The sequence below is a fragment of the Streptomyces sp. NPDC051677 genome, from assembly GCF_044453465.1.
Classification (GTDB): domain Bacteria; phylum Actinomycetota; class Actinomycetes; order Streptomycetales; family Streptomycetaceae; genus Streptomyces.
On record NZ_JBITCT010000005.1, the window covers coordinates 250165 to 307835 of the forward strand.

At 70.0% G+C, this 57671-nt stretch carries 46 protein-coding genes and 4 pseudogenes (2 of these 50 only partly in view); 24 read left to right on the forward strand and 26 right to left on the reverse strand.

What is annotated here, in order from left to right; translation table 11 throughout:
* Nucleotides 1-122: pseudogene (locus ACIBAF_RS08300) on the forward strand (transposase); its annotated part reaches 247 nt to the left of the window's first position; the annotation flags it as partial.
* A 35-nt stretch (nucleotides 123-157) separates the two neighbouring features.
* On the opposite strand, the gene ACIBAF_RS08305 reads toward ACIBAF_RS08300, so the two are convergent.
* A complete protein-coding gene (locus tag ACIBAF_RS08305; protein ID WP_399462334.1) occupies nucleotides 158-2665 on the reverse strand; it encodes a hypothetical protein in 2508 nt (835 codons plus the stop codon).
* Nucleotides 2666-2787: 122 nt separating this feature from the next.
* Between ACIBAF_RS08305 and ACIBAF_RS08310 the strand changes: the two genes are divergently transcribed.
* A complete protein-coding gene (locus tag ACIBAF_RS08310; RefSeq protein WP_399462336.1) occupies nucleotides 2788-2985 on the forward strand; it encodes a hypothetical protein in 198 nt (65 codons plus the stop codon).
* A gap of 168 nt (nucleotides 2986-3153) precedes the next feature.
* Here the strand turns inward: ACIBAF_RS08310 and ACIBAF_RS08315 are convergent, their stop codons facing one another.
* A complete protein-coding gene (locus ACIBAF_RS08315) occupies nucleotides 3154-3399 on the reverse strand; it encodes an RHS repeat-associated core domain-containing protein (RefSeq protein ID WP_399462337.1) in 246 nt (81 codons plus the stop codon).
* 142 nt (nucleotides 3400-3541) lie between these two features.
* Here ACIBAF_RS08315 and ACIBAF_RS08320 point away from each other — a divergent pair.
* From ACIBAF_RS08320 to ACIBAF_RS08335, 4 genes and pseudogenes are all read left to right on the forward strand, one after another.
* A pseudogene (locus ACIBAF_RS08320) lies at nucleotides 3542-3844 on the forward strand (hypothetical protein); the annotation flags it as partial.
* Nucleotides 3845-3899: 55 nt separating this feature from the next.
* Nucleotides 3900-4316: a hypothetical protein gene (locus ACIBAF_RS08325; protein ID WP_399462339.1), complete on the forward strand. Its 417-nt coding sequence runs from the start codon at nucleotides 3900-3902 to the stop codon at nucleotides 4314-4316.
* Nucleotides 4317-4321: 5 nt separating this feature from the next.
* Entirely contained in the window at nucleotides 4322-4840 is a 519-nt protein-coding gene (locus tag ACIBAF_RS08330; protein WP_399462341.1) for a thiol-disulfide oxidoreductase DCC family protein, read from the forward strand.
* Between the two features lie 10 nt (nucleotides 4841-4850).
* Nucleotides 4851-5678, forward strand: coding sequence for a TetR family transcriptional regulator (locus ACIBAF_RS08335; RefSeq protein WP_399462342.1), 828 nt, complete (start codon nucleotides 4851-4853; stop codon nucleotides 5676-5678).
* A gap of 42 nt (nucleotides 5679-5720) precedes the next feature.
* Here ACIBAF_RS08335 and ACIBAF_RS08340 read toward each other — a convergent pair whose 3' ends face one another.
* A complete protein-coding gene (locus ACIBAF_RS08340) occupies nucleotides 5721-8192 on the reverse strand; it encodes an MMPL family transporter (RefSeq protein WP_399462394.1) in 2472 nt (823 codons plus the stop codon).
* Nucleotides 8193-8359: 167 nt separating this feature from the next.
* Here ACIBAF_RS08340 and ACIBAF_RS08345 point away from each other — a divergent pair, with 167 nt between their 5' ends.
* Complete coding sequence (locus tag ACIBAF_RS08345; RefSeq protein WP_399462343.1) at nucleotides 8360-9049, forward strand: response regulator transcription factor; 690 nt, start codon at nucleotides 8360-8362, stop codon at nucleotides 9047-9049.
* Complete coding sequence (locus ACIBAF_RS08350) at nucleotides 9046-10488, forward strand: sensor histidine kinase (protein ID WP_399462344.1); 1443 nt, start codon at nucleotides 9046-9048, stop codon at nucleotides 10486-10488. Before ACIBAF_RS08345 ends, ACIBAF_RS08350 begins: the two co-directional genes overlap by 4 nt.
* A gap of 83 nt (nucleotides 10489-10571) precedes the next feature.
* Here ACIBAF_RS08350 and ACIBAF_RS08355 read toward each other — a convergent pair whose 3' ends face one another.
* The 4 genes from ACIBAF_RS08355 to ACIBAF_RS08370 all read right to left on the reverse strand — a co-directional run bounded on the left by ACIBAF_RS08355 (nucleotide 10572) and on the right by ACIBAF_RS08370 (nucleotide 14580).
* Nucleotides 10572-10988: an ATP-binding protein gene (locus ACIBAF_RS08355; RefSeq protein ID WP_399462345.1), complete on the reverse strand. Its 417-nt coding sequence runs from the start codon at nucleotides 10986-10988 to the stop codon at nucleotides 10572-10574.
* A gap of 164 nt (nucleotides 10989-11152) precedes the next feature.
* The gene (locus ACIBAF_RS08360) at nucleotides 11153-12691 is read right to left on the reverse strand and encodes an ABC transporter substrate-binding protein (protein ID WP_399462346.1); all 1539 of its coding nucleotides are present in this window, start codon (nucleotides 12689-12691) and stop codon (nucleotides 11153-11155) included.
* A 234-nt stretch (nucleotides 12692-12925) separates the two neighbouring features.
* Nucleotides 12926-14338, reverse strand: coding sequence for a metallophosphoesterase (locus ACIBAF_RS08365; RefSeq protein ID WP_399462395.1), 1413 nt, complete (start codon nucleotides 14336-14338; stop codon nucleotides 12926-12928).
* A 2-nt stretch (nucleotides 14339-14340) separates the two neighbouring features.
* Complete coding sequence (locus ACIBAF_RS08370) at nucleotides 14341-14580, reverse strand: SCO4848 family membrane protein (protein WP_399462347.1); 240 nt, start codon at nucleotides 14578-14580, stop codon at nucleotides 14341-14343.
* A 91-nt stretch (nucleotides 14581-14671) separates the two neighbouring features.
* On the opposite strand from ACIBAF_RS08370, the gene ACIBAF_RS08375 reads away from it, so the two are divergent.
* Entirely contained in the window at nucleotides 14672-16030 is a 1359-nt protein-coding gene (locus ACIBAF_RS08375) for a D-alanyl-D-alanine carboxypeptidase family protein (RefSeq protein ID WP_399462348.1), read from the forward strand.
* Here ACIBAF_RS08375 and ACIBAF_RS08380 read toward each other — a convergent pair.
* Nucleotides 15984-16901 carry a YihY/virulence factor BrkB family protein gene (locus tag ACIBAF_RS08380; protein ID WP_399462349.1) on the reverse strand — a complete coding sequence of 306 codons (918 nt, stop codon included), beginning with the start codon at nucleotides 16899-16901 and terminating at the stop codon, nucleotides 15984-15986. The genes ACIBAF_RS08375 and ACIBAF_RS08380 overlap by 47 nt on opposite strands.
* A 145-nt stretch (nucleotides 16902-17046) precedes the next feature.
* Here ACIBAF_RS08380 and ACIBAF_RS08385 point away from each other — a divergent pair, with 145 nt between their 5' ends.
* Entirely contained in the window at nucleotides 17047-17802 is a 756-nt protein-coding gene (locus tag ACIBAF_RS08385; protein ID WP_399462396.1) for a decaprenylphospho-beta-D-erythro-pentofuranosid-2-ulose 2-reductase, read from the forward strand.
* Between the two features lie 56 nt (nucleotides 17803-17858).
* Here ACIBAF_RS08385 and ACIBAF_RS08390 read toward each other — a convergent pair whose 3' ends face one another.
* Nucleotides 17859-18437 (reverse strand): 2'-5' RNA ligase family protein, encoded by a 579-nt coding sequence (locus ACIBAF_RS08390; protein ID WP_399462350.1) that lies wholly within the window; start codon nucleotides 18435-18437, stop codon nucleotides 17859-17861.
* 177 nt (nucleotides 18438-18614) lie between these two features.
* Nucleotides 18615-19628 carry a tryptophan--tRNA ligase gene (trpS, locus tag ACIBAF_RS08395; protein ID WP_399462351.1) on the reverse strand — a complete coding sequence of 338 codons (1014 nt, stop codon included), beginning with the start codon at nucleotides 19626-19628 and terminating at the stop codon, nucleotides 18615-18617.
* Nucleotides 19629-19771: 143 nt separating this feature from the next.
* On the opposite strand from trpS, the gene ACIBAF_RS08400 reads away from it, so the two are divergent.
* From ACIBAF_RS08400 to ACIBAF_RS08410, 3 genes are all read left to right on the forward strand, one after another.
* Nucleotides 19772-20323, forward strand: a complete 552-nt coding sequence (locus ACIBAF_RS08400; RefSeq protein WP_399462352.1) for an RNA polymerase sigma factor — start codon at nucleotides 19772-19774, stop codon at nucleotides 20321-20323.
* A 3-nt stretch (nucleotides 20324-20326) separates the two neighbouring features.
* Nucleotides 20327-21271, forward strand: coding sequence for a hypothetical protein (locus ACIBAF_RS08405; protein ID WP_399462354.1), 945 nt, complete (start codon nucleotides 20327-20329; stop codon nucleotides 21269-21271).
* 242 nt (nucleotides 21272-21513) lie between these two features.
* The gene (locus tag ACIBAF_RS08410) at nucleotides 21514-22224 is read left to right on the forward strand and encodes a hypothetical protein (protein ID WP_399462397.1); all 711 of its coding nucleotides are present in this window, start codon (nucleotides 21514-21516) and stop codon (nucleotides 22222-22224) included.
* Between the two features lie 32 nt (nucleotides 22225-22256).
* Here ACIBAF_RS08410 and ACIBAF_RS08415 read toward each other — a convergent pair whose 3' ends face one another.
* From ACIBAF_RS08415 to ACIBAF_RS08425, 3 genes are all read right to left on the reverse strand, one after another.
* Complete coding sequence (locus ACIBAF_RS08415; protein WP_399462355.1) at nucleotides 22257-23708, reverse strand: glycine hydroxymethyltransferase; 1452 nt, start codon at nucleotides 23706-23708, stop codon at nucleotides 22257-22259.
* 451 nt (nucleotides 23709-24159) lie between these two features.
* The gene (locus tag ACIBAF_RS08420; protein ID WP_399462356.1) at nucleotides 24160-25350 is read right to left on the reverse strand and encodes a glutathionylspermidine synthase family protein; all 1191 of its coding nucleotides are present in this window, start codon (nucleotides 25348-25350) and stop codon (nucleotides 24160-24162) included.
* A gap of 49 nt (nucleotides 25351-25399) precedes the next feature.
* The gene (locus ACIBAF_RS08425) at nucleotides 25400-25777 is read right to left on the reverse strand and encodes a hypothetical protein (RefSeq protein ID WP_399462357.1); all 378 of its coding nucleotides are present in this window, start codon (nucleotides 25775-25777) and stop codon (nucleotides 25400-25402) included.
* Nucleotides 25778-25915: 138 nt separating this feature from the next.
* Between ACIBAF_RS08425 and ACIBAF_RS08430 the strand changes: the two genes are divergently transcribed.
* Entirely contained in the window at nucleotides 25916-26890 is a 975-nt protein-coding gene (locus ACIBAF_RS08430; protein WP_399462398.1) for a hypothetical protein, read from the forward strand.
* 514 nt (nucleotides 26891-27404) lie between these two features.
* On the opposite strand, the gene ACIBAF_RS08435 is transcribed toward ACIBAF_RS08430, so the two are convergent.
* Complete coding sequence (locus ACIBAF_RS08435; protein WP_399462358.1) at nucleotides 27405-28184, reverse strand: DUF3050 domain-containing protein; 780 nt, start codon at nucleotides 28182-28184, stop codon at nucleotides 27405-27407.
* 203 nt (nucleotides 28185-28387) lie between these two features.
* On the opposite strand from ACIBAF_RS08435, the gene ACIBAF_RS08440 reads away from it, so the two are divergent.
* From ACIBAF_RS08440 to ACIBAF_RS08465, 6 genes are all read left to right on the forward strand, one after another.
* Entirely contained in the window at nucleotides 28388-28999 is a 612-nt protein-coding gene (locus ACIBAF_RS08440; RefSeq protein WP_399462359.1) for a hypothetical protein, read from the forward strand.
* A gap of 30 nt (nucleotides 29000-29029) precedes the next feature.
* Complete coding sequence (gene pabB / locus ACIBAF_RS08445; RefSeq protein ID WP_399462360.1) at nucleotides 29030-31318, forward strand: aminodeoxychorismate synthase component I; 2289 nt, start codon at nucleotides 29030-29032, stop codon at nucleotides 31316-31318.
* Complete coding sequence (locus ACIBAF_RS08450) at nucleotides 31315-32997, forward strand: benzoate-CoA ligase family protein (protein WP_399462361.1); 1683 nt, start codon at nucleotides 31315-31317, stop codon at nucleotides 32995-32997. The genes pabB and ACIBAF_RS08450 overlap by 4 nt, the downstream gene beginning before the upstream one ends.
* A gap of 71 nt (nucleotides 32998-33068) precedes the next feature.
* The gene (locus ACIBAF_RS08455) at nucleotides 33069-34643 is read left to right on the forward strand and encodes a class I adenylate-forming enzyme family protein (RefSeq protein ID WP_399462362.1); all 1575 of its coding nucleotides are present in this window, start codon (nucleotides 33069-33071) and stop codon (nucleotides 34641-34643) included.
* Complete coding sequence (locus ACIBAF_RS08460; RefSeq protein ID WP_399462363.1) at nucleotides 34640-35818, forward strand: FAD-dependent monooxygenase; 1179 nt, start codon at nucleotides 34640-34642, stop codon at nucleotides 35816-35818. The genes ACIBAF_RS08455 and ACIBAF_RS08460 overlap by 4 nt, the downstream gene beginning before the upstream one ends.
* 55 nt (nucleotides 35819-35873) lie before the next feature.
* Nucleotides 35874-36677 (forward strand): aminotransferase class IV, encoded by an 804-nt coding sequence (locus tag ACIBAF_RS08465; protein ID WP_399462364.1) that lies wholly within the window; start codon nucleotides 35874-35876, stop codon nucleotides 36675-36677.
* Nucleotides 36678-36749: 72 nt separating this feature from the next.
* Here the strand turns inward: ACIBAF_RS08465 and ACIBAF_RS08470 are convergent, their stop codons facing one another.
* From ACIBAF_RS08470 to ACIBAF_RS08480, 3 genes and pseudogenes are all read right to left on the reverse strand, one after another.
* Nucleotides 36750-37235: a carboxymuconolactone decarboxylase family protein gene (locus ACIBAF_RS08470; RefSeq protein WP_399462365.1), complete on the reverse strand. Its 486-nt coding sequence runs from the start codon at nucleotides 37233-37235 to the stop codon at nucleotides 36750-36752.
* Between the two features lie 160 nt (nucleotides 37236-37395).
* Nucleotides 37396-37836, reverse strand: a pseudogene (locus tag ACIBAF_RS08475) (hypothetical protein); the annotation flags it as partial.
* Between the two features lie 16 nt (nucleotides 37837-37852).
* Entirely contained in the window at nucleotides 37853-38275 is a 423-nt protein-coding gene (locus ACIBAF_RS08480; protein ID WP_399462366.1) for an ATP-binding protein, read from the reverse strand.
* Between the two features lie 200 nt (nucleotides 38276-38475).
* On the opposite strand from ACIBAF_RS08480, the gene ACIBAF_RS08485 reads away from it, so the two are divergent.
* Nucleotides 38476-39327 carry a helix-turn-helix domain-containing protein gene (locus ACIBAF_RS08485; protein ID WP_399462399.1) on the forward strand — a complete coding sequence of 284 codons (852 nt, stop codon included), beginning with the start codon at nucleotides 38476-38478 and terminating at the stop codon, nucleotides 39325-39327.
* A gap of 8 nt (nucleotides 39328-39335) precedes the next feature.
* Nucleotides 39336-39554, forward strand: a complete 219-nt coding sequence (locus ACIBAF_RS08490) for a DUF397 domain-containing protein (RefSeq protein ID WP_399462367.1) — start codon at nucleotides 39336-39338, stop codon at nucleotides 39552-39554.
* 121 nt (nucleotides 39555-39675) lie between these two features.
* Here the strand turns inward: ACIBAF_RS08490 and ACIBAF_RS08495 are convergent, their stop codons facing one another.
* From ACIBAF_RS08495 to ACIBAF_RS08505, 3 genes are all read right to left on the reverse strand, one after another.
* The gene (locus ACIBAF_RS08495; RefSeq protein WP_399462368.1) at nucleotides 39676-41007 is read right to left on the reverse strand and encodes an acyltransferase family protein; all 1332 of its coding nucleotides are present in this window, start codon (nucleotides 41005-41007) and stop codon (nucleotides 39676-39678) included.
* Nucleotides 41008-41130: 123 nt separating this feature from the next.
* Complete coding sequence (locus tag ACIBAF_RS08500; protein ID WP_399462369.1) at nucleotides 41131-41736, reverse strand: RHS repeat-associated core domain-containing protein; 606 nt, start codon at nucleotides 41734-41736, stop codon at nucleotides 41131-41133.
* Nucleotides 41737-41760: 24 nt separating this feature from the next.
* Nucleotides 41761-42216, reverse strand: a complete 456-nt coding sequence (locus ACIBAF_RS08505) for a hypothetical protein (protein ID WP_399462370.1) — start codon at nucleotides 42214-42216, stop codon at nucleotides 41761-41763.
* Between the two features lie 136 nt (nucleotides 42217-42352).
* On the opposite strand from ACIBAF_RS08505, the pseudogene ACIBAF_RS08510 reads away from it, so the two are divergent.
* Nucleotides 42353-42526, forward strand: a pseudogene (locus tag ACIBAF_RS08510) (helix-turn-helix domain-containing protein); the annotation flags it as partial.
* Between the two features lie 261 nt (nucleotides 42527-42787).
* On the opposite strand, the gene ACIBAF_RS08515 reads toward ACIBAF_RS08510, so the two are convergent.
* The 5 genes from ACIBAF_RS08515 to ACIBAF_RS08535 form a co-directional block, all read right to left on the reverse strand.
* Nucleotides 42788-43327, reverse strand: coding sequence for an SMI1/KNR4 family protein (locus tag ACIBAF_RS08515; protein ID WP_399462371.1), 540 nt, complete (start codon nucleotides 43325-43327; stop codon nucleotides 42788-42790).
* Complete coding sequence (locus ACIBAF_RS08520) at nucleotides 43324-43635, reverse strand: DNA/RNA non-specific endonuclease (protein WP_399462400.1); 312 nt, start codon at nucleotides 43633-43635, stop codon at nucleotides 43324-43326. The genes ACIBAF_RS08515 and ACIBAF_RS08520 overlap by 4 nt, the downstream gene beginning before the upstream one ends.
* Nucleotides 43636-43740: 105 nt before the next feature.
* Nucleotides 43741-44310: a polymorphic toxin-type HINT domain-containing protein gene (locus tag ACIBAF_RS08525; protein WP_399462372.1), complete on the reverse strand. Its 570-nt coding sequence runs from the start codon at nucleotides 44308-44310 to the stop codon at nucleotides 43741-43743.
* Between the two features lie 371 nt (nucleotides 44311-44681).
* Entirely contained in the window at nucleotides 44682-44927 is a 246-nt protein-coding gene (locus ACIBAF_RS08530) for a hypothetical protein (RefSeq protein ID WP_399462373.1), read from the reverse strand.
* 16 nt (nucleotides 44928-44943) lie between these two features.
* Nucleotides 44944-53019, reverse strand: coding sequence for a polymorphic toxin-type HINT domain-containing protein (locus ACIBAF_RS08535; RefSeq protein WP_399462374.1), 8076 nt, complete (start codon nucleotides 53017-53019; stop codon nucleotides 44944-44946).
* 504 nt (nucleotides 53020-53523) lie between these two features.
* Between ACIBAF_RS08535 and ACIBAF_RS08540 the strand changes: the two genes are divergently transcribed.
* Nucleotides 53524-56934, forward strand: coding sequence for a DNRLRE domain-containing protein (locus ACIBAF_RS08540; RefSeq protein ID WP_399462375.1), 3411 nt, complete (start codon nucleotides 53524-53526; stop codon nucleotides 56932-56934).
* Between the two features lie 98 nt (nucleotides 56935-57032).
* On the opposite strand, the gene ACIBAF_RS08545 is transcribed toward ACIBAF_RS08540, so the two are convergent.
* Nucleotides 57033-57671, reverse strand: partial view of an ABC transporter substrate-binding protein gene (locus ACIBAF_RS08545; protein ID WP_399462376.1) — the 3' portion only. It continues 309 nt past the right edge of the window; only the last 639 of its 948 coding nucleotides appear in the window; its start codon lies beyond the right edge, outside the window — the gene reads right to left on this strand; its stop codon occupies nucleotides 57033-57035.

Here is a 57671-nt window from a genome sequence, read left to right on the forward strand (position 1 = left end):
ATCGGGTTCGGTACGGCATAGACCGGAAATACGCGCTCGGCCTGGAGCTGGATGATCCCGGGTCCGACGCCTCGGTGCTGTGCGAGTTCCGCACACGGTTGGTTCGAACATGGGATGGAGGAGAAGGTGCTCGACCTGCCGCAAATGACGGTATTCCCTAGGACGTGCCGGGCGGTACGTGTCGGCTGAGCGAGACGTACACCGACGGTTGCCATGGGACTGTCGGCGTACCGTCTGGATCCAGGCCGTCCGGCCACAGTCTGTGGAATATCGCAGGCATCACCGCCAGGCGGTCCAGGGTGTTGGTGTCGCCGTGGTCGGCGGCCTGCCGGGCCAGGGTCTCGGCGCCCTCCCGGTCCCCGGCCTCCTCCCGCATCACCGCCAGGCGGGCCAAGGCGTAGGTGCCGCCGTGGTCGGCGGCCTGCCGGAGAAGGGCTTTGGCGCCCTCCCGGTCCCCGGCCTCCTCCCGCATCACCGCCAGCCGACCCAAAGCGTAGGTGTTGCCGTGGTTGGCAGCCTGGCGGGCCAGGGATTCAGCGCCTTTCCGGTCCCCGGCCTCCTCCCGCATCACCGCCAGGACTTGCAGGGCGTCGGTGTTGCCGTGGTCGGCGGCCTGCCGGAGAAGGAGTTCGGCGCCTTCCCGGTCCCCGGCCTCGTCCCGCATCTCCGCCAGGAAGCGCAGGGCGTCGGTGTTGCCGTGGTCGGCGGCCTGCCGGAGAAGGAGTTCGGCGCCTTCCCGGCCCCTGGCCTCCTCTCGCATCATCACCAGGCGGTACAGGACGCTGGCGTCGCTGTGGTCGATGGCCTGCCGGAGAAGGAGTTCGGCGCCTTCCCGGTCCCCAGCCTCCTCCCGCATCGTCACCAGGAGGGATAAGGCGTCAGTGTTGCCGTGGTCGATGGCCTGCCGGAGAAGGAGTTCGGCGCCTTCCCGGTCCCCAGCCCTCTCCCTCATCACCGCCAGGAGGTACAGGGCGTCGGTGTTGCCGTGGTCGATGGCCTGCCGGAGAAGGAGTTCGGCGCCTTCCGGGTCTCCGCCCTCGTCTCGCATCATCACCAGGAGAGACAGGGCATTGGTGTTGCTGTGGTCGATGGCCTGCCGGAGAAGGAGTTCGGCGCTTTCCCGGTCCCCGGCCTCCTCCCTCATCTTTGCCAGCCGGTACAGGGCGTCAGTACTGCCGTGGGTGGCAGCGCGGTGGCGGAGGTGGTGGGCCCATTGCAAACGGTGCCGGCTCTCGGCCGCTTGGGTGAGGTTGTTCAGGTCGTCGGGGTGGGTGAGGTGAGCGTGTGCGGCGTGCCAGAAGGAGGCAGGTGGGCACGAGTGCCGGCGGGTGGTGCGGCCGTTTTGGTCGAGGTAGTCGGCGAGCCGGAACTGGGTTCCCGCCGCCTGCGGAGTCACAGCTGCCGCGGCCACGGTGGGGGCGGGTGGGCGCCGTGGGGGACGGGGAACGGTGCGGCGCAGGGGAGCCTGCTTGCCATGGACCAGTTTGGCGAGTTCGGCGTAGGCCAGTTCCGCCCAGCCGTCGGTGAGCTTGTCGTAGTCGCTCTGGCTGAGGTAGTCGAGGGCGGCGTCGGTGAGGAAGGCTTGGGGAAGGTGGAGGCCGACGCCGAGGCGGCGTGCGTCCATCGCCGCTTCCAGCAATGCTCGGGCGGGCGGGGTGGCGTACTGGTAGCAGTTGAGGAGTTCGGGCGCGCCGGCCAGGTCCTGGGCCACCCGCCCGTCGGCGCGGGCGCGGGTGAGGGCGTCGGCCAGAAGCCGGTCGCCGTTCTCGGCAAGGACGGCGGCCGCTGCCAGGGCATCGGCGTCGAAGGTGTCCGGGACGGTCAGGGTGCGGCCGGCCAGCAGTTCCCGCACCCGGCTGTACGGATCCTCCCCGCCCGGTGGGGGCAAGGCGGCGTACTCGGCGGCGTACTCGGGCCACAGCGTGCCCAGTACCAGGACCGGCCCGTGCCTCTCATCGATCAGCAGCTGGTGTACCGCCGCCGCGATCCGTTCACCGTCCGCTCGGTCGCCGAGGTAGTGCTGGGCCTCGTTCAGCCACACCACCGTCCGCGCCCCGACCCGGCACAGCTCTACCAGCGCGGCCTCCGCGCGGGTCGGGCCGAAGGGGTGCCACAGGCGCCATCCCTGGTCCGCGAGGGGCTGGACAGCCTCCCAGCACGCCCGGGTCTTGCCCGTCGATGAGGTGCCCACCAGCACCACGATCCGGCTGCGGCCTGCCGCCGCATCCCCTACCGCTGCGGCCAGTACCCGGTCATGCTCCCGGGGCACGTATCTGGGCAGCACCCGCGCCGCAGGTGCCTCGCAGCCGGGAGCGGTTCGGCCGATCCCCGCAGGGTGGACCTCCAGATCGTGCGGCTCCCATTCCTCGATCGGACGGCCAGGCCCCGATTGATCGTCGCCCCCGTCCCTTCCGTCCCCGGCCGCATCCCGCCGCAACTCCAGCAACTCCTCGCCCGGCAGCTTCAGCACCCGGGCCAGCTCAGCAACGGTCCGCGCCGACGGCACCGGGCCCGTGGGCGACAGCGCCTCCGACACGGTGGTGCGCCCCAGCCCGGTGCGGGCAACGAGCTGCTTCTGGGTCAGCCGGGCCTGGGCCAGACCGTCGTTCAGTCTCCTACGCAGTTCGGTGAGTACCGGGTTGTGGCCGTTCTGTTTATCGTGCACGTGTTCGCCCCCGGGCCCCGTCATGTTCGCCGGTGTTCATTTTCATCCCGGCGGACCATGGCGCACACGACTTTCGCGACCTTCGACCACGTCAACACCCCACCGTGTACCGGGAGTCTGCCGTGACCGTCGCCGTCGTTCTGCTCACCACCACACTCGTGATCGTCGTCGCACTGCTGGCCGCCGCCGGCGCGGGCAAGCTCGCCCGCATGGACGGCGCCACCTACCCCGCCGCACTGTCCCGCGCCGCGACCACGTTCGCCGCAGTCATCACCCTCGCCACCGCCGTGACCGCAGCCATCGCCGCCCTCCTCACCTGAGAAGACCAGCACACACCCTGCCAACGCGGGCAACCGGTCCGACCACCGACCGAAAACGCCAGGATGGCCGCCGCTGCCCTGGCCAATGAACTCCCCCGCGGAATAAGGCAGCAGGATCGGAGACAGCTTTCTTACCGGCCCCCCTACGCGCGCTTGGCGCGGAGTGCTCTACGGCAGGCTGAGCACGGTATGCAGAAGGCCGGTCGGGTCGCTCATGCTGATCGGGCTGCTGTTGCTGTAGGCGCATCCATTCACCTGAAGCGGATCAGCGAAATTGACGACCGGGTCGGCCGACAGGAAGTGACCCGAATTCTGGTCGTATTCGCGTGCCCCGATGTGGGTCAGGCTCGTGGCCGCGTCGTCGATTCCGGTACCGAGGCAGCTGCGCTTGTTGGGCCACGCGGTCGGCTTCATTCCTCTTACCTCGCCATACGGCTTGAAAGCACGACGGGCCACCGTCTGACCCGAGGCCACGTCCACCGAGGTGTTCGCGGTGCCGAGGTGGTCCGAGAGCAGGACGTTGAGCGGGATCAGGGAATCGGAGCGGCGTTCGAAGTTGCGGCGGGAAGAGGCCTTGGGGCATCGGGCGCCGCCCTGGTCGGCCACGCGGGTGTGGGTGGAGGCGCCGGCCGCCCGGGCCGCGGCGCGGCGGTTGGCCGGGGTCGGGGTCGTGCCGCTCGATCAGCCCTTCTCCGTCGCCACCGGGTGGACCGTCGAGGTCGCCGATACCTGGGGGGGGAACGTCCTCGGATTCACGGACTGCTCCAAGCGGCCCGAGTTGGGGAGGTGTCAGGGGTCATACCCTTCGCCCGCCCCCGCTGTTGAACGTGTTCAAAAACGGGGCTACAGTCATCCCTGACAGTGTTTTGAACGCGTTCAACTTGTTCGGCCGGTTCAACAAGAGGTGGGGAAACATGGATCGCACGGTCATCGCCTACGTCGTCTACCTGGTCGTCAGCATCGGTCTGACCGTCTGGGTCGCCAGGACCCTCAGTCACCACGGGCGGGTCTTCCTCGCCGATGTGCTGCAGGGGAACGAGAAGCTCGCCGACGCCGTCAACCACCTTCTGGTGGTCGGCTTCTACCTGGTCAACCTCGGCTTCGTCGCCCTCTACCTGAGCAGCGACGACACCGTCGAGGACACCCGCGGGATCTTCGAGGCCCTGTCGACCAAGCTGGGCGTGGTGCTGCTGGTGCTCGGGGCGATGCACCTGGCCAACGTGTACGTGCTCAACCGGATCCGGCGGCGCGGGGTCATGGAGCGCGAGCAGCTGCCGCCGGTCGCCCCGCAGGGCTGGGCCGCCCCCGCAGCGCCCACCGCGGGAGCCTGAGCGCCATGGCCGTCCGAGGGACAGAACAGGCCGCCGTCGGCCGGGACGCCCTGCGCGTCCCGGTTCGCCGGCTCACCGTCCTCTTCGACGCCGAGTGCTCCCTGTGCGGCTTTCTGCGCGACTGGCTGGGCCGGCAGCCGCAGCTGGTGCCGCTGGAGTTCGTCCCGGCGGCCTCCGCCGAGGCCTGCGCCCGCTATCCCGGCCTGGATCATCGCGCCACCCTCGACGAGATCACCGTCGTCGGCGACGCCGGTCAGGTCTACACGGGCGCCGCCGCCTGGATCGTCACCCTGTGGGCGTTGCGCGAGCACCGCCCGCTCGCGCACCGGCTGAGCACGCCCGCCGGGGCGAAGCTCGCGCGGGCGGCCGTGCTCGCCGCCGCCAAGTGGCGGGACGGGCACAGGCAGGGCGTGGGCTGGGGCGGGGGCGTCTACCGGCGGGGCGACGGGTGGTCGTACGATCCGCACCAGGGCTGGGCCTACAACCCGCCCACCTGTGCCGACGGCTCCTGCTCCACTCGTTAGGCTCCGTTCCGTGCCTGCGAACATCGAGAACCCCGGCGAGGACACCGACCGTGGCGACACCGGCCACGACGACGCCGTCCCGCCCGTCAGCAAGTCCGAGCAGACCCGTGCGCTGATCCTGGAGACGGCGATGCGGCTGTTCCAGGAGCGCGGTTACGACAAGACGACGATGCGGGCCATCGCCAAGGAGGCCGGGGTCTCGGTCGGCAACGCGTACTACTACTTCGCCGGCAAGGAACACCTGATCCAGGGCTTCTACGACCGGCTCGCGGCCGAACACCGGGAGGCGGTCCGGGGCATCCTGGCGCGGGAGACCAGCCTGGAGGCGCGGCTGGCGGGCGTGCTGCGGACCTGGCTGGACGTGGCCACGCCCTACCACGAGTTCGCGGTGCAGTTCTTCAAGACGGCCGCCGATCCGGACAGCCCGCTCAGCCCGTTCTCCGCCGAATCGGAGCACGCGCGCGTGGAGGCCATCGCCGTCCACAAGGAGGTGCTCGCGGGCTCGAAGGCGAAGGTGCCGGAGGAACTGCGGGAGGTGCTGCCCGAGTTGATGTGGCTCTCCCAGATGGGCCTCGTCATGTACTGGATCTACGACCGTACGGCAGGGCGCGAACGCAGTTACCGGCTGGCCGGACGGGGAGCGCGGCTCACCGCGCGGGGTGTGGCGCTCGCCCGGTTCCGGGTGCTGCGGCCGCTCGTCCTGGAGGTGCACGACCTGTTCACGGACTTCCTGCCCGGCATGACCAACGCAGTGCCGGACCCGGCGAAGACGGGCCAGAAGAAGTCTTCACCGGGTCCGGCGGACCAGAGCGCCGAACACGTCGAGCACGGCGAGTAGGTCGAGTGGCTCCAGATGCTCCAGTAGCTCCAGTGGCTCAGGTCACCTGGGGGCGTCCACGTCCATCTCGCCCTCGGCCAGCTCTACGTCGAACACCAGCGGTTCGCTCGCGATCGTGACCTGGCGGGCGCTATTCGACAGGGGCGGCGCGGAGCGCCTCGTTGAGGGGTGGTGGTCGGGCGACGGGTGGGCGTACGACGGGGCCGTCGTCGCCAGAAGGTAGGTTCCCGGGGTCGGGACCGAGAGGATGTAGGAGCCGTCGGCGAGGGCCGTGACGCGGTCGAGTTGGCGGCCGCCCTTCGTCAGGAGGGTCACCGTGGCGCCCTCGACCGGGTCGCCGGTCGTGTCCCGTACGAAGCCGTGGACGGCCGAGGCGGGACCCTTGCCGTGCCCGGCAGCCGCGTCCTGCGCGTCCTCCTTCGGTTCGACCGCCAGATGCGGCAGCCGCTTCTCCAGCCCCGCCGGCAGCCACCAGTTGGAGTTGCCGAGGAGGTGCATCGCGGCCGGTACGAGGGCCGTGCGCAGGATGAACGCGTCCAGCGCGACCGCCGCCGCGAGGCCGACGCCCGCCATCGCTCCGTTCGAGTCTCCGCTCAGGACGAACGCGAGGAACACGCACACCATGATCAGAGCCGCGGAGTTGATGACCCGGCTGGTCTCGGCCAGGCCGACGCGGACCGCGCGCGCGTTGTCCTTCGTGTGGACCCACTCCTCGTGCATCCGGCTGACCAGGAACACCTGGTAGTCCATGGACAGGCCGAAGAGCAGCGACAGCATGATGACCGGCAGGAAGGCGTTGATCGGGCCCTCCTTGCCGAGGCCGAGCAGGTCCAGGCCCCAGCCGTACTGGAAGACGGCGACGAGGACGCCGAAGGAAGCCGCGGCCGCGACCAGGTTCATCACGGCCGCCGTCAGCGGCACCACCAGCGAGCGGAAGGCGACCATGAGCAGCAGGAAGCCCAGGCCGATGATCGTCGCGATGAACAGAGGCAGGCGGTCGCCGGTGACCGTGGCGAAGTCCTTGGAGACCGCCGTGACGCCGCCCACGTGGGCCTTCGCCCCGGCCTGCGGGACGACGTCGTCGCGCAGACGGTCGATCAGGGTGTCCGTCTGCTCGGACTGCGGGGAGGTCGTCGGGACCACCTGGACGACTGTGACGCCGTTCGCGGGCGGCAGTGCGGCCACCTGGGCGACGCCGGGTGTGTCCTTGATGCCCTGGACGAGCGCGGTGGCGTCGCCGCCGTCCACGACCACCTGGAGCGGGCCGTTGAAGCCCGGTCCGAAGCCCTCGGCGAGCAGGTCGTAGGCCTTCCTGGTGGTCGTCGAGGCGTCGTCGTTGCCCTGGTCGGTGGCGCCGAGGCGCAGCGACAGCACGGGCAGGGCGAGGACGGCCATGACGACGAGCGCGAGGGCCGCGATCCGACGGGGGCGGCGCTGCACGTTCGCCGACCAGCGGGCCGCGGGGCCGCTCGCCCTCTCCGGCTCCGGGCCGGTCGCGGCCAGCCGCTTGCGCTGCTTGCGGCTGAGCACGCGCACGCCGAGGAAGCCGAGCAGCGCGGGCAGGAGGGTGGTGGCCGCGAGGACGCTGAGGATCACGGTCACGGACGTGCCGATGACGACGCCGTCCAGGAAGCGCAGGTTCGTCACCAGCATGCCGGCCAGCGCGATGCACACCGTGCCGCCCGCGAACAGCACCGCCCGGCCGGAGGTGTTGAGGGCGGTGACCGCCGACTCCTCCGGGTCCTGTCCGCGCAGGACGCCCTTGCGGTGCCGGGTGACGATGAACAGGGCGTAGTCGATGCCGACGCCGAGGCCGATCAGGGAGGAGAGCAGCGGGGCCAGGTCGGGGATGTCGGTGACATGGCTGAGCAGCTGCGTCGAGAACAGGCCCATGCCGACGCCGAAGATCGCCACGGCGAGCGGCAGCAGCATCGCGAAGAGCGAGCCGAAGGCCAGGAACAGGACCACCGCGGCCGCCGCGAGGCCCACCATCTCGGCGAGGCCGGTGGGCGGCTCCTGCACCCGCTGGATGGCCTGGCCGCCCAACTCGACCTCCAGGCCGCGCTGTTCGGCGTCCTGGGCGGTGTCGACGACGTCCTGGACGAGTTCCTTGGGGACGGCGTTCGCCTGCTCGGTGAAGGTGATCTGGGCGTAGGCGATCCGCCCGTCGCGGCTGATCTGCGCCGCCCCCTGCGCGCCCGCGTAGGGGCTCGTGACCTCGCCGACGCCCTTCATCTTCGCCATCTCGTCGAGCGCGGGCTGGACCCGGGACCGTACGTCCTGGTCCCGTACCGAGCCGTCGTCGACCTTCCACACGACCGTGTCGGTGTCGCCCGCGCGCGCGGGGAACGCCTTCTCCATCAGGTCGTACGCCTTCTTGGAGTCCGTGTCGGGGAGGGAGAAGACGTTCGCGTAGTCCGTGCCCGCCGTCGAGGCCGAGAATCCCAGGCCGAACAGCGCCCCCACCCACAGCAACAGGACCACCAGCCGATGCCGGTAGCACCAGCGTGCCAATGCCGCCACGATCGAGCTCCTCACTCAGAGTCGGTTGGTCCCCCCAGGTCCTGGGCAACAGGATTGGCGTCACCGCGTGGGTGTGGACATGCAACGGCCATGACTCTCAAGGAACTCCAAAGTGCGAACCGGCCCGGATTGTCAGTGGGCCCGCCGATACTGGGGGCATGACGAAGGCTTGCGGCACCGTGCTGGTCGTGGAGGACGAACCGAGCATCACGGACGTCCTCGCCATCGCCCTGCGCTACCACCGCTTCGAGGTGATGACGGCGGGCACCGTCCGCGAGGCCCTCGCCCTCGCCGACCGCACCCGGCCGGACGTGGCCCTCCTGGACGTGATGCTGCCGGACGGCGACGGCCGAGCGCTGGGCCGTGAGCTGCGCGCCCGCAGGCCGGACCTGGCGCTGGTGTTCCTCACCGCGCGGGACGCGCCGGCGGAGATCGTCGGCGCCCTCGGCTTCGGCGACGACTACATCACCAAGCCCTTCGACATCGACGTCGTGATCGCCCGCATCACGGCGGTCCTGCGGCGTACGCGGCCGGCCGACGTCCTGCCGCAGCGCCCGCCGCTGCGCTACGGCGATCTGGAGCTGGACGAGACGACGTACAGCGCGCACCGCGCGGGCCGCTCGGTCGAGCTCACCCCCACCGAGTACGCGCTGCTGCGTTTCCTGGTGCGCAACGGCGGCCGGATCGTCCCCAAGGAGCAACTCCTGCGCCATGTCTGGCAGTACGAGCACACCCCGCCGGAATCGACGGTCGTCGAGACGTACATCAGCTATCTGCGGCGCAAGCTGGACACCCTGGGACCGCCGGTGATCACCACGCGGCGGGGCGTGGGGTACGGGCTGGCATGAGGCGGGTCCACCACGGCTTGCACTCCCTGCGGGGCAAGCTGACGGCGGCCAACGTGGCGCTGCTCGCGCTCGGCATCGTCGCCGCGACCGCGATCAGCCTCATGGCCATGCGCCACTACCTCCTGGACCAGGTCGACTCCGACCTCGTCAAGACCCGTGAGTCCCTGGGGAGTTCGCAGCTCACCATGCGGCAGATCGACTCGCTCAGCGTCCTCGGCTTCGTCCGTGACCGGCTGCTCCCCGAGCACACGGGCGAGCGGCCGGCGCCGGACTCCGTGTTCACCGCCGTGGACGGCAAGGGCAAGGCCGTGCCCCTGTTCGGCATCCGGCCGACCGAGGCCCAGCTCGGCCTCGCGGACGCCGTGTCCGACCCGGGCGCGCTCACCCGGGACTCCGACCCGCACGACGTGACCGTGCACGGCACGGCCTACCGGGTGACCGCGACCCGGCTCTCCGACGGCACGTACATCCTGCTGTCGACGTCGACGGACGCCCTCCACAAAGGCATAGCGAAGGCCCTGAAGCTCGACCTCGCCGTCGGCACGCTGCTGCTGGCCCTGCTCGCCTGTCTGACGATGTGGAGCGTGCGACGGCGGATGCGGCCGCTGGAGGACATGGTCGAGACGTCGTCGGCGATAGCCGAGGGGGACCTGACCCGACGGGTGCCCTCCAGCCACCACCCCACCCAGGAGGTGGAGCAGCTGCGGCTCGCCCTGAACTCCATGCTCCACCAGGTGGAGACGGCGTACCGCACGCGCGAGCGCAGCGCGGCCCAGCTGCGCCGGTTCGTCGCCGACGCCTCGCACGAGCTGCGCACCCCCCTCTCGGCGATCCGCGGCTATCTCCAGCTGTACGACCAGGGGATGCTGGTCGAGCCGGACGAGCGGCGGCGGGCCTGGGACCGGATGAACGGCGAGGTGGACCGCATGGGCCGGCTCGTCGACGAGCTGCTCATGCTGGCCCGGCTCGACCAGCGGCCCGAGCTGCGGCTGCGCAACGTGGACGTGAGCCGGCTGATGCGGGACGCGGCGCAGGACCTCAGGGCGCAGCAGCCCGATCGGCCGGTCACGGTCGAGGCCGAGGGAGCGCTGCTGGTGCGGGCCGACGAGTCGGGGCTGCGGCAGGTGCTGGGCAACCTGGTGGCCAATGTGCGCACCCACACGCCCGCCGACGTGCCGGTGCGGCTCGGGGCGGAGCGCGTGGACGGGATCGTACGGCTGTCGGTCGAGGACAAGGGGCCGGGGCTGGGCGCGGAGGACGCGGCGCGGGTCTTCGACCGCTTCTTCCGGGCCGGCGGCGGCGCGGGCAGCGGGCTGGGCATGGCGATCGTGCAGGGCGTCGTCGAGGCTCACGGCGGCGAGGTGAGCGTGCGCACGGCACGGGGCGAGGGCCTGGAGGTGACCGTGGAACTGCCGACGCGCCCGAAGAACTGCCCTTGAGCGGACACCGCCGCCGGGTGCGCCGCCCCCCGGCTTGCGCCCCCGGCTTGCGCCCCTAGGTGAGTGCCCCTGGGCGTGTGCCCTTAGGCGTGGGCGCCCAGGATCGGGGTCACGATCAGGGCCCAGACCGTCTTGCCGTGGCGGCCCCTGCTCCAGACGCCCCAGGCGGCGGCGATGTGCTCCACCAGGTGCAGGCCGCGGCCGTGTTCCTCCCACTCGCCGACCAGCTGCGGCCGGGGCTCGAGCCGGCCTTCGTCGGACACCTCTATGAGACAGGAGCCGTCGCCGAGAGCCGTGACGGCCACCTCGAACTCCCGCTCCAGAAGCGGCCCGTGGCGTACGACGTTGGTGGCGAGCTCCGACACGACGAGGACGGCGTCGGCCAGCGCCGGGTCGTCCGGGCCGTGTCCCCAGTCGGCGAGATGGTCGCGCACCCGGCGCCGGGCGAGGCCGACGGACGCCGGGTGCCGGGGCAGCCGGAAGGAGTTGCGTCTCGACACGTCTGCTCCTCACCCCGAACACACCTCCGTCACATGGTGCCCATCGGGTGCCTGCCCGGTGTCACGGGGGCGCATGCCCGGCGCGCGGGATCAAGCACCGAGCGGGCCGCGACCGGACCGCGAGCGGGCCACGACCCGACCGCGATCGCACGCGTCGGCTCGGATCAGATCCAGTCGAGCTTCCAGAGGCGGAACACGCCGTTGCCGTCCGCCAGATACTGGCCGCCGCCGACGTCCGCGCTGGTGACGACGTACTCCTTGCGCTGCCACAGCGGGATGACCGGCACGTCCTCGGCGATGACCTGCTGCAGGTCACGGAAGTCGTCGGCGACCCCGCTGCGGTCGGCGAACTGCTGGCTGTTGGCGATGTACTTGTCGACGGCCTTGCTGCTGTAGCCGGTGTTCATCGTGGAGCCGGTGCCGACGAGCGGCGCCGCGAACGTGTCCGGGTCGGGGTAGTCGGCGACCCAGCCGACGGCGTACGCGTCGAGTTTTCCGGAGGCCCACCGTTTCTGGAAGTCGGTCCACTCGTAACCCTTGACGTTCACCTTGAACAGGCCGCCGGCCTCCAGCTGCCGCTTGAGCTCCTGGGCCTCGCTCGCCGCGGCGCCGCTGCCCAGGCCGTAGCCGTAGGTGAAGGTCACCGGGATGCTGACGCCGGCCTTCTTCAGGAGCTTGCGGGCCTTCTCGGAGTTCTGGTTCGGGTAGGCGTCGAAGAAGGAGGTGGTGTGGCCGGTGATGCCGGTCGGGACGAGCGAGTACAGCGGCTCGACGGTCCCGTCGTACACGGTCGACGCCAACTTCTCACGGTCGATCAGCCAGGCCATCGCCTTGCGGACGTCGGTGTCGTGCAGCGGTGAGTCGGAGCGGGTGTTGAAGTACAGGTTGCGGGTCTCGGAGCTGTCGGCCTCGGTGACGCGCTGCCCCGGGTCGCTGGTGTTGAGGGCGGCGAGGACCGCGGGCGGCAGCTGCCGGGTGGCGGCCTCGACGTCCTTGGCCTTCCAGGCCTTCTCCAGGGCGTCGGGGTCCGCGTAGTAGCGCAGCTCGATGGGCGCTCCGGTGGAAACCGCTCCCTTGTAGCGCGAGTTGGGCGACAGAAGGACCTTCTTGCCCTTGGTGTACCCCGTCAGCTTGTAGGGGCCGCTGCCGTCGACGTCGCTGCCGGTGCGCAGCGCGTCCGCCGGGTAGCGGGTGTGGTCCACGATGGAACCTGCTCCGGTGGCCACCTTGAACGGGAAGGTGGCGTCCGGCGCCGAGAGGTGGAAGGTGACGGTCAGACCCTTGGCGTCCACCGACTTCAGGGTGGAGAACAGGGACGACGGACCGACGTCCGAGTTGATCTTCTTGACCCGGTCGAAGGAGAACTTCACGTCCTCGGCCGTCACCTTGCCGCCGCCGGCGAAGGTGAGGTCGTCGCGCAGCTCGCACGTGTACGTGACCAGGCCGCCCTTGCCGAAGGAACAGCGCTTGGCCGCGTCCGGCACGGGTGAGACGCCGCCCGGCTCGTACGTCAGCAGCGACTGGAAGACGTTGCTGAACAGCGCCCAGGATCCGGCGTCGTAGGCGCCGGCCGGGTCGAGCGAGGTGACGGTGTCCGTCGTGCCGACCGTGATGGCCGCCTCGTCGTTCTCCTGCGACGGCAACAGCTGCCAGCCGCCCACTCCGACGACCGCGAGAACCAGCAGCGTCATGAGTATCCGCATGCGAACGGACCGCATGGTGATGCCCTGCCTCCCCAGGCCCGCAAGCCGGGCCCAGTCAACAAAAAAGTGCCGCTCCCCTTGGCGGCGGGCTCACCTAATCACAGGAGTTTCGGGTGAGGGAAGAGGATTCTGACGAGATGAGAAAGAACTTACCGACGCACTGTTTCCGCCGAGTTTCACAGCTTCTTCTCAGGTTCTGCCTCGTCTCCCTCAGGCCTGTTTCGCGGGGCTGCCTCAGGCCTGTTTCGAGGCCAGTTCGATCACCGTGATGTCGGACGGGGCGCCCACGCGGGTGGGCGGGCCCCAGGCGCCCGCGCCCCGGGACACGTACAACTGGGTGTCGCCGTACCGCTCCAGGCCCGCGACGGTCGGATTGGCCGCCTCCGCGATGAAGTTGCCGGGCCACAACTGGCCGCCGTGGGTGTGCCCGGAGAGCTGGAGGTCGACGCCGTGGTCGACGGCGTCATGGATCTGGACCGGCTGGTGGGCGAGGAGGACGCACGCGCGCGTGGTGTCCCGGTCGCCGAGCGCCCGGGTGAAGTCGGGGCCCTGGCCCTCGCTCTCGCCCGCGATGTCGTTGACACCGGCCAGGTCGAACCAGGGGAGTTCGGTGCGGGCGTTCTCCAGCGGGTTCAGGCCGAGCCGCCGCACTTCCCGAACCCATTGTTCGGCGCCGGAGAAGTACTCGTGGTTGCCGGTGACGAAGAAGCTGCCGTGACGGGCCTTCAGCTGCGCGAGCGGGGCGGCGGCCGGACCCAGGTCCTTCACGCTGCCGTCGACCAGGTCGCCGACGACGGCGATCAGGTCGGGCTGCGTCGCGTTGATCGTGTCGACGACCTGCTGCGCGAAGCCCCTGCCGAGGATCGGGCCGAGGTGGATGTCGCTGACGACGGCGATCCGGTACCCGTGCGCGGCGCGCGGCAGCTTGGCGAGCGGGACGGTGACCCGCTTGACCCGGGGGCCGCGCAGGACCCCGTAGCTCCCGTACCCGACCGTCCCCACGGCGGCCGCGGCGGCCGCACCGCCCACGACGCGCGAGACGAAGAGCCGACGCGAGGGCGCCGCCGTCTCGCCGACCGACGCCCCGCTCTCCGACGTCCCGCTCCCCGACTGGCCGGACTCCGGCCGACCGGACTCCGACTCCCCGACCTCCGGCCGACCGGACTCTGGCTGCCCGGACTCCGACTGACCTGGCTCCAACTGCCCAGGGGCGGGCTGCTTCGGCTGTACGGGGGCGGGCTGCCCGGGGGTGGCCGCCGCCGTCGGGACCGGATCCGGCTTCGGTTTCGGGTGCGGCCGCGGGGCCGGTGTCTCGGTGGGCGCCCCGACGCTTGAGCGTTTCTGCAGGAAGCGGTGGAGCAGCGGCCGTACGGCCTCGCCGGCGAGCACGCCCAGGAGCAGGTAGACCGATAGGGCCAGCCACAGGAAGCCCGGCCAGGCCAGGGTGCGCTGGAGCCAGAAGGGGGCGCCGGCGCGTTCCGCGGCCAGGGCGCCGAACGCCAGGGCCCAGCCGCCCCCGATCAGCACGGCGCCGCCGCGGCGGGCCCAGCCGGGGCCTCGGGTCGTGTCCCGGAACAGGCGGCGCCACAGGTACCAGTTGGCCGCGACGAGCACTGCCAGCGCGAGCAGCGCGAAGACGATCACCATCGTCATGACGTCCGACGCAGTGCGCGCAGACCACGCAACCCGATGGCCCCGACGACCGTCCCCAATACGAAGGAGACCACGGCCAGCGTCAGGTGCACCCAGAAGTACGCCGTGGGGTCGCCGTCCTCGAAGGCGAGCCCACTGCTGTCCTTGACCAGGTTTTTGACGAAAGTGACCCAGATGACCCAGCTCCACACCCCGAAGGCGAGCAGGAACCAGGAGACGGGGCGGCTGAGCTTCATGGGTTCAGTATCGCCGCCGGGTGTCCGGTTCCATGACCGGGGTGGGGAGGGCGGTGGGACTTCCCGTCGTGTGCCAGGTACGTTCTCCGTCGTGCCCGCACCCATGAAGCAGACCTTCAGGCGATCCCTGCTGGTCACCTCCGCGACCCTCGCGTCCCTCGCGCTGACCGCGCCCGTCTCGCTCGCGGCGCCGAGCCCGTCGCCGAAACCGTCGGCCGGTACGACGTCGTCACCGTCGCCGACGACCGGCAAGTCGCCCGCGCCGTCGGCCAGTGCCTCCCCCTCGGCCACTCCCCCGGCGAACATGTCGACCGTGGGCGGCACGCGACTCGGGCAGGCCGGGACGCAGGTGGCGATCGCGGGCGGCGCGCCGGTGCTGCCGAAGGACCTCACCGCGCGGTCGTGGATCGTCGCGGACGCCGAGTCGGGAGACGTGCTCGCCTCGCACAACGCGCACTGGCGGCTGCCCCCGGCGAGCACGATGAAGATGCTGTTCGCCGACACCGTGCTGCCCAGGTTCCCGAAGACCACCACGCACAAGGTCGACCCGAAGGACCTGGCCGGCATGGGGTCGGGCTCCAGCCTGGTCGGCATAAAGGAGGGCGAGACGTATACGGTCCACGACCTGTGGCTCGGCGTCTTCCTGCGCTCCGGCAACGACGCCGTGCACGTGCTGTCGGCGATGAACGGCGGCGTGGCCAACACGGTGAAGGAGATGAACGAGCACGCCGAGGAGCTCCAGGCCCTCGACACGCACGTCGTCTCCCCCGACGGCTACGACGCCTCCGGTCAGGTGTCGTCGGCGTACGACCTGACGCTGTTCGCCCGCTCGGGTCTGCAGAAGAAGGACTTCCGGGAGTACTGCTCGACCGTCTCGGCCAAGTTCCCGGCCGAGACGAAGAAGGACAAGAAGGGCAAGACGACCCGCGGGACCTTCGAGATCCAGAACACCAACCGGCTGCTCGCCGGCGACTACGACATCTCGCAGTACCCGGGCATCGCGGGCGTCAAGAACGGCAACACCACCAACGCGGGCGCCACGTTCACCGGCGTGGCCGAGCGCGGCGGCAAGGTGCTGCTGGTGACGGTCATGAACCCGTCGAAGACCGACCACAACGAGGTCTACAAGGAGACCGCCAAGCTCTTCGACTGGGGCTTCCAGGCGGCCGGCAAGGTGACGCCGGTGGGCGAGCTGGTCCCGCCGAAGGGCGCCGCGCAGGCCAGCGCGCAGCCCGGCGCGAAGCCGTCCTCCTCCCCGGACTCAGGGCAGGCCGGCGGCGCCGGGAACGTGTCGTCGAAGCCGGTGGCCGGCGCGGTCGCCGAGGACGGCTCGCGCGGCATCTGGATCGCGCTGGCGATCACCGGCGGGCTGCTGGTGCTGCTCGCGGGCGGCGCGTTCCTCGTCAACCGCCGCTGGCCGCTGCCGGACCTGGTACGACGTCGTCGCTGACGTCGATGTCCCGCGGGTTGTCGGGGGCGGTGCCGGTCGCCGTCCAGGACGCGCAGAACAGGATCAGTTTCGACGTGAAGTTGATCCACAGCAGCAGCGCGATGGGCACGCCGAACGCGCCGTACATGCTCTTCCCGGCCACGCCCTGCATATAGCCGCTCAGCAGCAGCTTCAGCAGTTCGAAGCCGACGGCGCCGATCAGCGCGGCCACCACGAGGCGACGGCGGGTCGGTTCGACGCCCGGCAGCAGGGTGAGGACGTACAGCAGGAGCAGGAAGTCGGCGAGGACGGCGATGGTGAAGGCGGCGATGCGCAGCAGGATGCCGCCCCAGCCCGCGTCGTCGATGCCGAGGGCGTCGGTGATCCGGCCGACCAGGGCCGAGGCGACGGTGGAGATGGCGAGGGTGACCAGCACGGCGCCGCCGAAGCCGACGAGGACGCCCATGTCCTTGGCCTTGCGCAGGACGGGGTTCTCGTCGTCGTCGGGCCGCTCCCACACCGCGCGCAGACAGTCCCGCATCTGACCGACCCAGCCGATGCCGGTGAACAGCAGTGCCGCGCCGGCGATGAGGCCGATGGCGCCGGCGTTCTGGACCAGGCCGTTGATGTCCAACTGGTCGGAGATGCCGGGGACCTGATCGGCGATCTTGTCCTGGAGTTCCTGCTGCCGGGACTCGCTGAGGGTGGCGGCGGCCACGGCGGCGGCCACGGTCAGCAGCGGGAACAGCGCGACGAAGCTGACGAACGTCATCGCGGCGGCCAGCCGCGTCCACTTCACCCGGTCCAGGCGCTCGTACGACCGCCACGCGTGCGTGGCCATGAGGCGCGTGACCCACGGCCCGATGCCGGGAAGCTTCTTCAGCCAGTCCATGATCCGAACTCTGCCCCAGTCTCTGCTTCAGTTGTCGACCACCCCTGTGCGAGTACCCGAAAAGCCCGGTCACCCATTTCGGGTAGCGGACGAATGTTGGGCGACCAACGCGCCATAGCGGGGCGATACGGTCATCTCCATGCTCATGAAGGACGCCTTCGGCCTGCCCCAGTCCATGCTCGTCCTCGGCGGCACGTCAGAGATCGCGCTGGCCACCGCACGCCGGCTGATCGCCCGCCGCATCCGCACGGTGTGGCTGGCCGGACGGCCGTCCCCCGACCTGGAGTCGGCCGCCGCGCAGTTGCGCGTCCTCGGGGCGGACGTCCACACCGTGCCCTTCGACGCGCAGGACCCCACGTCGCACGAGGCGGTCCTCGGCAAGGTCTTCGCCGAGGGCGACGTCGACCTGGTGCTGCTCGCCTTCGGCGTCCTCGGCGACCAGGCGAACGACGAGCGCGAACCGGCGGCCGCGGTGCGCGTCGCGCAGACCAACTACACGGGCGGGGTGTCGGCGGGGCTGATCGCCGCCCGGGCCCTGCAGACGCAGGGGCACGGCTCCCTGGTCGTCCTGTCCTCCGTCGCCGGCGAGCGGGCCCGCCGCTCGGACTTCATCTACGGCTCGAGCAAGGCCGGCCTCGACGTCTTCGCCCAGGGTCTGGGCGACGCGCTGCACGGCACGGGCGTCCACGTCATGGTCGTACGCCCCGGCTCGGTGCGGACGGGCGCGGCCGCGGGACGGGCGCGGCAGCCGTGGACGACGACGCCGGGAGAGATCGCGACGGCCGTCGAACTGGGGCTCCGGCGACGGTCGGAGACGGTGTGGGCGCCGGGAATGCTGCGCCTGGTGATGTCCGCACTACGCCACGCCCCACGCGCGATGTACCGACGGCTCCCCCTCTAGAACTGCCCCGGACCTGACCTGTCCAGGACCGGTCCCGGACCTGTCCGGCGCCTCGGCTAGTGCGTCGGCAGCGAGTTGCGGTCGGCGTGGGCTGCCTGCGGGGGGACGGTCGCGCCGCCGAAGGCGTACTCGCGCAGCTTGCGCCAGACGCCGTCGGGACCCTGCTCGTGGAGGGAGAAGCCGGTGCAGGACCACTCGGCCTCGTAGTGGGCGAGCTCCTCGAAGGCCCGGTCCATCGCCGCCTCGTCGATGCCGTGCGCGACGGTGACGTGCGGGTGGTAGGGGAACTGCAGCTCGCGGGTGAGCGGCCCGGAGACGTCACGGACCCGGTGCTGGAGCCAGGCGCAGGCCTCGGCGCCCTCGACGACCTTCACGTAGACCACCGGCGACAGGGGCCGGAAGGTGCCCGTGCCGGACAGCCGCATCGGGAAGGGCCGGCCGGCCGCGGCCACCTCGGTGAGGTGCGCGTGGACCGCCGCGAGCGCGCCCGGCTCGATCTCGGTCGGCGGCAGCAGCGTGACGTGGGTGCGGATGCCATGAGCCGCGGCGTCGCCGAAGCCCGCGCGCCGCTCCTGGAGCAGGCTGCCGTGAGGCTCCGGGACCGCGATCGACACGCCGATCGTTACGGTCCCCACGTCTTCTCCTGTCGTCATGTCGTCATGGCGGGGTGTGGCGCCGGGTTCGTACTCAGTCGTACGGCTATCGACTGTACGGCCACGGCTGTGCTCTGGGCAGGCGCAGGGAAAGTGATGTGCAGCGCTCTGCCCAGAGGAACGTGTGTACGGTGCGCCCCGGGTGCTTCCGAGCGCCGCTCAGTGCTTCGCGGCCAGGAAGCCCACGCGCTCGTACGTCTGGGAAAGCGTCTCCGCGGCGACGGCGCGGGCCTTCTCGGCGCCCTTGGCGAGGAGCGCGTCGAGCGTCTCGGGGTCGTCCAGGTACTGCTGCGTCCGGTCCCGGAACGGCGTCACGAACTCGACGACCACATCGGCGAGGTCGGTCTTGAGCGCGCCGTAGAGCTTGCCCTCGTACTGCCGCTCCAGCTCCGGGACGGTCGTGCCGGTGAGGGTCGAGTAGATGCCGAGCAGGTTGCTCACGCCCGGCTTGTTCTCGGGGTCGTAGCGGACGACCGTGTCGGTGTCCGTGACCGCGCTCCTGACCTTCTTGGCGGTGGCCTTCGGGTCGTCGAGCAGGTTGATGAGGCCCTTCGGCGTGGACGCCGACTTGCTCATCTTGATCGACGGGTCCTGAAGGTCGTAGATCTTGCCCGTCTCCTTCAGGATGTACGGCTTCGGGATCGTGAACGTCTCGCCGTAGCGGCCGTTGAAGCGCGTGGCGAGGTCGCGGGTGAGCTCGACGTGCTGACGCTGGTCCTCGCCGACCGGCACCTCGTCGGCCTGGTACAGCAGGATGTCCGCGACCTGCAGGATCGGGTAAGTGAACAGGCCCACGGAGGCGCGGTCGGCGCCCTGCCTGGCGGACTTGTCCTTGAACTGCGTCATACGGGAGGCCTCGCCGAAGCCGGTGAGGCAGTTCATGACCCAGGCGAGCTGGGCGTGCTCGGGGACGTGGCTCTGGACGAAGAGCGTGCAGCGGTCCGGGTCCAGGCCGGCCGCGAGGAGCTGCGCCGCGGCCAGGCGGGTGTTGGCCGTGAGCTCCTTCGGGTCCTGCGGGACCGTGATCGCGTGCAGGTCGACGACCATGTAGAACGCGTCGTGGGACTCCTGCAGGGCCACCCACTGGCGGACGGCGCCGAGGTAGTTGCCGAGGTGGAACGAGCCTGCGGTGGGCTGGATTCCGGAGAGCACGCGAGGACGGTCTGAGGCCATGCGCACCATTCTCGCAGAGCTTCAGGGGCGCTCCGGAACGCGCGCGAAACAGATGTGACCCGGGTCGGGAACCGATCGGGCTCGAGCGGTGTACCAAGAACGTGAGAGCGCGGGAGGGGGGCCGCATCGTCGATGAGGCCGCGGTGATCGCACGCGTACGCACCGGAGAGCCGGAGGCGTACGCGGAGCTGGTGCGGGCCCACACGGGCATCGCCCTGCGGGCGGCCGCCGCGCTCGGGGCGGGTGCGGACGCGGAGGACGTGGTGCAGCAGGCCTTTGTGAAGGCGTACTACGCGCTGGGCCGGTTCCGGGACGGGGCCGCGTTCAAGCCGTGGCTGCTGTCGATCGTCGCCAATGAGACGAGGAACACAGTGCGTACGGCGGCGCGGCAGCGGACGCTGGCCGGCCGCGAGGCGGCCCTCGTGGAGGCGGAGCCGCTGATACCGGAATCGGCCGACCCGGCGGTCGCGACGCTCGAGACCGAGCGCCGCACGGCACTGCTGGCAGCCCTGGAGAAGCTGAGCGAGGAGCACCGGCTGGTGGTCACGTACCGCTATCTCCTGGAGATGGACGAGTCCGAGACGGCCCAGGCCCTCGGCTGGCCCCGGGGGACGGTGAAGTCCCGACTCAACCGCGCCCTGCGCAGACTGAGCCGACTGCTGCCGGACTTTCAGCCTCGGGAAGGGGGTGATTGAAGCATGAGTGAGCCGTACGACGGTGAGGGCGCCGCACGGGATCCCCGCGGGCCTGCCGCCCGGCTGCCGGAGGAACTGCGGGCGCTCGGACGATCGCTGGACGCGCCGAGAGGCGACGGGGTCAACGCGGTCGACGGGGTCGGTGGGGTCGACGGGATCAGTGGGTTCAGCGGGATCAGCGGGATCGACATCGGCGAGACGATGGCCGAGCGGGTGCTGGCGCAGATACTCGCCGAGCGGGTGCCGGTGCCGGTGGCCGAGCCGCCGGGGGCGGCCGAGCGGCTGCGGGCCGTGCGGCGCTGGACGCGGGTGCGATGGCGTTCGCTGACGGCCGCGCTGTGCGGTCTGCTGACCGTGCTCGTGCTCACGCCCCCGGTGCGAGCGGCCGTGGTCGACTGGTTCGACTTCGGCGGCGTCGAGGTGCGGTACGACCCGTCCGCGTCCCCCGACCCCGGCGCGAAGGCGCCCGCCTGCGGCGGTTCGCTGTCCCTCGCCGAGGCCAGGCTCGCGGCCGGGTTCGAGCCGCTGGTGCCGGACGCGCTGGGCGCCCCGGACGAGGTGGCGGTGACCCGCGAACCACAGGGACGGTTCCTGATCAGCCTGTGCTGGAGCGTGGACGACCGGCCGATCCGGCTGGACGAGTATCCGGCGCACCTGGACGTCAGCTTCGCCAAGACCCTGCGCGAGCTCCCGGAGTGGGTGGAACTGGACGCGGCGCCCCCCGGCGGCGGGGCTCCTGAACCTGCCCTCTGGTTTCCGAAGCCGCACCTGCTGAGCTTCTGGCTGGTGGACGCCGACGGCAACCGCTACACCCGCGAGAAGCGGACGGCCGGGCCGACGCTGTTGTGGGCGCACGGCGCCGCCGCCGGCGATGTCACGCTCCGCTTGGAGGGCGTGTCGTCAAAGGCGCGGGCCATGGAGATCGCACGCTCGCTGGACCGCCCTTAAGGGCGGTGTGGGCTGGGTGGTCTGTCCGGGGAGGTCGTGGACGGCGTCGACATCGGACCCGGTGCGGTGGGAACCCCGGGCGGCTGGGCGGTGTACCAGGAGTGACACCGCGGGCGGGGACGCCGAGCCGCTCCGGGGCAAGGCACGGAGGGCGGGAGAGAGGGAGAGGAAGAGAGGGAGACAGGCGAATGATTCGGGGGAACGGTAGGTCGCGGGTGGCCGCATGGGCCGCGGCACTGTCGATGGCGGTGGGCCTGCTCGCCCTGACGGTGACCGGGGCGAGCGCAGCACCGGACAACGGGGGTGACAGCCCCGATGTGGCGATGGTGATCGCCGGCTCGACCGGGCGGACGGCGACCCTGCGGATCGGGGACGCGCGGACCGGGCGGGACTTCGCCCTGCTCTGGCAGCTGCTCGAGCCGACGAACGCCACGACGGAGCGGGTGCCGGAGGCGTGGCAGGAGGGCCGGTATCCGCCCGTGCGGTGCACCGTGATCTGGGGGCTGACGGGGGTCGGGGGCTGGCCGCAGACCAAGCGGGCGCCGGGCGGTGATGTGGCCGTCGAGCGGCAGGACCAGCTGTTCATGGCCCAGGACGGCACCCCGTGGGTGCGGTCGGATCCGGCACCCGAGGTGGAGGACGACGACATCCGCTGGCATCAGGCGCCGAGGAGCGTACTCGCGCGGGCTGAACAGGAGGGGGTGCTCGCCGGCGGCGCCGGTTCGGAGAGCTCGGGCCAGGGCTCGGACAAAGGCACGGGGGCGGGCTCGGGCACGGGGGCGGGCCTCGATGCGCGGAATGGCGTCTGGTGGGCGATACCGGGACTGGCCCTGGGCGTGGCGGTGGGAGCCGGCGGCTTGGTGCTGATACGCCGCGCGGCGGCCCGGCAAGGAGCCGGACCGCCGCGGGGAGACTCGCGGGGAGAGCCGCGTCAGGAGCTGATCGATCTCTGAGCTCGCCGGACGGGATCCGGCCGAGGGCGACGTCAGCCGAGGTTGATCTCCGGGTACAAGGGGAAGCCCGCGACCAGGTCCGTCGCCCGCTGGGAGATCTCGTCCGCCACCTTCGCGTCCAGGACATGGGAGGCCTTGGACGGGGCGCCCGACTTCGTCGTGCCCGGCTCGGTGGCGGTGAGGACGCGGTCGATCAGGGCCGCCACCTCGTCCATCTCGGCCGTGCCCAGGCCGCGCGTGGTCAGGGCAGGGGTGCCGATGCGGATGCCGGAGGTGTACCAGGCGCCGTTCGGGTCGGCGGGGATGGCGTTGCGGTTGGTGACGATGCCCGAGTCGAGCAGCGCGGCCTCGGCCTGACGGCCGGTGAGGCCGTAGGAGGAGGCGACGTCGATCAGGTTCAGGTGGTTGTCCGTGCCGCCGGTGACGAGGGTCGCGCCCCGGCTCATCAAGCCCTCGGCCAGCGCGCGGGAGTTGTCGACGATGCGCTGGGCGTAGTCCTGGAAGGAGGGCTGACGGGCCTCCGCGAGCGCGACGGCCTTGGCTGCCATGACATGCGGAAGCGGCCCGCCGAGGACCATCGGGCAGCCGCGGTCGACCTGGTCCTTGAGGGAGTCGTCGCACAGGACCATGCCGCCGCGCGGGCCGCGCAGGGACTTGTGGGTGGTGGTCGTCACGATCTGGGCGTGCGGCACCGGGTCGAAGTCGCCGGTCAGGACCTTGCCCGCGACCAGGCCCGCGAAGTGCGCCATGTCGACCATCAGGGTCGCGCCGACCTCGTCGGCGATCTCCCGCATGATCCGGAAGTTCACCAGACGGGGGTACGCGGAGTAGCCCGCCACGATGATCAGCGGCTTGAAGTCGCGGGCCGAGGCGCGCAAGGCCTCGTAGTCGATGAGGCCGGTCGCCGGGTCGGTGCCGTAGGAGCGCTGGTCGAACATCTTGCCCGAGATGTTCGGGCGGAAGCCGTGGGTGAGGTGGCCGCCGGCGTCCAGGGACATGCCGAGCATGCGCTGGTTGCCGAAGGCCTGGCGGAGTTCCGCCCAGTCGGCCTCGGAGAGGTCGTTGACCTGGCGGGCGCCGGTCTTCTCCAGGAACGGAACCTCGACACGGTCGGCGAGAACGGCCCAGAAGGCGACCAGGTTGGCGTCGATGCCGGAGTGCGGCTGAACGTAGGCGTGGCGGGCGCCGAACAGCTCACGGGCGTGCTCGGCGGCGAGCGCCTCGACCGTGTCCACATTGCGACAGCCGGCGTAGAAGCGGCGGCCGACGGTGCCCTCGGCGTACTTGTCGCTGAACCAGTTGCCCATCGCGAGGAGGGTGGCCGGGGAGGCGTAGTTCTCGGAGGCGATCAGCTTGAGCATCTCGCGCTGGTCGTGGACCTCCTGGCCGATGGCGTCGGCGACACGCGGCTCGACGGCGCGGATCACGTCGAGGGCCGCACGGAAGGCGGTGGACTCGGTGGAGAGGGGCTGCTGCTCGGACATGTCGTCGGCCTCCGGGTGGCGTGGTGCTGGAAAGCGGTCACGGTGTCACGGTTCGGCCCAGGCGCACGGCACTGTTGTCTACTCCCAGGCCGCTCCCCGATGGTCCGTCCCATCCTCGGGCCCGATCGTCACATTCCCGCCTGCTCCGCGGTGTCTGGCACGCACGCTCGCTGTGTTGCCGAACCACCCACGTGGCTCCGCCACGAGGGCGCTCCGGTGCCTTGCGATCGCACGCACCAGACACCGCGGAGCCCGCCCTGCGGGCGGACGACGGGAATGTGACGAGCGGGCCCAGCGCGCCAGTCACGGCCTGCTCACCACCCTAGCGGGCACGTCACAGGGGCAGGGCCCCGAGTCCACCATGCGAGCGACCTCGGGGCCTCCTGAGCTGCCGGGCTTCCGGTGCTTGCAGGCTTGCAGGCTTCCGGTGCTTCCGGTGCTTGCGGGTCTTCTACAGGATCACGTGCGGGAGGAAGCGGGCGTACTCGTCTGTGATCAGGCCGGAGGACTCGCGGATGCCGAGGCCGGCCGACTCGTCCTCCACGACCCAGGCGCCGAGGACGACATGGTTGCCGTCGAAGGCGGGCAGCGGCGCCAACTGCTGGTAGCAGCAGGGTTCGTCGGTGCGCAGGGCGACGGGGGCGGCACCCGGTTCGTGGACCGTGACGCCGGCGCCCTCGCGGCCCAGCAGGGGCTTGGCGACGTAGCCGGTCGTGGTCGCCAGTTCGCGGGGGCCATCGAGGTAGGCGGGCAGGAGGTTGGGGTGGCCGGGGTACAGCTCCCACAGGACGGCCAGGAGCGCCTTGTTGCTGAGCAGCATCTTCCAGGCCGGCTCGATCCACATCGTGGAGCCGGTGCCGCCGCCGTTGTCGAGGGTGTCGAGGACGTGACCGGCGAAACGGTCGGTGGTGAGCCACTCCCAGGGATAGAGCTTGAAGCAGCTGCGGATGAAACGGAGTTGCTGGTCGACGAAGCGGCCGGACAGGGGGTCCCAGCCGATCTCCTCCATGGAGATCCAGTCGGTGTCCAGGCCGGCCTGCTCGGCGGTCTCCTTGAGGTAGGCGACGGTCATGAGGTCCTCGCCGAGTTCGTCGGCGGAGGAGTGCGCGAAGTGCAGCGGGCTGCCGGGCGGGAGCAGGGTGGCCTGTTTCTTCCAGGCGGCGACCAGGCGTTCGTGGAGGGAGTTCCACTGGTCGGCGCCGGGGAAGCGCTCCTCCATCCAGAACCACTGGGGGGAGGCGGCCTCCACGAGGGAGGTGGGGGTGTCGGCGTTGTACTCCAGGAGTTTCGCCGGGCCGGCGCCGTCGTAGCGGAGGTCGAACCGGCCGTAGAGGGAGGGGAGTTCGGCGCGTCGGCGCCAGGCCTCGGTGACCGCCGCCGCGACGCGCGCGTCGGTGATGCCGAGGTCGGCGAGGCGGTCGGAGTCGACCAGATGCGCGGCCGCCGCCAGGCACATCTCGTGGAGTTCCTCGACGGTCTCCTCCAGCGCCTCGACCTCGTCGAGGGTGAACGCGTAGTACGCGCTCTCGTCCCAGTAGGGGCGCAGGAGGCCGTCGGGGTGACGGGTGAGGGGGTAGACGAGGCCCTGTTCCTCGACGGTGCGCTGCCAGTCGGGGCGGGGTTCGATCGTGTGACGTCGCATGGGTGCAGGTGTCCTGTTCAGCCGCTCGGTCGCTCAGCCGCTCGGTCGCTCAGCCGCCGGAGCTGCCCTTGTGGCTGCCGCCGTCGCTGTCCCCGTCGCCGCCGAAGCCGCCGCGGCTGACGCCGTTGCCGCCTCCGCTGCTGCTGGAGGAACCCCCGGATCCCTTGCCGGGCTTGGTGAAGGAGCCGCCGTCGACCCAGGAGCCCTGCTTCTTGCCGCCGTAGTACCAGACGCCGGCCGCCGAGGCCTTGGTGGACTTGCAGTTCTTGTCGGCGACGACCTTGTACCCCTTGGCGAGGTTGTAGCTGTCGCGGTCGACGCAGCGCTTGTCGGGGTCGGAGGAGCAGGCGGTGAGGGCCGCCGCGAGCAGTCCCATGCCTCCGAGTACGACCGTGCCCGAGCGCAGCTTTCGACGCGTGTCCGCCATGTTCCCGTCTCCCCGTGTCCCCGTTGTCGGATCGCCCTTACGGCGATTTCCGGCCGTCAGCCTAGACATCGGTCGGATGGCGACCGCGGGCGGCCCGTCCACCGGCCTCTCGCCTACAGTCCTTTCGTGCTCTTTGGAATGGTGTGCGCCCTCGGCGCGGCGGTCTGCTTCGGTACGGCGACGGTGTTGCAGGCGATGGCGGCGCGCGCCGCCGCCGACGGCAGCGACGGGCGGGGCGGTGGAGGCGGTGGGGACGCGGCGCTGTTGCTGCGGGCGGTGCGCCAGTGGCGGTATCTGGCGGGGCTGGCGCTGGACGGGCTCGGGTTCCTGTTCCAGATCGCCGCGCTGCGGTCGGTGCCGATCTACGCCGTAGGTGCGGCCCTCGCCTCCAGTCTGGCGGTGACCGCGGTGGTCGCGGCGCGGCTGCTGCGGGTGCGGCTGAGCCGCATGGAGTGGCTGGCGGTGGGGGTGGTGTGCGCGGGGCTGGGCATGCTGGGGCTGGCCTCCGGGACGGAGGGCGAGGAGAGCGGCCCGGACGCGTTGCCGTGGGTGATGCTCGGTGCGGCGGTCGGGGTGCTGCTGCTGGGCCTGGTGGGCGGGCGGCTCACCGGGCGGGGGCGGGCGCTGGTGCTGGGGCTGGGCGCCGGGTGCGGGTTCGGGGTGGTGGAGGTGGCGGTGCGGCTGGTCGACTCGCTCGCACCCTCTGACCTGCTCACCAACCCGGCGACGTACGCCCTGCTGGTGGGGGGCGGGGCCGCGTTCCTGTTGCTGACGACGGCGCTGCAGCGGGGGTCGGTGACGACGGCCACGGCCGGGATAGTGATCGGCGAGACGATCGGTCCCGCGCTCGTGGGCGTGGTGTGGCTCGGGGACCGCACCCGGGAGGGGCTCGGCTGGCTGGCCGTGCTGGGGTTCGCGGTCGCCGTAGCGGGGGCGCTGGCGCTGGCCCGCTTCGGCGAGGCCCCGGGGTCGACCCCGGAGACACAGGAGCCGGCGTCGGCCCCCGAGGCGCAGAAGCCGGATTCGACCCCGAAGGCACAGGAGCCGCAGTCGACGCAGGAGGCACAGGAGCCGGCGTCAGCCCTGGAGGCACAGGAGCCGGAGTCCGCCTAGGAGGCACAGGAGCCGCAGTCGACCCCGAAGGCACAGGAGACAGCGTCAGCCCCAGAGGCACAGGAACCGGTGTCGGCCCCCGAGGCGCAAGAGGCGGCATCGGCCCCGGAGACACAGGAGCTGGCGTCACCCTCAGAGGCGCAGGAGCCGAAGTCGGCCCCGGAGACACAGGAGCCGGCGTCAGCCCCAGAGGCGCAGGAGCCGAAGTCGGCCCCGGTGGCACAGGAGGCGGTGTCAGGCCCGGAGGCACAGGAGGCGGTGTCAGCCTCGGTGGCACAGGAGGCGGCGTCGGCCCCGGAGGCACCTGAAGCACCTGAAGCACCTGAAGCACCTGAAGCACCTGAAGCGCCGGACGCACCGGGCTCATCTGACGCACCGGGCGCACCAGGCTCGCCGGACGCACCGGACGCACGAGACGCACCGGACGCACCGGACGCACGAGACGCACCGGACGCACGAGACGCACCGGACGCACGAGACGCACCGGGCGCACCGGGCGCACGAGACGCACCCGTCAGGCCATCGCCTCGGTGATGCCGTCCCAGAGGCGGGTTCGTGCCTCCAGGGCGAGGGTCGCCGTCTCGACGGCCTCCTGCCAGCGGGTGTCGTCGGCGCCGCACAGGTCGGCGACCATCTGCATGGCCATGGGGGTGTGCTCCTCGCCGTCGACCTCGATGTGCCGGGCGAGGTAGTCGCAGAAGAGCGGGAACCGGTCGGTGCCCTCCTTCTTGATCACCTGGTCGAACATGTCCGGGATGAGGTCCTCCCGGGAGAAGGCGAAGGCGGCGGCCCGGCAGTGCAGCGGCCGGTCGGCGATGATCTCGAAGGTCGTGCGCACGAACTCGGCTGCGGGGGCCGGGACTTGGGCGACCCGCAGCGCCGACGCCACGTCGTGCCCCTCGCCGACCAGCGCGAGGAACGTGTCGATGCGGGATGTGTCGGCGCCGGCCTCGTCCATGCCCGCGCGGTACAGCTCGAAGTGGCTGGTGAAGCCGCCGTTCAGCTCGTCGCTCTCCTCGACGAGGACGATGTCGTTGATGAGCCGCCGGCTCACCTCCGAGCCGCGCGGCACCCAGGGGACGTCGACGCAGGTGAGGTCGCGCTGGAGCGACTTGAGCAGGGACATGAAGTCCCAGACGGCGAAAACGTGGTGCGCCATGAACGTCGCCATGTGGTCCCGGGTGCTGATCCGCTGGTAAATGGGATGCGCGGTGACTTCTTTTCGGGCAGGTTCGATCACGGAACGAGCCCTTTCGATTCCCTCATGGGTCAGATTCCAGTCGTACCTGGACATGAATCTCCTTCGGTTCGGGAACTCGACGGAGAATCGATCGTGCACTTCCCCCGACTCGTCGGCAAGCGCTTCCGAGAATTCGGAAAGGTTACCCGCAGTACCGCTCCACATCCCCCTCGACAGAAGCCGCCAAGGTCGCCGAAAAACGCATGAAGACTCACGTTTCGGACATCCGCAGACGTTAGTAAAAGTTTGAAGGATGTGTGAACGCTGAGAACCTCCGCTCCGTACTCGACACCGTGACCAGTAATCCCGTCACCGTCACCTCGGCTTATCGCGTGACGCCGGGCCGAGAGGCCGACTTTCACTCCTGGGGGTGGGCCATGCTGGGCGCGAGTGCGCAGCAGCCCGGCTTCCTCGGGGGTGGCGTGCTAGTCGACGGAGAGGCGGAGTGGCATGTCGTCTATCGCTTCGCCAGCGAAGGAACGTCCCGGGCCTGGGAGAACTCGACTGCGCGCATGCAGTGGGACGCCCGGGCCGCGGGGATCGCCGTGCAGACGGACCGCAAGAGCGTGCGGGGCTCCAAGGTGTGGTTCGACTCCCAGACCGCCGTCCCGAAGGCGCCGGCCCCGCCGTCGAAATGGAAGCTATGGTTCGTGAACATGAGCGCGGTTTTCCCGCCGGTGCTCCTCTTCAACGTGATCGCGCTTCCTTATCTCGGCGGCCTCAATCCGTTCATTCGCACGCTGCTGCTCTGTCTGTGCGTGACGGCCCTCGTGACCTGGATTCTCATGCCCCGCCTTCAGCGTTTCTTCAAGAAATGGCTGTATCCACCGCTCCAGGCACTGCGCGGGCGGCATAAACGGACCGCGTAGTACCGAGAACGACCCTAGGGAGGTGGGCGGGTGAAGACCCTGCTCATCGACAATTACGACTCGTACACGTACAACCTGTTCCAGCTGATCGCCGAGGTCAACGGCGAGGAACCGGTCGTGATCCTCAATGACGCCCCCGCCGACACGATTCCCGATCTCGCGGAATTCGACAACGTGGTGGTGTCGCCGGGGCCGGGGCACCCGGAGAAGGCCCGTGACTTCGGCATCAGCGCCAGGGTGCTCGCCGGGTCCACGGTGCCGGTGCTCGGCGTCTGCCTCGGCCACCAGGGCATCGCGCACGGGGCGGGCGCCCTGGTGGCGCCCGCCCCGGAGCCCCGGCACGGATACCTGTCGGCCGTCCGGCACGACGGGCGCGACCTGTTCCAGGGGCTGCCGCAGAACTTCACCGCGGTCCGCTACCACTCGCTGGCCGTGCGCGAGCCGCTGCCCGAGTCCCTGGAGGCCACGGCCTGGGCGGAGGACGGCGTCCTGATGGGGCTGCGGCACCGCGAAAGGCCGCTGTGGGGCGTGCAGTTCCACCCGGAGTCGGTGCTCACCGAGTACGGCCACCGGATGCTGGTGAACTTCCGCAACCTCACCGCCGAGCGGGCCCGCAAGCTGCGGGCGAAGAACACCGCGGTCCCGCCGACCGAGGCGGCGATGCCGAGCCGCGCCCCCGCGGTGACGACCGTCCCGATCCCCCGTCCGCGCCGGTCCGGCGGCCCCGCCCACCGGCTGCACACCCGTCGCATCGCCGAGGCGATCGACGCGGAGGCCGCGTTCACGCGGATGTACGCCGCCTCGCCGCGGGCGTTCTGGCTGGACAGCTCCCGGGTCGAGCCGGGGCTCTCCCGGTTCTCGTTCTTCGGTGACGACAGCGGTCCGCTCGCCGAGTTCGTCCGGTACGACGTCGAGACCGGGACGTGCGAGATCGAGCGGGCCGGACGGCCGGCGCGCAAGGTCCGGGCCAGCGTCTTCGACTATCTCAAGCGGCAGTTGGCCAACCGTCGGGTCGACGCCACCGGGCTGCCCTTCGACTTCACCGGCGGCTACGTCGGCTACTTCGGCTACGAGACGAAGGCCGACTGCGGCTCCCCGAACGCGCACCGCTCCGCCACCCCGGACGCCTGCTGGCTCTTCGCCGACCGGCTGATCGCGGTGGACCACGAGGAAGGCTTCACCTACGCGGTCTGCGTCGCGGAGGACACCCCGCAGGCTGCCCGGGAGGCCACGGAGTGGCTGGAGAGCACCCTCGCCCAGCTCACCTCGCTGCCCACGGAGACCGACCGGCCGGCGCCCGCGCCCGCCGAGGCGGCCGAGCCGGCTCTCGGCGACGTCGAACCGTGGCTGGTGCGGGACCGTGCGACGTATCTCGCGGACATCGAGGCCTGCAAGCGGGAGCTCGCGGCGGGCACCAGCTACGAGATCTGTCTGACCAACGCCGCCCGTTTACCCGCTCCGGACGACGCGTACGCCTTCTACCGGGTGCTGCGCCGCGTCAACCCGGCCCCGTACGCCTCCTATCTGAGGTTCGGCGACCTCGACGTGGTCGGCTCCTCGCCCGAGCGGTTCCTGCGGATCACCCGGGACGGCGTCGCCGAGGCCAAGCCCATCAAGGGCACCGCGCCGCGCGGCGCGGATCCGCAGGAGGACGCCCTGCTCAGGGACGCGCTCGCGGCGGACGCCAAGACCCGCGCCGAGAACCTGATGATCGTCGACCTGCTCCGCAACGACCTGGGGCGGGTCTGCCGGACCGGGACCGTGCGCGTCTCCCGGCTCATGGCCACCGAGACGTACGCGACCGTGCACCAGCTCGTGTCCACCGTCGAGGGACGGCTGCGCCAGGGCACCGACGCGGTGGACTGCGTACGCGCCTGCTTCCCCGGCGGGTCGATGACCGGCGCGCCGAAGCTGCGCACGCTGGAGATCATCGACGAGCTGGAGACCGAGGCGCGCGGCGTGTACTCGGGGGCCCTCGGCTACCTGGGGTGCAGCGGAGGCGCCGACCTCAACATCGTCATCCGCACCGCCGTCCTGGCCGACGGCATCCTGCAGCTGGGCGCGGGCGGCGCGATCGTCCTCGACTCCGACCCGGTCGCCGAGTACGACGAGATGCTGCTGAAGACGGCCGCCCAGATGCGGGCCCTGCGGGAGCACACGGCAGCCAGGACCCGGGTGCCGTCGCGTGCGACGGAGGCGGCCGAGGCCCAGGTGAGCGCGCTGCGCCGGGTCGGGGCCAGAACCGCACAGCGCGGTGCGCGCCCGGAGTCCCCGGAGCCCGGCCCCGCCGCGGGCACCGTGAAGGAGGCCACCCGATGACGACGCCCCGGCCCACGGCCACACCGCAGCTCGCGGCAGCGCAGCCCACGGCCACGCCACAGCCCATGACCACGCCACAGCCCCCGGCCACGGCCACGGCCACGGCCACGGCCACGGCGCGTTCCCTGACCGTTCCCCAGCCCAGAGCAGCCCTGGACGGCTCCGGCTCAGGCTCCGGCTCCGTCTCCGGATCAGGCGCCCCCGGCAACCTCGCCGCCTACCTCGACGACCTCGCCGAGCGGCGCGGGTGGGGCGGCCGGGTCGCCTTCCATCAGGGGCATCAGGGGTGGACCCACGGGGAGGTGCACGCGCTCGCGGCGCGGGCGGCCGGTGTGCTCGCCGGTCACGGCGTGCGGCCCGGCGACCGGGTGCTGCTCGCGCTGCCCGACGGGATCGCCTGGGTGACGGCCTTTCTCGGGGTCGCCCGGCTGGGCGCCGTCGCCGTCCTCGTCAATCCCGAACTGCCCGCCGCCGAGCACGCGTTCATGGCCGAGGACACCGGCGCCGTGCTGTGTCTGACCGGGCCGGGGCTGGAGGACCGGTTCAGCGAGCGGGCGAGGCTCGGCGCCGACCAGTTCCTCGCGCTCGCCCCGACCGCCGCGCCGGCGCCCGTCCACCCGGTCGACGCGGACGCGCCCCTCTACGTGCAGTACACCTCCGGCACCACGGGCCGCCCGAAGGGGGTCGTGCACACGCACGGCGACCCGAAGGCGTACCACGACCTGATCGGCCGGCGGCTGCTGGGGATCACCGAGGACGACGTCACCCTGTCGGTGTCGAAGCTGTACTTCGCCTACGGGTTCGGCAACGCGTTCGTCTTCCCCCTGTTCTCCGGGTCGTCCGCCGTGCTGGTGGACCGCCGTCCGACGCCCGCCGCCGTCGACGAGCTCGTCGCCCGGCACCGGGTGAGCCTGCTCTACTCCGTGCCGTCGGCGTTCGCGGCGCTGGTCGCCGACCGGGGCAGCGGGCACGCGGCCTGCTTCGCCTCGGTGCGCGCCGCGGTGTCGGCCGGCGAGGGCATGCCGGACGAACTCGGCGGACGGGTCGGCGAGTTGCTCGGGGCGCCGGTGCTGGAGCAGATCGGCTCCACCGAGGCCGGTCACGCCTTCTGCGCCAACAGCCTCGGCCACAACCACCCCGGCACCGTCGGGCGTCCCGTGCCGGGGTTCGAGGTCGAGGTGCGCGACCGTGCCGGACGGCCCGTGCCCGACGGCGAGGAGGGCGAGCTGTGGGTGCGCGGGCCGACGGTGACGACCGGCTATCTGAACCGGCCCGAGGAGACGGAACGCACCCTCGTCGGCGGCTGGCTGGCCACCCACGACCGGGCCCGCCGTGAACCGGACGGCGCCTACCGGCATCTGGGCCGCACCGACGACATGGAGATGGTCGGCGGGATCACCGTCTCCCCGCTGGAGGTGGAGGCCGTGCTGCGCGCCCATCCGGCGGTGCGGGAGGTCGCGGTCGCGGCCGTCACCGACGGGCGCGGCTTCAGCCGGCTGCGCGCCTTCGTCGTGCCGGTCTCCTCCCCTGCGGACGGTCTGAGCGACGACCTCGTCGCGCTGGCCCGCGACCGGCTCGCCGCGTTCAAGGTCCCGCGCAGCGTCAGCTTCGTGCCGTCCCTGCCGCGGACCTCCACCGGAAAGCTCCGCCGCCACCTCGTCCGCCAGGGCGCCTGGTGACCGCGCCAGCCCCGGCCACAGCCCCGGCCCCGGCCCCAGCCCCCTGCCGTACGTCAGAGAGGAACAGCCACATGTCGCAGCAACCCCTGCTCGCCGATCGCGGGTTCTACCTGGGCCCGCTGTTCCGGCGGGCGGCCGACCGCCACGGCGCCGTCTTCGTCACCCTGGACCGGCCGCTGGACACCCACCCGGTCCTCGGGGTCGACCTCGACTACCGGGCCCTCGCCGACGTGGTCGAGGACCTGTCGGGCCGGCTGTGGGCGGCGGGGGTGCGGCCCTCTGAGCAGGTGGTCGTCCACAAGACGGACAACGTCGACATCGTGCTGCTGACCTGCGCGGTCTCCCGTATCGGCGCGGTCCCCGTGCTGCTGTCCCCCGGGCTGGCCGGGCCGGTCGTCGGACAGCTTCTCGGACGGCTCCGGGAGCCGTGGCTGATCACCGACCGCGCCAAGCTGGACGGCCCGCTCGCGGACGTCGAGCTCTCCGGGCTCGTCCGGCGGACGCTCTCCGTCGACGACGCGCCGGGCGCCGAGCCCCTGGCGAAGCACGCCGGCGCCGAAGTCCCCGCGCCCGTGCGGCTGCACCCGCGCGAACCCGCCCTGATCACCCACAGCTCGGGCACCACCGGCGTGCCCAAGCTGGCCGTGCACTGCGCGAACACCATGTGGAACCGGCTCGTCCCGCAGAAGGCGATGGGCTGGCCCACCCGCGGGGAGACGGCCGCGCTGCACATGTCCTTCGTGCACTCGCGCTTCTACCACCTGCTCGGCGTCCTGCTGCACTTCGGCAGCCCGCTCGTGCTGATCACCGATCCGGAGCCGGCCTCCGTGGGCCCGCTGCTGGCCCGGCACCGGCCCGGCATCGTCGAGACCCACCCCAACACCTTCGTGCTGTGGGAGGAGCTGGCCGACGCGCCCGGGGCCCCGCTGTCCCGGGTGAAGTCGTACGGCTCCACGTTCGACGCGATCCACCCGCGCACCGTGAAGCGGCTGCTGGGCGCGTCGAAGCGGCGCGCGCCCTGGCTGATCCAGCTGTACGGGCAGAGCGAGACGGGACCGGTCGCGTTCCAGTGGTTCACGCGGCGCAGCGCGGAGCGGGCGGACGGGCGCCGGGTCGGGATCGGCATCCCCGGCTTCACCCGGGTCCGGATCGCGGACGCCGACGGCTTCCGGGCCGCGCCGGGAACGCCCGGCCGGATCGAGGCCCGCACCCGGGGGCGCATTCTCACCTACCTGGGCGCGCGGGCGCAGTACGAGCGCCAACTGGACGGCGGCTGGTGGCAGATGGGCGACATGGGCTACATGAGCCGGTGGGGCGCCCTGCATCTGATCGACCGTGAGATCGACCAGATCGACGCCGTGCACAGCAACCTGGAGGTCGAGGACGCGCTGATGGAGCGGCTGGAGGAACTGCGTGAGGTCGTCATCGTGCCGGGCGCGGACCGCGAGCCGGTACCGGTGGTGTGCGTCCGGGGCGAACGGCCACTGGACCCGGAGCGCTGGCGGGAGGCCACGGCGGATCTGCCCGCGATGGCCGAGCCGCGACAGTGGCGGTTCGAGGAACTGCCGATGACCGCCACCTGGAAGGTGAAGCGGGTGGAGATCACCCGCATGCTGACCGGGACGCGAGAGAGCGTGCGCGCGTGAACCCTGTGATCGTGGTGGGCGCGGGCCCGGTCGGCCTGTCGGCCGCGCTGGGTCTGCGCTCGCGCGGACTGCCGGTCGTGCTCCTGGAGGCGGACCCCGAGGACCGCCGACGACCGGGCAGCCGGGCCCTGTTCGTGCACAAGGAGACGCTGCGGCTGCTCGACGGGATGTCCCCGGGCCTGGCCGCGGAGATCACGGCGTACGGCCGGACCTGGCACACCCGGCGCACCCTCTACCGGGGCCGCGAGGTGTACTCCCGCACCTTTCCGCCCCCGTCCGGGCTGCCGCCCTTCACCAGCCTGCGTCAGTTGGACACCGAGCGCTTCCTGCGCGCCGCGTGCGAGCGGGCCGGGGTGGAGTTCGTCTGGGACACGCGAGTCCGCGGCGTACGGGCGTCCGAGAACGGCGTCACGCTGACCGGCGAGGACGGGCGCGCCTGGGACGCCAAGTACGTCGTCGCCGCCGACGGCGCCCGCTCGGCCGTCCGGGGCGATCTGGGCATCGCCATGGAGGGCGTGCGGGGCGAGGGCTTCCACGTCGTCGTGGACGTCGCCGACGTCCCGGGCGCCGAGCAGCCGCTGGAGCGGGTCTTCCACTACGAGCATCCGGGCGTCGGGGGGCGCAGCGTGATGCGGGTGCCGTTCACCGGCGGCTTCCAGGTCGACCTCCAGTGCCGCGACGACGACCAGGAGGAGGCCTACGGCACCGAGGACGCCGTACGGGAGTGGCTGCCCGGGGTCGTGGGCGACGGGTACGCCGACCGCATCCTGTGGGTGTCGACGTACCGCTTCCTGCGCAAGGTCGCGGCCTCCTTCACCGACCCGCACGGGCGGGTGCTGCTCGTCGGGGAGGCCGCGCATCTGTTCCCGCCGTTCGGGGCGCGCGGCATGAACAGCGGGATCGCGGACGCGGCAGCGGCGGCGGAGGCGATCGCCGCCGGGACGGCCCAGGCGGTACGGGAATTCGCCGAAGTACGGCGCGCGGCCGGGCTGTTCAACAGCGCCGCCGCCGGGACTGCGCTGGAGCATCTGCGCCCGCAGCGCCGGATCGTACGGCTCAGGCAGCGTGCGGCGGCCGCGCTCGCACCCGTGCTGCCGTCGTGCGGCTCATGGCTGGAGCACGCGCCGTACGGACCCCGGGGCGGGGCTCCGGCGGCGGCGGGCGGGAAGTACTGAGGAGGACGAGGACCGAGTGGGTGCACAACTGACGGTTGGGGCCGAGGAAGGCCTGTTGACCTGGACGCCCAGCCGGGGCCTGACGGTGGAACCGGAATCCGCGACGACCGTGGCGAACGGTCCGCTGCTGGTCGCGGACTCGTGGCTGGTGCGCGAGGGCCGGGTGCGCGGGTACGGCCGGCACCGGGAGCGGTTCCTGCGGGCCTGCGCCGAGTCCGACGGCCCCGGGCCGCGCCGGCTGGTCGAGTTCTGGCACGACATGACCGCCGTGCTGCCGCGCACGGGTGAGTGGTTCCCCCGGGTGGAACTCGCCGCCGGCTCCCTGGAACTGCGGCTACGGCTGCGGCACGCGCCGCCGCTCGGCAGCGAGGTGCGCCTGTGGGCGGCCGGTCAGCCCGATCCACGGACCCTGCCCCGCCGCAAGGGCCCCGACCTGGACGCCCTGGCCCGGGTGCGCGGGCGGGCGGTCGAAGAGGGGGCGCAGGAAGGGATCCTGGTCGACTCGTCGGGGACGGTGCTGGAGTCGGCGACCGCGAGCGTCCTGTGGTGGGAGGACGACACCCTCTGCCTGCCCCCGGCCGGGTCGCCCCTGCTCCCGGGGATCACCGGCGGGCTGATCCAGGAGCGGGCCGTACGGTCCGGGATCCGCGTCGCCCACCGCAGGCGGACGGTGGCCGAGCTGGCCGGCCGGGAGGTGTGGCTCGTCAACGCGCTGCACGGCATCCGCCCGGTGACGGGCTGGACCGGGAACGGGGCCGGGACCGGGACCGGAGAGGCGATGACGGCCGGTCCGGCGACCCGGGCGGCGGAATGGAGGAACTGGCTGGAAAAGCTCCCGGAGCCGCTTCCGAATATGTGACCAAAAAACAGACGATGGGCATCGACAATACCACCGATGCCCATATTCGACGTTCCCCGATATTACTTGATATTACTTCTTGGCGGGCTGATAAGCACCCGGAACCATACGCGTCGCGATCGCGATCCGGTTGTACGCGTTGATGACCGTGGCCGCCCAGATCAGCGCCGCGACCTGTGCCTCGTCGAAGACGGCCGCGGCCTCGGCGTAGACGTCGTCCGGCACGTGCCCGTCGGCGACGAAGGTCACGGCCTCGGTCAACGCCAGTGCGGCGCGCTCGCGTTCGGTGAAGAAGGGGGTCTCCCGCCAGGCGTTCAGCGCGTAGATGCGCTGCTCGGTCTCGTCCGCCGCGCGGGCGTCCTTGGTGTGCATGTCGAGGCAGAACGCGCAGCCGTTGAGCTGCGAGGCGCGGATCCGGATCAGTTCCAGAAGCTCGGGCTCGACCTTGGCGTCCTGCGCCGCGGAAACGGCCGCGCCGTGCAGGGAGCCCATCGCGGCGGAAACGTCGGGGGTTATCTTCTTGAGGGCCACACGGGGCACGGAATTGTTGTTCGTCATGGGTAAGACTCTATCCGGGAAAAGGAAGAAGCCAACCACTTTCAAGAAGAAGAACCAATCACACCGACGCGCCTGGGGTGCGGGCATTTCTGGCGGCGACGCCGGTGCGGGTGCTGGGCCGAACTCCGGCACCCGCGGCGGAAGGCGTCGGCCGGGGCCTCTACTCGACGGCGTCGAAGAGATCGTCCACGCTGGTGGCGTGGACCGCGCGCTCGGACCAGACCGCCAGCTGGTCCGGGTCCGTGCAGGCCTCGACGCGGGCCCGGACCTCGTCCGGCACAGCGACACCGCGCCACTCGAGGATGCGAAGAATCATCGCAGCCCGCTCACGAACCCGACCTTCCTCACGACCCTCCTCCCGGCCTTCCTCCCGTACCTCCTCGGCGAGCGGGTGCCGCCAGAAGTACTGCATCGCCGTCATCAGGTCCCTCCACATCTTCCGGACCTGGTCATCCGCCAGGCACGAGTCGACGAACTGCACGAGCACCGCGGCGCTGTCGCGGTCGATGTCCTTCAGGGCCGCCGCCAGCGATTCCAGTATGGCGGCGGCCTGCCGCCCCCGGCCGTGCGTCATGGCCGAGAGCGCCGCGAGGGGCGGATCCGGCGTGATCAACGAGCTACGCCGCATTCAGTTCGCACCACACCAACTTCCCCCGATGCCCCATCCGGGACAGCGGCTGCCAGTGCCAGAGGTCCGAGCACGCCCGCACCAGAGCCATGCCCCGCCCGCTCTCCGAGTCGTCGCCGAGTTCCTCCAACCGGCGCGGCGGGTCCGGCGGTTCGGGGTCGGCGTCCCACGCGCCGATCTGCAGGACGCCGTCCCGGAAACGGAGACGCAGGCACGCGGGGCCCTTGGTGTGCAGGACGGCGTTGGACACCAGCTCCGAGGCGAGCAGCTCGGCGGTGTCGACGAGGTGGGGCAGGCCGTGCAGGGTGAGGATCAGGCGGAGCGTGCGACGGCAGACGGTGACGGCGCGGGGGTCGGCGGGGATGTACAGGGAGTACTCCCAGGAGTCGGGGGCGGGGCTGGTTTGAGGCATGGGTCAGCTCCAAGTGGGTGAGTGGGTGTGGGGACGCGGTGGCATTGCCGCAGCCGTCATGGCAGGACGGAACGGTGCGCTTCCGCAGCGTGAACGTCGCATCACTGACGGTAGACCTTGATTTCCAGGTCAAGCAAGCCGATCGCGTAATCTTGCCCCCGAACGAGTCGCACCCGCAGGCGCGTTGGGAGGAGCAACAGATGGGGTTGAGGCGCGAACCGACAGCACGTCAGGTGCGGTTGGGGGCGGAGCTGCGCAGGCTCCGCGAAGCGGCCGGGCTCACCGGCCGTGAGGCGGCAGCGCTACTCGGCGTGAGTTCCACCCAGATCAACCAGATCGAGTACGGCTTCACAGGTGTGAGCGAGAAGAGGCTGCGAAGCCTGGCCGCCCACTACTCGTGCACCGACGAGGAATGGGTCGCTGCCCTTGCGGCAATGGCCACCGACCGCACGCGGGGTTGGTGGGAGCAGTACCGGGGCCAACTGCCCTCGTCATTCCTCGACATCGCCGAGCTGGAGCACCATGCAACGCACCGACGCGACGTGGAGTCCCTCAACATCCCCGGCCTCCTGCAGACCGAGGCCTACGCCCATGCCGTCTTCTCGTACCGAGTACCTGAACTCCCGTACTCCGACACGGAACTGCGCGTCGCACACAGGATGCAGCGCCGGACTGTCATCGAGGGCCCCGCATCCATTCCCTACGAAGCGGTGATCCACGAGGCGGCGCTGCGCATCAGGGTCGGCGACCGTCCCGCCGCGCGCGCCCAGCTCGCCCGAGTCCTGGAACTCTCCGAAGCGGACAACGTCACCGTACGCGTCATCCCCTTCGACCTCGACGGCTTTGCCGGCGCGTGGAGCACGATGATGTTCGCAGGCGGGGCCGTGCCCAAGCTGGACACTGTCGTACGCGACGCACCCCACGGCACGGGCTTCGTCGACTCCGAAGCCCAACTCGCCTCATTTCGAACACTCTTCCGTAAAGTGGAGACTGCGTCACTTGAGCCCGAACGCTCACGTGACCTCATTCACCGGCTTGCGAAGGAACTGTGAGGCGCACGATGGCCGCTCCCGACAACTGGCAGAAGTCGTCCTTCTCCGGCGGCGGCGACGGCAACAACTGCCTCGAACTCGCCGCCACCCCCACCACCCTCCACCTCCGCGAATCCGAAGATCCGACCACCGTCCTCACCACGACCGCCAGCCCCCTCTCGGGCCTCCTCACAGGCATACGCACCGACGCCCTGACCTCAGTTGGACGGGCGACGACGACACGCTGACCGCGCAGATCCAGCGCACGGAGCGAGCGCGACGACGTCAGGCCGCTTTCCTCGCGCTGCACAAGTGAGCCGGCGACCGCGGTCGCCGGCTACTGGGGCACCTGGCTGCCTGACGGTCCCCCTACCGGCGACTCGGACCGATCCGGGGCAAGAGATGCCTCCCCCTCTGAGCAGCTACCTGGTACGGCCCGGACGCGACTGCTCCGCCTTCCGCGGGCGGACCACTACGGCGGTCCAACAGCCGTCGGCCGAGCCGCTGCCCGGGCAACTCCACCAGGTGGTAGGTGAGTGCGCTCAGCATGAGCAGCACGGAGAGGAAGGCGACCACCCAGAACAGTTGTTGTGCCGTGCCGTGGGGATGCCCCACCTTCTCCATGAGCCAGGACATCGCAGCGATCAGCGGGCGGTGCAGCAGATAGACGGAGAAGCTGACGAGGCCCAGCCAGGTCAGCGCCGCAGGCATACGGCGGCGGCGCAGCAGGAGGGCCGCGGCGAACAGCGCCCAGCCCGCGAGGAACGCGCTGACCCAGGCGATGGGGGAGGCGGTCCAAGTGCGGATCTGGGCCTGCTTGTCGTCGTAGAGCAGCCCGGCCGCCGTCCCCGCCGCGAGGACGAAGCCGCAGTACGCCCACGCGGCTCCCTGACGGATCTGCCCTCGTTCGGCGCGGTAGATCACGGTCCCGCTGAACATCGTGGCCAGGATCAGCATGCTCTCCCAAGGAGTCGATCGCCCGTTTGCGATCATGAGCACCAGGCCGAGCCCCGCCAGCAGCGTCGCGCCCGCCAGTTGCGCCGCCCGGCGCCCGGTGAGCAGGAACAGCAGCCCGACTGCCACAACCAGCGCGGTTCCCGCGGTCAGTTGCCGGACGGTGAACTCGGGCCGCAGACTCCACGCCGCCGCCCACGGTCCCAGCAGCAGCGCCGCCCCGGCGAACACGACCGCCACGGGCCCGCTGCGGCGATGGGCGCCGGTCATGAACAGCAGCGTGACCAGGTAGTAGAAGACCATCTCGTAGGTCAGCGTCCACATCACCGGTAGCCCGCTGCGCAGGCCCAGCAGATCCTGCAGCATGGTCGCGTTGGCGACGGCGGCGAGCAGCGGGTGCTCATGGACCGAGACGTCCACCGCGGAGAAGCGCTGCGGCACCAACATGGCCGCAGCGACGAAGACCACCACGCACAGCGGGTAGAGCCGCAACAGCCGGCCGATCCAGAACCCCCGCACATCCCCCCGGCGCTCCAGCGAGGCGGGCACTATATACCCGCTGACCAGGAAGAACGCCATCACCCCGAATATCCCCGGGTCGAACCACTCGCGCACAGACGCACCGAAACCCACGAACAGCTCGCCGCTCAGGTGATGCAGGGCCACGGTCAGCGCCGCGATCCCCCGGACGACGTCGAGCCACCCGAACCGGGCCGCAGCCGATGGTACAGATATTCGAGATCTCACCCGCGGACACTAGCAAGGCCTTGCACCTCGGCGTGGGCCAGCCCTGCCAGCGCGGAACGACGGATTGGCGCAACAGAGACAAGGGCGTTGAAAACGCCGTCGCAGAACGTCGCAAAGCACACATCAACTCGTCATCACGCGACGCGAAGGACTTGGTGGTTGTGCTCCCCTTGAGCAATCTTCTTGTCGCAGTAGGCCCTGGACACCGTGCCGACCCTTGGCCGCCATCGCCACTTTCATGCCGGTCTCGACGGCACACTTGGCCGCACCAAGGCCGTCACCGCGCCCATCGCGCCCATCGCGCCCGTGAAGGCAGGCCACATCTTCTTGCCCTTGGAGAAGCCGCTGGTCCACGGAATCGCGTCCATCAACAGGCTGCCGCACGCCCTCCACGTCGTCGAGGCCGACGAACCCCTTGAACACCGCCCATCTGGTGGACAGGATCACATCGCCGAGCGAGCGGTTCAGGGTCTTCTTCTGCAAGGCGATCTGCGCGTCCAGCGCCGCGATCGACGCGTCGAAACTCGATGCCGACGACGTCAGACCCGACGGGTCCGCATGCGTCACCGGGTTGTTGTTCGCGTATGAGTAGCCGTTGGCCTGGAGCGGGTCGCTGTCGTCCAGGACCGGGTCCGCCGAGAGGAAACGGCCCTCCGCGCCGAACCAGCGAACTCCTTCACCATCAGGGTTTACCCAGAAGGGATGCGTGAACAGAGGATGCGCCCCCAACTCCGTGAGTCCGCTTCATTGCGCTTACCGAGGTTGGTCCATCAATTCAGCCACAATCCAGACATCATATTCCTCCGGGGTGACTCCGCACACAACGCGACCATCGACAGACATCGCAACAAATTCTGGTTCGCCCCCCACCGAGGCGATCCGCTGCGCCAGAGCCATTTCCGGTGTACGCCGGACAAGAGCCCATGGAGCCGTTGCCGCACCCTTACCAGCCACGCTGATGAGAAATTCACCACGCTCCCCGAACAATGCAGAGGATTCAGCAATATCCCGCCATTTACCCTCCACCTCGGGAAGATGCCGCCCCTCTTCCTGGATGCGTACCCGAGCGGTGGGCGTGGCAGAACCGCTGATGATTGGAAGCCACGCCGCCATCGGCGTAGGAGCCTGCCCAGACCATGCCGGATCCAGAATGGAAAGGCCAGCCGACTCCAGCAACAACCTGCGAGCCTCAAGGTCCACAAGTTTCACCCACTCGATTTGTAGTATCGATGGTGCTAGCCACCAGCCCAGGAATACCGCTCAAATTCTGCGCCATATCCCAGTCGAAGTTTACGCGAGGAGGAAGCCGTAGCCCTCAGAACACAGGTGCCCCCGCCAGGAGCGCCTGGGCGCCGAACTGCGGAAACTCCCCGAGGCAGCAGGGCTCAAGGGGCGGGAGGCCGCCGCGCTACTGGGAACAGACGCGAGGCGGTTGAGCCAGATCGAGTCCGGTGTCGCGGGGGTGAGCGAGGAGACCGTACGACGGCTCGTCGCCCACTACGCATATACGGACACAGAGCCACTTCGAAACCACCACGATGTGCGCCGCAGGCGAGGACATGCACAACCTTTCCTCCGAGACAAACATGTTCCTTACGAGCGAGTCGGCGAGGAACACAGCCTGCTGAAGAAGCACTGCCACCATGCCGAAGGTTCGCGTGACTTCATCCACTGAATCACGATGGGGTGACGCATACCACGCCCCACCCTATCAACTGGAAGGAGTCAACCTTCTCTGGACAGCGGGCACAACTCAACCCTCGCGAACGCGTCGCGGAATTCAAAAACTTCCGGAAGCCTTGAATTCATGCACCCGTGCCGGGAAGGAGCTGGAGAGGATTTCTGACCTGACCTCTCCTGTTAGCAACTGGACGAGAATCTCAGCACAACCGAAATTGAAATGCTCCCACCAGTCGCCTCTGGCCTCGTTCACCATCACGGTCCATTCGTCAGGGTGACTTCCCAGGCGAGCGAGCCAATAGAGATACTCCCCGTTGCCTGTCGTAGCCCAAGGAATTACCCGACTGCCGGACGATTGCAACTGCTCCGGCTTCGGCTCACCGTCCTCCCACAACATCTCGAACGCTTCCTCGCGCTCGGCGACGTGCCGAAGTAGGTCATAGTGACGGTTGGCGCACCGGGGCTCAAGTACCCACAGATAACCGTCGAACCGGCCGCCGCCGTACGCGTCGATCAACTCTCGGTAGTCACCTGGCAGTTCGGTCCCGAACTCCTGGGCCACATCAGCCCAGTCCGCACGTAGCACAGCATTTTCGGGAGGCGCAACTAGTTGGGTCAGTCGCTCAACATGTGCATTCACGGTTTCGGCCCATTCAGGATCGTCTGAAATATGTCGAGCCCACCCGTCCCGTTGGCTCGGATGGTCACACCCAGTGGATACGGGTTCGCGGGACCGAGCCCTGTGAGCTCCGCGTAAATCGGGGTAACACTGTACTGCACAGTCTCCCCTCCCTTTTCAACAGCTCTCCGCACCTGATTCTCGATGCGGCGCATTACCGGGCTGTTGGCGTACGCGTGCATGGTGACGAAGTTCCGCGGGTCAGATTTCGATCCGCCGAGCTGCGCCCCCACGCGTGAACCCTGTTGTACCCCATCCTGCTGACCCAGCCCGCCGGATCCACCTTCGGGTCGGTCTTGCCACCGATGTTCGCCCTGGTGAGCGTGACATTTACGCCCGTGGCACGACCATGCTCGTCGAGGTCACCAAAGGGATCACAGTTGTGGACCAGGATCGGCGTAGCGCCCGCCACCGCGTAGTAACGTGTGCAGGCTGCTGACGGTGAGGTTGTGAACGGTGGCGTCCAGCACCGTCCAGCGAGTGACAGCGGTGACCTGGACCCGCGTGCCAGCGCCGGTGCGCAGCCACTCACCCGGCCGAAGGTTGGTGGCGTCGATCCACTCACGGGCTTCGGGGCCCAAGGGATGGCCAGCAGTCGCAGTGATCTCACTGGTCTGCGTGCCGTTCTTTCTGTCCGTGTCAACAGTGACCTTGACCAAGTGCTTGACGCCCTTGCCCAGGATTTCGGCGGTGACCGTCTCGGTACGGGTCTCGCCCGTCGCCGGGTCGGTCGCCAGGACTTTGTCGCCGGCCTTGACGTCCTTGATCGCCTTGGTCGCGCCGTCGTCCTCGTCCGTACGCTCACCCCGCCACCGCCCTGTGCCCGACGGGCCTGGTCGACGCGTTCCATGGCGGCCGAGACCGGTCTGAGCCAGAGCACGGTGAACCGGATCTGGCGCACCTACGGCGTCCAGCCCGGGGTGCAGGCGACGATCGGGCTGCACCGGGCCTGGTCCCTGCCGGACCACGCCGAGAAGGCGGGCGGTCTGTTCCTGGCTCCACCTGTGTGCGTGCTGGCCGTGACGGCCCGAAGCGGAGGGGGCAGGCGCGTCCGCAACCCCGCTGCGACCGACCTCAGCCGGCTGTTCGGCCAGGACCGGGAGGCGCCGCATCCCCCATGGCTCGCGGGCCCTGACAAGGAAGTCGAGCGTTGGAGGAACTCGCGGACCGCGGGATTCCGCACACGCTCGCTCAAAGAGCCAGGCCACCGCCACCCTGGACAAGCACGGCCGGACCCAACTCGGGCCGGAGGCAAACCAGGACGGTCGGTATCGCTTCCGCTGGCGTGATCTCCAACGTCTTGTCGCTTACCGTCTCAAGTTCTGGGCCTCTGAACGGACTCCTGCCCTTCATCACTGGCAACCCGGTGGGCCGCGTAATCCACTACCTCATTCCAGACCGCAAGCCCCTCCGAATCGAACGCCTCCAAAAGAGCCTGGCGCACCTCTTCCAGTGGACGTCCACCGTGAGTTCGACGGACTTTCTCCAGCGCCCGTTCGAATTTTTCCAGATGCTCTTGAATATAGGGGGTCGCTTTGTCGTATTCGCTAGGATCCGTCATCCAGATTTCGCCCCCATCAATAGATCTTTTTCCAGACCAACTTCAAACTATCCATGGCTTCAGGTCCAAATATGTGCTCGACTCTTCCGCTCACTTCATCGGTCACACGGGTCGTGATATGTCCTGCAGCCTTCAGCCGGTCATACTCGCATTTACACATCTGGAAGATGAGTAGCGCCGGTCTTTCACCAGGCGCTGTCCGACTTCCACCAAATGTAACAGCCGCGCTGAGGGAGTCTCCATCAGCAGGCGTCACGTGGTACGTGAACAGGTTTCCGGGCTGCCCCACTGATCCGCCACTAGAGTTCGCACGAGCCGCATCTCCACTCAACCCGTTGGCCTCGATGCTGTCGGCGTGAGTTGAGGTGGTGCCGTGCGCGAAGTCCATTTTTTCGCCACAGTTGTGGACCAGGACCGGAGTGGTCCCCGCCAGCACGTAGTACGTGTGCACCATGCTGACGGTCAGGTTGTGGACCGTCGCGTCCAGCGCCGTCCAGCGCTTGACCGCCGTGATCTGGACCAGCGTGCCGGCGCTCGTGCGCAGCCACTCGCCCGACTTGAGGTCGGTTGCGTCGATCCAGTCGCCGAGTTCCGGGACCCAGAAGGGGTGTTTGTCGGTCGCGGTGACCTCTGCGGTCTTGGAGCCCTTCTTGCCGTCCGTGTCGATGGTGACCTTGACCAGGTGCTTGACGCCCTTGCCCAGGATCTCGGCGGTGACCGTCTGTGCCGTGGTCTCGCCCGTCTCCGGGTCGGTCGCCAGGACCTTGTCGCCGGCCTTGACGTCCTTGATCGCCTTGGTCGAGCCGTCGGCCATGAGGACCTTGGTGTCCGGCGTGAAGCTGTTGGGCGTCGGGCAGCTCGCGCCCTCACCCCCACCGGAACTGCCCGAGTCCTCCTTGCCCGACTTGCTGCGTGAGCCGCCGGACTTGTTCTCCGCCTTGCCGCCGCCTGCGGAGCCCTTGGACTGGGCGCTCCTGCCTGCCTTGACCTGGGCCGGGTTGCCCCGCGCGCCCTTCGAGCCCGTATGGGCCTTCTTCTTGACCGCCTCCGCGGCGCGTTTGGCGGCCTCTCTCGCCTTGCGTTTCGCCTCCGCCGCGGCCGCCTCCGCGGCCTTCTTCGCCTTGATCAGGGCCGCCTTCGCGGCTTTGGCCGCCTTCAGGCCGGCCTCCGCGACGGCCTTCGCCGCACGCCACGCCTTCACGCCGCGCATCGTGCCCTTGAAGGCCTTCCACATCTTCTTGCCCGCGCTGAAGACCTTCGTCCACGGAATGGCGTCCATCAACAGACTGCCGCACGCCCACAGGTCGCCCTGCGAGAAGCAGCCCATCACGTCGTCCCAGCCGACGAACGCCTTGAACACCGCCCAGCCGGTGGACAGGATCACATCGCCGATCGAACGGCTCAGCGTCTTCTGGTACGAGGCGATCTGCGCGTCCAGCGCTGCGATCGACGCGTCGAAACTCGATGCCGACGACGTCAGACCCGACGGGTCCGCATGCGTCACCGGGTTGTTGTTCGCGTACGAGTAGCCGTTGGCCTGGAGCGGGTCGCTGTCGTCCAGGACCGGGTCCGCCGAGAGGAAACGGCCCGTTGACGGGTCGTACTCTCTCGCCCCCAGGTGCACCAGGCCCGACTGCGCGTCGTCGTCGCCCGTGTGGAAGGCAGTGTGCGAGCGCGGTGCGAGGTTCGCGGCGCGGTCCTCGCCCCACGGGTCCCGCTTCGCCGTGCGCACGATCATGCCGCCGTCGAGACGGACCTCCGCCAGCGGGGTGCCGTTGAGGTCGGTCGACTGGGCGAACTTGTACTCGCTCACGCCCGCCGCGTTGTTGGTGCCCTCGCGGTAACGGGTCACCGCCGGACCGCCGATGCCCGCGTAGGTGCGCTCGGTGTAGCGGGTCTTGCCCGCCGTCGTCAGGGAGACCTTGGTGTCGGGCAGGTTCAGCACAGCGCCGGCGCTGGTGCGCTCCAGCAGGCGGTTGCCCATCGCGTCGTAGACGTAGGTCGTCTTCGACGCGGGCTTCCACAGCTGGGTCGCGACGGTGGAGTTGCAGGCCGCCAGGCTCAGGTCGGTGCCAATGGTGGCGGTGGGCACCGACAGGCACAGGCCCGTCGCCAGGTGCTTGACCTGGCCGGTGCTCAGCGTCTGCCAGCGCTGCCCCGCCACGGCGTTGTCGCAGACCTGGACCAGGACGGCCGCGCCCGCCGCGGTGCCGTTCGGCTGGGCGCAACTCCCGCCGGCGATGAGCTGGCCGATCGTCGCGTCCTCGACCGTGCCGTTGTTGTCGGCGTCGACCGCCTGCACGCGGAAGTTCTGCGCCTTGCTGCCGTTGCACGCGTAGATCTGGATGGCGGTGCCCGCGGCGTTGCTGCCGTTGGAGAGGTCCAGGCACATGTCGCCCGCGCCGACCCAGGCCCCGGAGCCGTCCGCGCCGAAGCCGGTCACGGACTCGACCTGGCCGTCCCAGGTCCAGGTCAGCGCCTGCGCCGTGTCACCGCCCGTGGAGCGCGTCTCCACCGCGCCCGCGGCATCGTACGTCTGCGTCGAGCGCGTCTTGACCTGTGCCCCGGCCGCCGTCGTGGACGTCGTGGTGTACGAGGTCAGGGTGTGCGGCTGGTCGTTCTTCGCCGTGTCGCTGGTGCCGTAGGCGTAGTCGGTGACCACGTCGCCCTTGGTGTCGCGCACCCCGGCCGTGATGGTCGGGTCGGCCTTGTACGCCGTCTTCTTGGTGCGGTTGCCCAGGACGTCGTAGTCGTAGGACTGCCAGTAGCCGGAGTTGTTCGAGGACACGTTGACCGTGCCGTCGGAGTAGACCGGCTCGGCGGTGGTCTTGCCGGTGGCGGTACAGGTGCCGCCGCCCGGCGTGGTCCACGCCTCCTTCAGCTGGCCGAGCGTGTCGTACTTGAAGCACTGCTGGTCGGTCGTCGTGCCCATGCGGTCCGCGACGGACAGGACGTTGCCCGAGGCGTCGTAGGCGTAGGAGCGCTTGCTGACCTCGCTGCCGGGAACGACGGTCGTGTCGGGGTACGGGGTCTCCCGGATGAGCCTGGTGGTCTGGAGCTCGCCGGTGGACTCGTCGAAGGTGCTCTCCTGCCACAGCCGGCGGCCCACCTCGCCCGCGGTCGAGCGCAGCACCTGCCCGTACGGCGAGTACGACACATCGGAGGCGTACCAGTCCTGGCCGGACACCGAGGTCGGCAGGCCGGCCTCGTTGTAGCGGGTGATCACGGCTTCGGCGCTGAGGCCGCCGGCCGCCGGGGCGGTGTACTTCTCCAGCTGACCGTCGTCGTTGTAGGCGTACGTGTAGGTGTACTGGGTGGCGAAGCCGTCCGCCGTCAGGCCCGCGGTGGAGCCCGGGGGCAGCGCGGTGGTCATCGCGGTGGGCTGGTAGTCGGCCGTGTAGCCGGCGATGGAAGTGGTGTAGGGCTTGCCGTCGGTGTAGCGGGTGGCCGAGGAGAGCTGGCCCTTGCCGCCGGTCGCGCCGTCGTAGACATACGACTGGGCGAGCGTGGCGGTGGTGGAGCCCTTCGGGGTGACCTTGATCTGCTCGACGCGGTTCAGGCGCTCGTACGTGTACGCGGTGGTCTGGCCGCGGGCGTCGGTCGCCCTGTCCACGCGGCCGTAGGCGTCGTAGTCGGTGTGCGCGGCGCCCGCGTCCGGGTCGGTGGTGTCGGTGACCCGGCCCAGCGCGTCGTACTTCCAGGTGCGGGTGTGGCCGACGTCGTCGGTGCTGGTCACCATGTCGCCGCGGAGGTCGTACTCGTAGGTCGTGGTGATCGCGCCGGCGTCGGTCAGCGCGGTGTCGCTGAAGGTGTCCTGGCGGGTGGTGCGGCCCAGTGCGTCCGTCCACACCCGGGAAGCGGGGGTGCCCTGCGGCTGGCGGACGACCGTGTAGTCGAGACCGTACTCGTAGCGGGTGCGGCGGTCCGTGGTCTGCACGTCCTTGCCCGCGTTGGTGAACTTCTCGCCCGTCTGCGGGTACGAGCTGTGCACCGGAGTGACCGTCAGGACCCGGCCCAGGCCGTCGTACGTGTACGAGGTGGCGTTGGGGACCAGCGACTCGGAGTCGGGGACGACCAGCTGGGTGTCCGGGTCGCCCTCCATGTAGTACGCGTTGCGGGTGTAGCGCACCTGGCCGGAGCTGTTGTGCAGGGTGTCGGTGACCAGGCGGCCGCCGCCCACCGCGGGGGTCTGGGACTGGCGCTCGCGGCCCAGGCCGTCGTAGATCGTGGTGGACGACTCGTAGGCGCCGTCACCGGCGGCCGTGCTCGGGTTGTCCGAGAGCGACTCGACGACCACGGACACCGGCTTGTCCGACTCGGTGTTGTAGGTGTACCTGACCGTCGGGTCGTCGGTCGGGGACTGGGTGGCGTCCCAGGCTGCGACCGCGCGGCCGAGCGGGTCGTACTCGTACGACGTGACGCGGTCGTTGGCGTCGGTCGACTTGATGGTGGTACCGCGGCCGGGCTCCAGAGTGGTGACCTCGGTGAAGCCGGTCTCCACGCCGTCGACGACCTTGCTGCCCGTGACCGTGTCGATCCGGTAGACCTGACCGCTGTCCGGCGTGTACTTGGTCGTGTTGACGACGCCCGTCGGGTCGGTGACCTTCACGACCCGGCCGACCGGGTCGTACTCCGTGCGCGACTCGGGGTTGGTCGTCTCCCAGCCCGTGCCCGCGCCGGTCGGCGCGAGCGTCTTGGACGCCAGGCCCTTGGTGGGCGTGGCGGTGTGCGAGGCAGCGCCGTCGTAGAACATGCGCGAGGCGCTGACCAGCGTCGCCGCCGTGGAGCTGGAGAGGTCGGCGGAGCAGGCGGTGGTGCCGGTGGTGGTGACGGTCTGGGCGACCAGGCCGACGAGGTAGTTCTCGCCGCTCGTGTTGTGCACGTACGAGGTCGCCGTGCACGACTCGTCGCCGGTGACGGCCACATCGCCGTATTCGCGGACCTGGGTCGGCAGGCCGTAGGCAGCGTCGTAGTCGGTCTGGGTGGTGATCGTGCGCAGGAACGAGCCGTCCGGGCCCTTCACCGAGGCCTTGCTGATGGTCCTGGTCTCGCCGAGGGTGACGCGCTCGGACACGACGTCGGGGCCGTCGGTGCGGTTGCGGGTGGCCAGGCGGACCGGGGTGTCGGGGATGTTGACCGTGCGGGCTGTCCAGCCGGTGTCGGTGGCCGCGCTCGTGTCGGGGTAGGTCAGCGACTCGGCGACCATGCCGGCGTACGCCTTGCGGTCCTCCTTGAGTACCGCGCCGGTGATGTCCGTCATGGTGTAGGAGCGCTTGACGTCGTCGGACGCGTTCCCCGGGGTGTCGTCGGCGAGGACGTCGTCGCTCATGCCGCGGAAGTAGCGGGTGACGGACTTGGAGGCGGCGGTGCCCTCGGCGGCGTCCGTCGTGCCGGTGATGGTGGTGACGGTGGGGTAGCCGCGCCAGTCGTCCCAGGTGCGCTTCTTGGGGCGGGAGAACTCCGCCTGGTTCTTGGCCCACAGCGCGCCGTTCACCGCGTCGCCGAAGGTCTCGTACTTGTACTGCGTCACGATCTCCTTGGCGTCCGCCAGCCGCGGAAACTCGGTGATCCTGTCGACGACGTACTTGTGGAACCAGGAGATGCGCTTGTCCTCCAGCTCACCGTCCGCGTGCCAGTAGGCCGGGTAGCAGAGCTGGTCGTTTCTGTCGATCGTCGGGCGGGTGGCGCCGGTGACGCACTGGCCCTCGGGGGCCTTGTAGTCGACGTGGGTGCGGCCGCCGTACTCGGAGACGACCTCCTGGATGCGCAGCCGGGCGAACACCTCGTCCGGGTCGGACGCGCTGTTCTTGACGCGGTTGGGCAGAGCGGTCTCGTTGTGGGCGAAGGACACCGGGTTGAGGGTGGAGGAGGAACCGTCCACCGCGTACCCGACGCGGGCGATGGACTCCAGCCACAGCGCGGTGTACTCGCCCGTCAAATTCCACGGGAACGACTGCTTCAGGCCCCAGGAGTCGACCTTGGACAGCAGGGTCGTGGTGGCTGAGTCGCCCGCCAGGCCGCAGGCGTTTCGCTGGCCGCTCTCGTTGCCATCGGCGTCGGAGGCGTACTCCGTCAGCCGGACGCCCTGCTCACGCTGGGCGCAGGCGTCGACCGAGGCCAGGCGTTTGCGCGACCAGAAGGTCGGAGCGTACGTCTGGCACTTCTTGCCGGACTCGCAGGACAGGTCGGCCGGGGTGTCGAACCACGGCCGGGTGCGGTCGGACTGCTTGGAGTCGAAGTTGGTCTCCGAGCAGTCCACCTTGAAGGGGTTGTCGGCGAAGCAGCGCTCGGCGGCGTGGAAGCGCATCCTGCCGAGCGGCTCCTCGCTGAACAGGGACCCGGCGCGCTGCCCGTAGTCGATGTGGGAGAGGTAGCCGCCGCGGTCGTAGACGACGGGAGGCTTCTCCTTCATGTTCTGCGCGTAGGCGTTCTTCTCCTTCTCCCACCACAGCGTCATCGCGTTGCCGGTGGTGTCCACGACGTAGTCGAGCTGGAAGCGCCAGCCCTGGTCGCAGAAGGAGTCCTTGAACGCGGGCTTGTAGCAGGGGTCGGTGTCGTGGTTGCCGGCGACGGGCACCGACAGCACCGACTTGGTCTCCGGCTTGCCCGAGGTCCAGCCCGGCAGGCGGTTGAGGCCGAAGTAGTACTGGGTGCCGTCGTCGGTGGTGACGCGCCAGAACTCGCCGTTGTCGTCACCGTTGTTCGAGCCGTCGATGCCGGTGATGCGCTTGTAGTCGGCCGCGTCGAGCAGTTCGATGCGCAGGTTGTCGCCGCGGGCGCTCTTCCACTGCTTGGTGGTGTCGTCACGTACCAGCTCGGTGGTGGTCCCGTTGAGGGAGAGCACGGCGTTGTACGAGCCCCAGCACTGGTCGCCGGTGAAGTGGCCCTTGTTGTTGGCGTTCGCGGTGTCGGCGGCGCAGCCCACGAAGGTGCGGGTGATGGAGCCGGGGTTGTAGTCCCAGCCCTCGCCGACCCAGGAGACCTGGTTGTTGGTGGAGGACGTCCGTCCGTCCGAGGTCTGCGAGTTGTAGCTGAGGGTGACGTTGGGCGAGGGGCCGGACGGGATCTGCGGGGCGGCCATGGTGTAGGCGTAGGTGAACGCGCCGGAGGAGCTGCCTGCCGTCCAGGAGCCTGCGGAGACGATGGGGCTGGCGGAGAAGTCGCCGCCGGAGCCGGCGCCGTAGGAGCTGCCGACCAGGAGCCCGCCGCCGGAGGAGTCGGCGATCTGCCGCACGGCGTCGGCGGCGCGGCCTGCGTGCCAGACCGCGGAGCTCACCGTGGAGTCGTTCCCGGTGCTCACGGCGGGGTCGGCAGTCGCCGTGGCCGTGGTGCCCGAGACGGCCTGTAGTTGGGCCGTGTCCAGGGTGACGTTGACGAAGGTCTCGGGCACCGGCTTGGTGGTGTCGGTGGAGCCGACTACCTCGTCGGTCGCGCCGTCCTCGCCGGAGTCCGCCTCGGAGCCCGAGGAGTCACCGGCGTCCACCGCCACGTTGACGGTGTTGCCGGTGCGCTCGACCTCGGTGCTCACCGGAACACCGGTGGAGCACTCCTCCAGGTCGGGCGTCTCTGCGTAGCAGGACGGCATCAGGGTGAAGGAGAGCCGGTCGAGCCACTGGGCGCTATAGGTCTCGGCGAGCTTGGTGGCGTCGATGGAGACGACCGCGTCGCCGGTGGCGGTGTCGGGCGCGTCGACGGCGAGCATGAAACCCTGTGCGCCATTGGCCACGGCCTGGTCCTCGGACGCGGCGGCGATGCTCCACTGGCCTTCGAGGGCGTCGACCTGGGCCGGGGAGGCTCCCTCCGGCGCGCCGACGCCGATGCTCATGGTGCTGTCGGCCGACTTGGCGACCTCGGTCGTGGCGCCGGCGGTCAGGTTGTCGACGGCTTTGGTGCCGGATGCCTCCGGCACCTCGGCGACGGCTGCGGGTATGTACTCCTTCGGCTCTGCCGGAGCCTGGCCGGACAGCGTCTTGAGGTCGTCGGTCAGCTGCTCGTCGGCCGGGACGGGGTCCGTCTCCTGCAGCTCGGCGAGATCGACCTTCGTACGGGTGTCGTCGGGTCCGAACGCCACGGCGCCGGGCAGGAGGGTCACATTGAGGGCGAGGACCAGCCCGGCTATGACACCGACCCGGGTTCTACGACGGACCAGACGCTCACGCGGCGATCTCGCCAGTGAACCTCTCCCGCACCACGACAACACCGCACGCACGGCCAATCGACCCTTTCCGAGTCATAAACCACCAGAAACGAGCGGACCGATGGCACATGGTGATCAATTATTTACAGACCGAGCATGAACATAAAGGTGTCGTGAAGATCCACGTCAAGATGTGCTGAATCTGTGTTAGCTATGTCACTGATCAAAATCAGACAAAGAACGGCAAAGAAACGCTCCAGGGCTCTTTGCGTCGGCCTTGCCAACCCGCCGCCGTCCGAAGGGTGTTGATCTCGCCCGGAGTAGCTGTCCATACTCCAACCGCCCAATCCGACGCGTCGCGCGCTCGTCACGGCTTGTCACCAGGCCCGAGGGCACCCCCGGAAGAGCCATGCCGCGCCGGTCCGACGCCCCGCGGCCCAGCCTGTTGGAGAAGGGCCCTTGAGCGACCTCGACACCGCCCCGGAACCAAGTCCGCCCGGCAGAAGGCGCGTCCGGCGCGCCCTGGCGGCTGCCGTCGCGCTGGCCGTGCTGGCAGGCGGCGCCGCCGTGCTGTCCCTGCGGGACGACACCGCAGACTCCTCCAACGACAAGACCACGCGCGCCGCGTCGCCGGTCGACGAGGACGAGGCCCAGCGCCGGGCGCGCAAGAGCGGCAAGCAGGTCGAAGTCGCCACGCTGACAGACGAGTTCTCCACGACGTACGCCAACGCCGACGGGTCGTTCACCTACACGTCGTCGGTCGCGCCCGTGCGCGCGAAGAACACAGAGGGCGCGTGGGCGCCGATCGACACCGGCCTGCGCAAGGGCGACGCAGGCTGGCACACTGTCAACAGCCCCTATCCGGTGACCTTTTCGGCGGGCGGGAAGGGTGACGGCACGGCCCGCAAGGCGGTGACGCGCACCTCCGGCTCCATCGTCCGGACGGCCGTCTTCCACACCGGGAGCAACAGCGCCCAGCAGATCGACGACGCGGCCGACTCCGTATGGACCCCGCTGCTGACGATGACCGCCGAGGGCCACGACATCGACTTCGAGTGGCCCGGCCCGCTGCCCGAGCCGGTCGTCGAGGACAACCGCGCGCTGTACGAGGGCGTCCTGCCCGGCGTGGACCTGATGCTGTCCGCGCGGGACACCGGCTTCACCCATGTTCTGGTCGTGCACACACCCGAGGCCGCCGCGAAGTTGGCCGCCACCCCACCGCGTTACCGTGTCACCTCGTCCAGCCTCACCTTCGCCCTCGACCCGTCGACCGATGTACTGATGGCCAAGGACAGCGTGGGAAGGGAGATAGCCGTCTCCCCCACGCCGTTCTTGTGGGACTCCGCAGGCGCCCACGACACGGACACCGAGTCCACCGCCCCACAGGCCGCGACCGGCGCCAACGAGGATCCCGAGGTCGTGGAGGGGGCAGCCGCCGCGGACGCCGCCGAACAGAACGCGGACCCCGCCGCCTACGCGCAAACCGAGGCCGCGAACGACACGCTCGCCCTGCCCGCCGTGAACGGCCCCGGCGAGGGCGCCCACGCCGCCACCGCGGCCGCCGACTTCGAGGCCGGCGTCCTGACCGTCACCCCGCCGAAGAGCTACCTCACGGCCACCGAGAACCTGACCTACCCGATCTTCGTCGACCCCTCCACGACCGGCATCCGCGCCAACTGGACCACGGCCTACAAGAAGTACCCGGGCTCCAGCTTCTACGACGGCGCCAACTACAACGAGGACACCAAGGAGGCCCGCGTCGGCTTCGAGCGGGACACCTGGGGCACCGCCCGCTCCTTCTTCAAAATGAAGATCATCAGCTCCATCAAGGGCGCGGCCGTCTCCAGTGCCACCCTGAAGGTCCTCGAAACCCACTCCTGGTCGTGCAGCAAGCGCACCGTGCAGGTGTGGCGCACCGATCCCTTCGGCGCCAAGACCACCTGGAACAACCAGCCGGCCTGGAAGAGGAAGATCACCTCGAAGTCCTTCGCCTACGGCTGGAAGTCCAACAGCGCCTGCCCGGACGCCTACGTCAACTTCACCGTCACCTCGCTGGCCCAGGAGGTCGCGGACAACGGCTGGACCGACTTCAACGTGGGTCTGGTCGCATCCACGGCGTCCACCGCACCGACCGGCTCCGCCGGCAGCCTGGAGACCGACACGTACTCCTGGAAGAAGTTCCAGGCGGAGGGGGGCGGTTCGCCCTCCGTGTCCATCACCTACAACCGCAAGCCGAACGCTCCGACGACCCTCACCATGAGCCCCGGCTCCTGCGACACCAGTGCGGCCCCGTACATCAAGGTCGGCAAATCCGCGAGCATCTCCATCGGCGCCAAGGCCACCGACCCGGACGGCGTGCTCAGCAGGCTGGAGTTCGAACTCACGCGGACCGACACCGGCGCGAAGACCGTCTACAGCAGGCCGACGACCAACGGGGCCGCCGCCACCGCCGCCCTCACCGGGCTGGTCAACGGCGTCACCTACCAGTGGCGGGTACGCGCCTGGGACGACACGACCAGCAGCGCCTATTCACCCAGCACCGGCTACTGCCGCTTCGTCTACGACACCGACCTGCCCGACTCCCCCGCTCCCCCAGTCTCGACGGACTTCCCCGCCGACGACGACGCGGACGGCAACCCCGAGGCCTGGTCCAGGCAACCCTTCGGCACCGGCGGCGCGTTCACCTTCGCGATCGGCGATCCGGCCGAGACCGACATCGTGAAGTTCGTCTACTCCATCAACTCCACCAACTACGCCGGTTACGTCTGCGCGAGCGGCAAGCAGGGCACCACGGGCGGGCTCACCGCCTCCTGCGCCACTCCCGTCAAGTCGGCCACCGTCACCGGCGTCCAGCCGCCCTCCGCCGGTCCCAACATCCTGTACGTCAAGGAAGTCGACTCGGCCGGCAACGTCTCCCCCAACCCCACCAAGTACTTCTTCTACGTCACACCCCGCTCGACGCCGGACGGCGCGGGCGACCTGAACGGCGACGGCACGGCCGACTTCGGCCGGGTCGACGCCGCCGGCAACCTGACGATCAGCGCGGTGTCGCAGAACGGCGCCTATGTCGCCGACACATTCGGCACCCACGACAAGGGGAACCTGCTCACCGATGGCAAGACCGTCCCGCACATCTGGGACGGCGCCAACAGGTACTCCCTGGTCACCCACAACGGTGACTTCGCTCCCTCCGACGGCGTCACCGACTGGGTGGTGCGCACTCCAGAGGGCCGGCTCTTCCTCTACCCCGGCGACGGCTACGGCGCAATCGACGTCAGCAAGCGCATCGAGGTGCAGCTCCCGACCAACGCCCCCGCTCCCGCGACCTACTCGGAGATCAAGTCGGCAGGTGACATCACGGGTGACGGTCAGCCGGAGCTGTTCGTGACCGGCGGAGTGGGCGGCGCCGAACTGTGGGTCTTCACCGGCTACAGCGGCGGGGCCTTCACCACGGCCACTCAGCTGACCACTTCCGGCTGGGCCGACGCCGAGCGGGACTTTGTGGCCATCGCCGACTACAACGCCGACGGCGCCGCCGACCTGACGTACCGGACCTCGGCCGGCCACATCCTCCTGCGCAAGGGCGTCCTCGACAGCGACGGCGTGGGAACAGTCCTGACCAGTCTGGGCACGTCCGGGGCGAGTCTGGACGGCGGCGACGACATGTACGTCACCGGCACCATGACCCGCGCCGCCTTCCCCCTGCTCTACGGCAGCCCCGACACCACCGGTGACGGCATCCCCGACATCTGGGCGACGAACAGTGCCGGTGCGCTCCTGCTGTACAAGGGCGGCGCCACAGCGATCGGCACCGCCACGACGCTGCGCACCAGCGGCTACACCACCAGCGCGGTCAAGCAACTGGGCTGACGCCGACTCCTACAGAAAGGGGGTCCGAGACGCTGGTCTCGGACCCCTTTTCAGGCACTACCGACCTGATGCGGCTGCGCGCCTCCGGCGTGAGCGGGTCAGGACAGCCACGCCTTCCACGTGGGCTCGTGGCTGTTCACCCACTTCTTCGCGGCCTCCTCCGGGGTGAGTTTCTCGTCGGCGATCATCAGGGAGACCTCGTTCTGGTCCTCTGTCGTCCACTTGAACTTCTTCAGGAACGCGGCCGCCTTGCCGCCGTCCTTCGCGAAGTCCGCGTTGAGGTACTTCTCCAGCGGGGTGTGCGGGTAGCCGCAGGCCACCTTCGCCGGGTCGGCGTCGCAGCCCTCCTTGTACGCGGGGAGCTTCACCTCCGTCATCGGGACCTTCTTGAACAGCCACTGCGGGGCGTACCAGTAGGTGAGGAAGGGCTTCTTCTCCTTGGCAAACTGGCGGATCTGGGTGATCTGCGCGGCCTCCGAACCGGCGAACACGACCTGGTAGTCGAGCTTCAGGTTGTCGACGAGGGCCTTGTCGTTGGTGACGTAGGACGGGGAGCCGTCCATGAGCTGGCCCTTGCCGCCGCTCTCGGCGGTGCGGAACAGGGACGCGTACTTGTCGAGGTTCTTCCAGTTCGTGATGTCGGGGTGCTGTGTGACGAGGTACGTCGGCACGAACCAGCCGATGTGCCCGGTGACGCCGAGGTCGCCGCCGCGGGCGATCGTCTTCTTGTCGTCGAC

What these genes read in the sequence shown, in the direction of transcription:
- ACIBAF_RS08315 (WP_399462337.1), bottom strand. Translation starts at nt 3,399, where the DNA reads ATGAAGCCGACCGCGTGGCCCAACAAGCGCAGCTGCCTCGGTACCGGA.
- ACIBAF_RS08325 (WP_399462339.1), top strand. Translation starts at nt 3,900, where the DNA reads ATGGATCGCACGGTCATCGCCTACGTCGTCTACCTGGTCGTCAGCATC.
- ACIBAF_RS08330 (WP_399462341.1), top strand. Translation starts at nt 4,322, where the DNA reads ATGGCCGTCCGAGGGACAGAACAGGCCGCCGTCGGCCGGGACGCCCTG.
- ACIBAF_RS08345 (WP_399462343.1), top strand. Translation starts at nt 8,360, where the DNA reads ATGACGAAGGCTTGCGGCACCGTGCTGGTCGTGGAGGACGAACCGAGC.
- ACIBAF_RS08350 (WP_399462344.1), top strand. Translation starts at nt 9,046, where the DNA reads ATGAGGCGGGTCCACCACGGCTTGCACTCCCTGCGGGGCAAGCTGACG.
- ACIBAF_RS08360 (WP_399462346.1), bottom strand. Translation starts at nt 12,691, where the DNA reads ATGCGGATACTCATGACGCTGCTGGTTCTCGCGGTCGTCGGAGTGGGC.
- ACIBAF_RS08365 (WP_399462395.1), bottom strand. Translation starts at nt 14,338, where the DNA reads ATGGTGATCGTCTTCGCGCTGCTCGCGCTGGCAGTGCTCGTCGCGGCC.
- ACIBAF_RS08370 (WP_399462347.1), bottom strand. Translation starts at nt 14,580, where the DNA reads ATGAAGCTCAGCCGCCCCGTCTCCTGGTTCCTGCTCGCCTTCGGGGTG.
- ACIBAF_RS08380 (WP_399462349.1), bottom strand. Translation starts at nt 16,901, where the DNA reads ATGGACTGGCTGAAGAAGCTTCCCGGCATCGGGCCGTGGGTCACGCGC.
- ACIBAF_RS08385 (WP_399462396.1), top strand. Translation starts at nt 17,047, where the DNA reads ATGAAGGACGCCTTCGGCCTGCCCCAGTCCATGCTCGTCCTCGGCGGC.
- trpS (WP_399462351.1), bottom strand. Translation starts at nt 19,628, where the DNA reads ATGGCCTCAGACCGTCCTCGCGTGCTCTCCGGAATCCAGCCCACCGCA.
- ACIBAF_RS08405 (WP_399462354.1), top strand. Translation starts at nt 20,327, where the DNA reads ATGAGTGAGCCGTACGACGGTGAGGGCGCCGCACGGGATCCCCGCGGG.
- ACIBAF_RS08410 (WP_399462397.1), top strand. Translation starts at nt 21,514, where the DNA reads ATGGCGGTGGGCCTGCTCGCCCTGACGGTGACCGGGGCGAGCGCAGCA.
- ACIBAF_RS08415 (WP_399462355.1), bottom strand. Translation starts at nt 23,708, where the DNA reads ATGTCCGAGCAGCAGCCCCTCTCCACCGAGTCCACCGCCTTCCGTGCG.
- ACIBAF_RS08420 (WP_399462356.1), bottom strand. Translation starts at nt 25,350, where the DNA reads ATGCGACGTCACACGATCGAACCCCGCCCCGACTGGCAGCGCACCGTC.
- ACIBAF_RS08425 (WP_399462357.1), bottom strand. Translation starts at nt 25,777, where the DNA reads ATGGCGGACACGCGTCGAAAGCTGCGCTCGGGCACGGTCGTACTCGGA.
- ACIBAF_RS08430 (WP_399462398.1), top strand. Translation starts at nt 25,916, where the DNA reads ATGGTGTGCGCCCTCGGCGCGGCGGTCTGCTTCGGTACGGCGACGGTG.
- ACIBAF_RS08435 (WP_399462358.1), bottom strand. Translation starts at nt 28,184, where the DNA reads ATGTCCAGGTACGACTGGAATCTGACCCATGAGGGAATCGAAAGGGCT.
- ACIBAF_RS08450 (WP_399462361.1), top strand. Translation starts at nt 31,315, where the DNA reads ATGACGACGCCCCGGCCCACGGCCACACCGCAGCTCGCGGCAGCGCAG.
- ACIBAF_RS08455 (WP_399462362.1), top strand. Translation starts at nt 33,069, where the DNA reads ATGTCGCAGCAACCCCTGCTCGCCGATCGCGGGTTCTACCTGGGCCCG.
- ACIBAF_RS08470 (WP_399462365.1), bottom strand. Translation starts at nt 37,235, where the DNA reads ATGACGAACAACAATTCCGTGCCCCGTGTGGCCCTCAAGAAGATAACC.
- ACIBAF_RS08480 (WP_399462366.1), bottom strand. Translation starts at nt 38,275, where the DNA reads ATGCCTCAAACCAGCCCCGCCCCCGACTCCTGGGAGTACTCCCTGTAC.
- ACIBAF_RS08485 (WP_399462399.1), top strand. Translation starts at nt 38,476, where the DNA reads ATGGGGTTGAGGCGCGAACCGACAGCACGTCAGGTGCGGTTGGGGGCG.
- ACIBAF_RS08490 (WP_399462367.1), top strand. Translation starts at nt 39,336, where the DNA reads ATGGCCGCTCCCGACAACTGGCAGAAGTCGTCCTTCTCCGGCGGCGGC.
- ACIBAF_RS08530 (WP_399462373.1), bottom strand. Translation starts at nt 44,927, where the DNA reads ATGACGGATCCTAGCGAATACGACAAAGCGACCCCCTATATTCAAGAG.